The 46,043-nt window shown below is 62.5% G+C and carries 40 protein-coding genes and 2 pseudogenes (1 of these 42 running past the window's edge); 13 read left to right on the top strand and 29 right to left on the bottom strand.

Annotated features, from left to right (window positions below):
- Positions 1–19: 19 nt before the first annotated feature.
- Positions 20–529, top strand: a pseudogene (locus tag V5B44_RS26640) (DUF5677 domain-containing protein); the annotation flags it as partial.
- A 150-nt stretch (positions 530–679) separates the two neighbouring features.
- Here V5B44_RS26640 and V5B44_RS11100 read toward each other — a convergent pair.
- The 16 genes from V5B44_RS11100 to V5B44_RS11025 form a co-directional block, all read right to left on the bottom strand.
- On the bottom strand, positions 680–1,009 hold the full coding sequence (locus tag V5B44_RS11100; RefSeq protein WP_332359090.1) for a hypothetical protein: 330 nt from the start codon (positions 1,007–1,009) through the stop codon (positions 680–682).
- A complete protein-coding gene (locus tag V5B44_RS11095; protein WP_332359089.1) occupies positions 1,006–1,257 on the bottom strand; it encodes a hypothetical protein in 252 nt (83 codons plus the stop codon). Before V5B44_RS11095 ends, V5B44_RS11100 begins: the two co-directional genes overlap by 4 nt.
- On the bottom strand, positions 1,254–1,550 hold the full coding sequence (locus V5B44_RS11090) for a hypothetical protein (RefSeq protein ID WP_332359088.1): 297 nt from the start codon (positions 1,548–1,550) through the stop codon (positions 1,254–1,256). The genes V5B44_RS11095 and V5B44_RS11090 overlap by 4 nt, the downstream gene beginning before the upstream one ends.
- Positions 1,547–1,744 (bottom strand): hypothetical protein, encoded by a 198-nt coding sequence (locus tag V5B44_RS11085; RefSeq protein ID WP_332359087.1) that lies wholly within the window; start codon positions 1,742–1,744, stop codon positions 1,547–1,549. Before V5B44_RS11085 ends, V5B44_RS11090 begins: the two co-directional genes overlap by 4 nt.
- 45 nt (positions 1,745–1,789) lie before the next feature.
- Positions 1,790–2,176, bottom strand: coding sequence for a DUF5681 domain-containing protein (locus V5B44_RS11080; RefSeq protein WP_332359086.1), 387 nt, complete (start codon positions 2,174–2,176; stop codon positions 1,790–1,792).
- A gap of 708 nt (positions 2,177–2,884) precedes the next feature.
- Positions 2,885–3,463 (bottom strand): type II toxin-antitoxin system MqsA family antitoxin, encoded by a 579-nt coding sequence (locus tag V5B44_RS11075; protein WP_332359085.1) that lies wholly within the window; start codon positions 3,461–3,463, stop codon positions 2,885–2,887.
- A gap of 14 nt (positions 3,464–3,477) precedes the next feature.
- Entirely contained in the window at positions 3,478–3,873 is a 396-nt protein-coding gene (locus V5B44_RS11070) for a hypothetical protein (RefSeq protein WP_332359084.1), read from the bottom strand.
- Between the two features lie 76 nt (positions 3,874–3,949).
- Complete coding sequence (locus tag V5B44_RS11065; protein WP_332359083.1) at positions 3,950–6,472, bottom strand: DEAD/DEAH box helicase; 2,523 nt, start codon at positions 6,470–6,472, stop codon at positions 3,950–3,952.
- Positions 6,469–8,937 carry a site-specific DNA-methyltransferase gene (locus tag V5B44_RS11060; protein WP_332359082.1) on the bottom strand — a complete coding sequence of 823 codons (2,469 nt, stop codon included), beginning with the start codon at positions 8,935–8,937 and terminating at the stop codon, positions 6,469–6,471. Before V5B44_RS11060 ends, V5B44_RS11065 begins: the two co-directional genes overlap by 4 nt.
- Positions 8,938–9,555: 618 nt before the next feature.
- The gene (locus V5B44_RS11055; protein WP_332359081.1) at positions 9,556–11,205 is read right to left on the bottom strand and encodes a YfjI family protein; all 1,650 of its coding nucleotides are present in this window, start codon (positions 11,203–11,205) and stop codon (positions 9,556–9,558) included.
- On the bottom strand, positions 11,198–11,695 hold the full coding sequence (locus tag V5B44_RS11050; protein ID WP_332359080.1) for a DNA primase: 498 nt from the start codon (positions 11,693–11,695) through the stop codon (positions 11,198–11,200). Before V5B44_RS11050 ends, V5B44_RS11055 begins: the two co-directional genes overlap by 8 nt.
- A complete protein-coding gene (locus V5B44_RS11045) occupies positions 11,692–12,075 on the bottom strand; it encodes a hypothetical protein (RefSeq protein ID WP_332359079.1) in 384 nt (127 codons plus the stop codon). Before V5B44_RS11045 ends, V5B44_RS11050 begins: the two co-directional genes overlap by 4 nt.
- A gap of 155 nt (positions 12,076–12,230) precedes the next feature.
- Positions 12,231–13,871: a hypothetical protein gene (locus tag V5B44_RS11040; RefSeq protein ID WP_332359078.1), complete on the bottom strand. Its 1,641-nt coding sequence runs from the start codon at positions 13,869–13,871 to the stop codon at positions 12,231–12,233.
- Between the two features lie 387 nt (positions 13,872–14,258).
- Positions 14,259–14,855: a DUF4124 domain-containing protein gene (locus tag V5B44_RS11035; RefSeq protein WP_332359077.1), complete on the bottom strand. Its 597-nt coding sequence runs from the start codon at positions 14,853–14,855 to the stop codon at positions 14,259–14,261.
- A gap of 122 nt (positions 14,856–14,977) precedes the next feature.
- Entirely contained in the window at positions 14,978–16,324 is a 1,347-nt protein-coding gene (locus V5B44_RS11030; protein WP_332359076.1) for a tyrosine-type recombinase/integrase, read from the bottom strand.
- Between the two features lie 439 nt (positions 16,325–16,763).
- Positions 16,764–17,270, bottom strand: a complete 507-nt coding sequence (locus V5B44_RS11025; RefSeq protein WP_332359075.1) for a periplasmic heavy metal sensor — start codon at positions 17,268–17,270, stop codon at positions 16,764–16,766.
- 166 nt (positions 17,271–17,436) lie between these two features.
- Between V5B44_RS11025 and V5B44_RS11020 the strand changes: the two genes are divergently transcribed.
- The 6 genes and pseudogenes from V5B44_RS11020 (at position 17,437) to V5B44_RS10995 (ending at position 24,885) form a co-directional block, all read left to right on the top strand.
- Positions 17,437–18,183: a response regulator gene (locus V5B44_RS11020; RefSeq protein WP_332359074.1), complete on the top strand. Its 747-nt coding sequence runs from the start codon at positions 17,437–17,439 to the stop codon at positions 18,181–18,183.
- The gene (locus tag V5B44_RS11015; RefSeq protein WP_332359073.1) at positions 18,180–19,496 is read left to right on the top strand and encodes an ATP-binding protein; all 1,317 of its coding nucleotides are present in this window, start codon (positions 18,180–18,182) and stop codon (positions 19,494–19,496) included. The genes V5B44_RS11020 and V5B44_RS11015 overlap by 4 nt, the downstream gene beginning before the upstream one ends.
- A 200-nt stretch (positions 19,497–19,696) precedes the next feature.
- Positions 19,697–20,683: pseudogene (locus V5B44_RS11010) on the top strand (YcjF family protein); the annotation flags it as partial.
- A gap of 73 nt (positions 20,684–20,756) precedes the next feature.
- A complete protein-coding gene (locus V5B44_RS11005; protein ID WP_332359072.1) occupies positions 20,757–22,310 on the top strand; it encodes a protein adenylyltransferase SelO in 1,554 nt (517 codons plus the stop codon).
- A 72-nt stretch (positions 22,311–22,382) separates the two neighbouring features.
- Positions 22,383–22,616 carry a TIGR02647 family protein gene (locus V5B44_RS11000; RefSeq protein WP_332344890.1) on the top strand — a complete coding sequence of 78 codons (234 nt, stop codon included), beginning with the start codon at positions 22,383–22,385 and terminating at the stop codon, positions 22,614–22,616.
- A gap of 67 nt (positions 22,617–22,683) precedes the next feature.
- On the top strand, positions 22,684–24,885 hold the full coding sequence (locus V5B44_RS10995) for a patatin-like phospholipase family protein (RefSeq protein ID WP_332359071.1): 2,202 nt from the start codon (positions 22,684–22,686) through the stop codon (positions 24,883–24,885).
- Positions 24,886–24,982: 97 nt separating this feature from the next.
- Here V5B44_RS10995 and V5B44_RS10990 read toward each other — a convergent pair whose 3' ends face one another.
- The 4 genes from V5B44_RS10990 to V5B44_RS10975 all read right to left on the bottom strand — a co-directional run bounded on the left by V5B44_RS10990 (position 24,983) and on the right by V5B44_RS10975 (position 31,508).
- Complete coding sequence (locus V5B44_RS10990) at positions 24,983–26,707, bottom strand: potassium channel family protein (RefSeq protein WP_332359070.1); 1,725 nt, start codon at positions 26,705–26,707, stop codon at positions 24,983–24,985.
- A gap of 13 nt (positions 26,708–26,720) precedes the next feature.
- On the bottom strand, positions 26,721–27,104 hold the full coding sequence (locus V5B44_RS10985) for a DUF6394 family protein (protein WP_287632082.1): 384 nt from the start codon (positions 27,102–27,104) through the stop codon (positions 26,721–26,723).
- Positions 27,105–27,246: 142 nt separating this feature from the next.
- Positions 27,247–30,324, bottom strand: a complete 3,078-nt coding sequence (locus V5B44_RS10980; protein ID WP_332359069.1) for an efflux RND transporter permease subunit — start codon at positions 30,322–30,324, stop codon at positions 27,247–27,249.
- The gene (locus V5B44_RS10975) at positions 30,321–31,508 is read right to left on the bottom strand and encodes an efflux RND transporter periplasmic adaptor subunit (protein ID WP_434735434.1); all 1,188 of its coding nucleotides are present in this window, start codon (positions 31,506–31,508) and stop codon (positions 30,321–30,323) included. The genes V5B44_RS10980 and V5B44_RS10975 overlap by 4 nt, the downstream gene beginning before the upstream one ends.
- A gap of 330 nt (positions 31,509–31,838) precedes the next feature.
- On the opposite strand from V5B44_RS10975, the gene V5B44_RS10970 reads away from it, so the two are divergent.
- From V5B44_RS10970 to V5B44_RS10950, 5 genes are all read left to right on the top strand, one after another.
- The gene (locus V5B44_RS10970; RefSeq protein ID WP_332359067.1) at positions 31,839–32,174 is read left to right on the top strand and encodes a hypothetical protein; all 336 of its coding nucleotides are present in this window, start codon (positions 31,839–31,841) and stop codon (positions 32,172–32,174) included.
- A 301-nt stretch (positions 32,175–32,475) separates the two neighbouring features.
- Entirely contained in the window at positions 32,476–33,249 is a 774-nt protein-coding gene (locus V5B44_RS10965) for a DUF3348 domain-containing protein (RefSeq protein WP_332359066.1), read from the top strand.
- Entirely contained in the window at positions 33,246–35,180 is a 1,935-nt protein-coding gene (locus tag V5B44_RS10960) for a DUF802 domain-containing protein (RefSeq protein WP_434735433.1), read from the top strand. Before V5B44_RS10965 ends, V5B44_RS10960 begins: the two co-directional genes overlap by 4 nt.
- The gene (locus V5B44_RS10955) at positions 35,180–35,824 is read left to right on the top strand and encodes an OmpA family protein (protein ID WP_332359065.1); all 645 of its coding nucleotides are present in this window, start codon (positions 35,180–35,182) and stop codon (positions 35,822–35,824) included. The genes V5B44_RS10960 and V5B44_RS10955 overlap by 1 nt, the downstream gene beginning before the upstream one ends.
- Complete coding sequence (locus V5B44_RS10950) at positions 35,817–36,560, top strand: DUF2894 domain-containing protein (protein ID WP_332359064.1); 744 nt, start codon at positions 35,817–35,819, stop codon at positions 36,558–36,560. The genes V5B44_RS10955 and V5B44_RS10950 overlap by 8 nt, the downstream gene beginning before the upstream one ends.
- 36 nt (positions 36,561–36,596) lie before the next feature.
- Here the strand turns inward: V5B44_RS10950 and V5B44_RS10945 are convergent, their stop codons facing one another.
- The 7 genes from V5B44_RS10945 to V5B44_RS10915 form a co-directional block, all read right to left on the bottom strand.
- Positions 36,597–38,171, bottom strand: a complete 1,575-nt coding sequence (locus V5B44_RS10945) for an alpha/beta hydrolase (protein WP_332359063.1) — start codon at positions 38,169–38,171, stop codon at positions 36,597–36,599.
- A 16-nt stretch (positions 38,172–38,187) separates the two neighbouring features.
- Positions 38,188–39,435 (bottom strand): patatin-like phospholipase family protein, encoded by a 1,248-nt coding sequence (locus tag V5B44_RS10940; protein WP_434735436.1) that lies wholly within the window; start codon positions 39,433–39,435, stop codon positions 38,188–38,190.
- Between the two features lie 213 nt (positions 39,436–39,648).
- Entirely contained in the window at positions 39,649–40,884 is a 1,236-nt protein-coding gene (locus tag V5B44_RS10935) for an amidohydrolase family protein (protein ID WP_332359062.1), read from the bottom strand.
- A gap of 30 nt (positions 40,885–40,914) precedes the next feature.
- Complete coding sequence (locus V5B44_RS10930; RefSeq protein WP_332359061.1) at positions 40,915–41,370, bottom strand: glycine zipper 2TM domain-containing protein; 456 nt, start codon at positions 41,368–41,370, stop codon at positions 40,915–40,917.
- A gap of 27 nt (positions 41,371–41,397) precedes the next feature.
- Positions 41,398–42,261: an amino acid ABC transporter substrate-binding protein gene (locus tag V5B44_RS10925; protein ID WP_332359060.1), complete on the bottom strand. Its 864-nt coding sequence runs from the start codon at positions 42,259–42,261 to the stop codon at positions 41,398–41,400.
- A gap of 100 nt (positions 42,262–42,361) precedes the next feature.
- Positions 42,362–42,688, bottom strand: a complete 327-nt coding sequence (locus V5B44_RS10920) for a hypothetical protein (protein ID WP_332359059.1) — start codon at positions 42,686–42,688, stop codon at positions 42,362–42,364.
- A gap of 96 nt (positions 42,689–42,784) precedes the next feature.
- Complete coding sequence (locus tag V5B44_RS10915; protein ID WP_332359058.1) at positions 42,785–43,288, bottom strand: DUF1269 domain-containing protein; 504 nt, start codon at positions 43,286–43,288, stop codon at positions 42,785–42,787.
- Positions 43,289–43,546: 258 nt separating this feature from the next.
- Here V5B44_RS10915 and V5B44_RS10910 point away from each other — a divergent pair, with 258 nt between their 5' ends.
- A complete protein-coding gene (locus V5B44_RS10910) occupies positions 43,547–43,960 on the top strand; it encodes a hypothetical protein (RefSeq protein ID WP_332359057.1) in 414 nt (137 codons plus the stop codon).
- A gap of 94 nt (positions 43,961–44,054) precedes the next feature.
- Here the strand turns inward: V5B44_RS10910 and V5B44_RS10905 are convergent, their stop codons facing one another.
- Positions 44,055–45,332, bottom strand: coding sequence for a phospholipase A (locus V5B44_RS10905; protein WP_332359056.1), 1,278 nt, complete (start codon positions 45,330–45,332; stop codon positions 44,055–44,057).
- An 87-nt stretch (positions 45,333–45,419) separates the two neighbouring features.
- On the bottom strand, positions 45,420–46,043 hold the end of the coding sequence (locus tag V5B44_RS10900; protein WP_332359055.1) for an efflux transporter outer membrane subunit. The gene runs 819 nt beyond the window's last position; the window shows 624 of its 1,443 coding nt (coding positions 820–1,443); its start codon lies off the right edge, out of view; the stop codon is at positions 45,420–45,422.

Here is a 46,043-nt window from a genome sequence, read left to right as displayed (position 1 = left end):
CTTAATTTATGGCGACGAGATGAAAGAGTCAGCTCAAAAACAGTTTGTGGACATGTTTGCTCGGACTAATCACCTTGAGCCAAAGAACATTCCCATCAAAATCAAAGGCGTCATTGCTCATACAGCGGCACCGCTTTACCTGTTTGAGGAATGCCTTGAACCCTCGGGGTTGTCGATCTCACCAAACCCAGTTGACGGCCTTCTGATAACTCTGGCAACCCGCATGTATAACGTCGTGTCAGGAACATTATCGTTGCTCGCCCTTGGTCGGATTCAAGAGGCAGAAATACTCTCGCGCACCGTCATGGAAAGTGCGCTTTCACTCCTGTATCTCGCGGAAGGAGATTCCGGGACAAGGCTCGTGCAGTATTTCGAGCACTACCTCAGACAGGAACGTGAGCAGAACAGAAAGTGGCAAGAAGAGCTTGCAGTCCTACCCGATAAATGGAAATCTGATCATGAAGCCAGAATCAAAGACAAGAACGAAGCCCTAGACAAAGCGGCGTTGTTCATCAAGCACCTTGCCGAGGCTGTAGGCGTCAAATACCCAAGTGAAAAAGGCTATCCGCATTTCAATGGAATATGCACCGCTCTAAACAATTTGGGTCGGTTGCCGTCACCGAACCATGAGGACCCAGTGGCCGCTTACGCCGTGTCGCAGGCCACTGGCCCGATCACGTTACCAGACAAGCTTTTCACCATGTCGCTCAGCAGGCTCTCGTTGCCGCAGCCTGGACGGAAGCATCGACGCCGCAGCAAGCTGCGCCTCGAATTCGCTGCCGCAGTAGGTCACACCCTTCTCGGTTCGCGGCCTGTCGGTCGGCTTCATCGGCACCAGCAGGATGAGGAAATCCCCACGAGCTTTCGCTTCATCAACCTGTCGCCGGTATTCCGCCCATGTCTCGGCCGGAGCATCGCTCGCCGGCTCACTCAACATGCAGACCGATGGTCTGGGCTTCGGGAGCAGCACGTCTTCCAGTCTTGCGAGGCGACGTTGCAGGGCGCTCACTGCAGTACCTGCTCGGGCAGCAGAAGCAGGCGGCACGGACGGCGATCGGTGCGAGCCAGTGCTTCGGCCTTCGATCGTTCGATGAAGGCGTCTTCGGCCTCGTCGGCACGGCGGTCCACAACCTTGTCGCCGAAGATGGCGCGGACAACCTCATTGCCGACGATGCGACGGATGATGATGTCGACCTGGTTCGCGTCGGGGTGTGCGGCCTGTTCCAGTTTGGCCGTGCGTCGCTCAAGCGGATTCATTGCAGTACCTCGTGCCGGTCAAAAATCGCATCCCATTTTGCGGATATTGCGCAATCGCCTTGCCACTGCCGATAGTTCGAGGTTGTTGTGTGCTGCACCTCGGCCTGACGGTCGGTCGCCGCAATTCGCCCGGCCAGCCAGTCACGGAATGCGCTCAGGCTACCGAAATCGGCCAGCATTGCAGCGCGGCTCGTTCCCAGCTTCTCAAGGCTTCTATCCACTTCGGTGCCAATTTCGCTACGTGCGGAAATTTCTTCGACCTTGGACAGACGTTTGTTGAGTGCCGCGCTCATGCTTCACCCCGTGCCATGCGTCTCTCATGGATTGCGTCAGCGATACGACTCCGGCCCGGCACGTACTCCTGCCGTGGTCGCGTGATACCGGCCTGCCTATCGGCGTCTACCTGTCGGATGGCATCGGCGACGCTCGTTCCCGGATTCGCTTCCTGTTCGAGCTTCGTCAATCTTCGTCCAAGTGCTGCCGTCATTTCTTGCTCTCCAGTGCGGTGATGCGTTGCTCAAGCTCCAGTGTCTCAACGGCCTTGCGGCGCGCTTCGACGATGCCGGCCAGAGTCGCGGCCTCGCCGGGCAGAAGGTCGCCGGCCGCCACCGCTTGCAGGATGGCTTGTTCTGAGCCTGGCGATGCCCTCGGCAGTTTCGTGCTCCGGCAGCTCCAGAAAGATCGGGCGCTCCTTGGCTGGCGGAACCAGCCGTTCGAGCACCAGCCGCGCGGCGCTCATGTCGCCTTCTTTGGCCATGTCCACCACCTTGCGCGCGATGGCGTCGGCGCCTTCCTCCATCGCAGCCAGGGCGACCAAGGTGACGCGGTTGCGGCTTCCCCTGGGTCGGCCCTTCGGATTTCCCGATTGCCCTGGCTTCCAGCCGGGGCGCAGGTTTTCGGCTTTCGTCGTTTCGTTCATTCTTTGTTCCTCGACGGTGTTTTTTCACTGCTCGTTGTTCTGTGACACTCACGAAATCATATCGCCGGCCGATTTCTGCCCAGGCGCGCTCCGCACACAGTCCGAGCGGCTTCCGACGCATCAACGCGCCCCAGGATCGCCAGCAGCGCCCGTAGCGGCGCGTTCTGCTCGTCGCCGATGCCGTCTGTGATCGCGCGGCTGTCACGCTGGCGCTGCGGGCGTGCTTCTGTCGTTCGGCACGCGAGCGACATCGGTGACGCGCTGGTCGCCTTTGGGCGGCCTGCCTCGTTTCGTGACGGCAGAGCGGTACGGCGAAGCCCATCGCCATTAGCTCGCGCTGGAAGTGGCTCGATGCGAGCGGGAAGGCTTGTGCCACCAGCATGTACTGGTGCGTCTCGCCTTCAAAGCGGGCCGAAACGTCGGCTTCGTGGGCATCTTTGGGATAGACGAAGAGCGCTTCGTAGCTCGCCGAAAAATCGGCCAGAGGGTCATCGGGTGAGTTGCGCGGCGCGGCGCGTCCCGCCATCTGAATATTGACTATCCCTTGTATCTGACCATCGGGCGTGGCTGGCAGCGCTAAACCAAGGTTTATCGTCGGGGTCATCTCAAAACCGATTTCGGTTTGCATGACGGTGGGCAGCTTGTTTTCTGCTCTAAAAGACAGCACTCGAAAACTCATCAGGCGTGGGCGAAGGTTGGGCGTGTCCATCAATGCTTCACCGTATTAATGGTGCCGAGCGGCACACGGTAGGGAATGGTGTGCGCTGGCAGCATGTCCGGCGCGACTTCATGGCGAATCGTCAGTTCAACCCGAATAACCGGCACGTCCATCGTTTGGTGTTTGGCCACTCTGCGCGCCGGGAGTTCGGCGGTCATATCCTTAAGTGCAAGCAACTCCCAAAAGGCGTCTTCGCTTCGTCGAACCAAACAAAGCAGGGTGTTCATCGCCTCGGAAGGCGCGACATCGTCGGCTTCGTATTTGCTGAACGCTTTCGGGCCGCCGCCGAAAAGACGTGAAGCCTGCTCCTGCGTGATGCCGAGCTTCTCCCGCAAGGCGCGAATCTCGGCCCCCGTCAGCAGGCCATCAACAGTCTTGCGGAAGGCCACCACAGCGCGTTTGTTGGCGCGGCCGTCAGCATCGCCCGTGATTTCCGATCCGCAAGCATCGCACTCAGCGTAACGAAGCGTGACCATGCCTTGCTGGCCGCGATACTCCGTCTGCATGCTTTCCGTGCGCGGCGTAATGTTTCCCTCGCCACATAGCGGGCACAGCGTCTTGTCGTCCATGCTCGTCCCCGTTCTCAATTGGATGTATGGCAGGACACAATCAGTACCAATTTGCCTGTCCTGCTCTCTGCGAACTTCAAGAAATACACCATGCGATACGACTTGCCCGCGTGTTCGACGTACTCGTCGCGGGTGAGCGCGTAAGCATCGCAGGCGGCGCAGGAGCCTTTGCCATTGTCGCACCACTCTGAATCACGATAGTCATGTTCCGTCAGTTGTCGAATCATGTCGCCCACGTCGGCAGGAGCCATCGCCAGATTCGCCACATCGCGCCGTGCTTTAGCGGTCCAGAGATTCACGGCGTCTGGCAACTTCGTCAGCGCTTTGATTCTTGCCAACTCATACAGCGGGCCGCCAGCAATCTTCCGGGCCTCGCCATCGGCCGGCGGTACGCCATCGTAGGCCGACAAGTTCGTGAATATTACCACCGTGGTAAGTTCCGGGTTAGTCTGTTAACGTCTGGGCAAGTTCAGAGTTGAGACGAAATCAAGTATTGACCACCCCAAAAACCAAATCCAGTCCTGCATTGCTGCCCACCGCCAGCACCTTGGCGCGGTTGTCCGGTTCGGCCAAATCCAGTCGCTTGATTTCGTTGCCGTCCAATCGAATCAGGGCGATTCGCCCGAACTGCATCGCGTGCTTGGCGGCGAACTGCGCCAGACCTTTGGCCTTGGCGTAGCTATCGGCCAGAGCAGGCGAGTGGGGTTCGAGAATGTCCACGACCAAACCGCCACCTTCCCTGCGCACGAAAAGAAAATCCGGGTACATCGGCCGCACTTCGCCGCCCAGTTCGTAGGGCAGAGCCAGCGCCCACGGCTTGCGCTCGATATTGCGCAGCCAGCCGATGACATCTTCGCGCGCCACTTCCGCCTGGACGACAGCGTGTTCCCAACTGTTCAACGGCGCGACGAAATGCCCGGTGGCGTCGATATACAGGTGATGCGCATAGGCGCGATAGGCCGGGTCGTTGCGATCCACGGCCAGCATGATTTCGGTCGGCGGCAGGAAGGCCAGAGCCTCGGGGTCTTTCGCCACTTCCTGCACCTTGTTGTATTCCTCCTGCTCCGCCGTCGTCAGCTTCTTGATGCCGGTCTTGTTGGCCTTCAGCAGCGCATGAATGCGGTCGCCGCAAGCCTTCTCTAGAGTCTTCCACGCCTTTTCGTCTTGCAGAACCAGAAACAGCGTCAGCCGCGAACGGCTCGGCATATCGTCCGCCACGTCTGCGTCGTAGTGCGTCTGCCAGAAATCAAGGTGCAGACCCTCGCCGAGTCGCTGACCAGCACGGTTGAACAGGTCCTCGATGTTCTTGTCGTCCAGCGGAACCGTTATGGTCTGGCCGTGGATCTCCTTCCACGTTCCCTGCTCCACTGCCACGGCGTTGAGTGTGATTTCGCCGGACGCCTTCAACTTCGCGTCGAAACCCGCGTCGTCCTGCTTCAGCCGTTCGATTTCCGTATTCAGGGTGTCGATGACGAGTTTTTTTGCGTCATCCCACGCCGACATATCCACTTGGTGCATGGTCGTCAGCAGGCGCGATAGCCGCATCAGCCGGCGCGTGTTCGATACCTTGCGAATGCGCTCGACGCGATAGCACGGCAGATCGGTCAGCGCCTCGAACGCTTCGTCCATGTCCTTGTCGCGCTTGAAGGTCACCAGTTTCGCACCGTCTTCAACATCGGTCGGCGGCAGTTCCATCGGGTCGCCATGCTTCAAGTGATTGACGACACGCGTCAGCCCTTCCTTCTCGTAGTGCGGCAGGTAGAGCGAAACCGAGTTGAGACTTTCGCTGCCCTCGATGCGGCGCGCCAGGGGCGTGCGCACCATGCGGCCGATAAGCTGGGCAATCAGCGTATCGTCCTGCGCCCGGCGGAAGGACATCATTACTTCGGCACGCGGGCAGTCCCAGCCGGTGGTCAGCGCCATCTTGAACAGGACGAAGCGGATGCCGGTTTCTTCCTGAATCCGTGACGGGTCCATCTTGGGAATCAGTACGCCATGCGCGCTAATCGGCGCGTCGTGCTCGAAGCAATGCGCGATTTCTCCGGGATGCAGGGGGCCGGTCTCTTCCTCGACGGTGGCAATCACCTTGTCGAGGTCGGTCTTCGATAAGCCCTCGCTGCTGCCGTCCTCCACCTGGATGATGAGCGCCGGCAAAACGGCGGGCAAGTTTTGCGTCTGCGTGTAGGCCCGCCATTCCTCGCCCATGACACGCCACTGCTGCACGGCGGCCTTGAGCATCGTCCAGTCGGTTGGAAAATCCTTGTTGGGGTAAAAGACCATGATGCGGTCTTTCAGCAGACCGGAGGCACGCACGTCGAGCGGGTTCACCTCGCACCTGCGCGGCGTGCGGTTGGCCTGCCCATCAACCAATTGCTGAAAGCGTTGCGGCGTCGCCGATACGCCCAGAATCAGGTCAATCGGTGGAATCTCGCCCTCGGATCCCTTGACGAATTTCTGCATCACCGTCAGCCGGTTGGTTTCGTCGTTGCGGCTGACCTTGGTACCCCGGTGCGCCTCGTCGATGATGAGATAGAAGCGGTCTCCCTTGGTCTTGGCGGTGTTGGCGATGGTGTCCCAAATCGTGTAGGTGCGCTTGTCGCCCCGGCCCGAAGTCAGCAGCTTGTCCTTGCCCAGCTTCTGCGTGTTGATGAAATACAGCTTGCCGCCGGTAAAGGTCTCGCGGTCGAAATCAGCATCGACAATCACCAGATCGCTATTACCCAATTTGGTCGATGCCGAGGCAATGCGCTTCTTCGATTGCTCGTTCAATACGGGTTGGTCCGACAGCCACAAAAACACCGCGTCCGGCTCGGCCTCGAAGCGGTCGGAGCCATTCAGGATTTCTTCGATGAGTGCCGCCGTGATGACGGTTTTTCCCGATCCGGTCGGCGCGGCAAGAATTACCGCTTGGCGGTCGCCGCCTTCGGCAACTTCGCGCTTGGCTGGGTTCAGTTTCTTGATGAGTTGCTCGACCGCGTCTTCCTGAAAATCCTTGAGGGCCAGCTTCATGACGCAGGGTTCTCCGAAACATTGATCCGAAAGTTTTCCAGATAGTCCTTGTAAAGCTGCACGACGCGCAGTGCGGGCCACTCGTGGCGCAGTTTGTAGACGGTGTCCTGTGAGTTGGTGACGACAAAGACATGCGTGATGTCCGTTCGCCCATCAACGTGGCGGACGAAATCCTTGAAGCGCGTTTCCTGTATCAGCACGGCAAATGGGCAGTTCGCCGGCACCAGCCACGGCGCGTGCGGGTCAGGCGCTGCCGGGCGTCGGCCACGCGCGCCGGCCATCATCCACAGCAGTGGCAGAATGGCAGCAAATTGCCGGCCCATCTGAATTTCTTGTGGGTCGAGAAAATCCAGCCGGAAGTATTCAAGATTCTCGGCAAAGCCGTCGGCCAGCGGGCGCTTTTCGTCTTCACTCACCTCCTGCGGCCCGAGCGTTTCGATAATCTGTGCCTTCAGGGCATTGAACAAGCGGCCCTCCATGGTGACCACGCAAACCTCGGTTAGATGGTCGGCATCGGTCAACTCCTCCAACCAGCTAGACGCCTGCCGCACGTCCCACAGCACTGATACCCTAATGTCATCTTCAAGAAACCACGGCTCGCCATCCACCTTGCTCTGCGGCACCGCCGGCAACAGCGCGGCAACCTGCTTGCGCTGCGGCACGGTCAGATTGCGACCTTCGGCAAAACCAAGCTGGCGAATACTGCGCGGCTTCTCGCGCGTCACCTGCTTGCCCGTCAGGTAATCGCCCGGCAGCGGCGTGCCATCGTCGCGCCGGCCAAGAATGGTGAACTTCGATCGTGGCCAGGTCACGGAACGGCAGATGCCGTGTTGGTCCCATTCGTCCTGTCCGGGCTGCAAGCCTTTTGCCGCCAAGTGGCGCGCTTCTTCCTCGGAGACTTCGTTATTGGTCACGAGGATGCACTGTCGCTGGCCGCCATCGGTGGCGTTGAGCAGATTGACGGCGTTGAGTGTGGTTCCGCTGCCAGCGAAAAAATCCGCCAGCAACGCGTTGGGCTTGTCGCGTACCACGGCAGCAATGGCATCGCGGACGGCGTAGATGGATTTCGGGAAGGAAAACTTCGATTCCCCACCAAGAATTGAGCGAAGAACACTCGAACCGTAGATTCCCGAATCGTGCGTGCCACGATGCCAGACGGTCTTGATGTAGCGCCGCTTTGCTTCATCTCCAGAGTATTCAAGCTGAACGGCACCCGATACTTCGTTACGGCCAACGACGATGATTTCGCTCCGATCAATGCGAGCCCTCGTCCCGCGGTTCAAGTATTGCACTGTCCACGTTCTTCGCTTCTTGTCGAAGCCCCCAAGCCGAACATACCCCAACTCCCATAACTCTCTGAGGCTCGGAGGGCTCACTTGCCAATTGCCTAGCGAGCCGTCTGTTCTAACGGGCCAAGCAACCGTGCCGTCAATTGCCGCATCCAAGTCCGGCATTTGCCCCAATTGCAAGGGGTCGCCAATGCCCGTAATGGCCTGACGAACTGAGTCAACGTAAATTGGAAAGAACAGTTTTGGCCGGTCCTCACGCTTTGAATTTGATCCGCCGCGTAACAACCACTCCCATCGCGGAGTCATGAATCGCTTTTCGTTGGAGCGATCCGGGGAGAGCAAATCATCATGATGTGTCTCCAGGTACGCCCCTGGCATGAAAACGAACAGCGCATATTCGTCAGCCCGCGCCAGCCGCCCCTGCGATACGCCTTTCTGGTTGATGACGATGGTCGCCATCTGCACATAGGCGTCGGGAAATTCCTGCTCCAGAAGGCACCCAAGGTGGTGCACCTCATGCTCATCAATGGTGACAATCAAGACACCAGTATCGGGATTCAATAGCCGCTTCGCCAGCCGCAGCCGCTTGGCCATGAAGGTCAGCCACTTGCTGTGCTGCCAGGCATCATTGCCGTCGACGTAGTTGTTGTTGTACTTCCAGTCCCGCGCGCCGGTGTTGTAAGGAGGGTCGATGTAGATGCAGTCGACCTTGCCCTCGTAGGGGAACAGCAGCAGTTGCAGCGCGTGATAGTTGTCGGCCTCAATCAGGATATGGTGCGGCTTCGCCGGGTCGCCGTTGGTGACCGCATCCATCGGCGTCAGGGCCGGATAGATCGCCTCGCCCATGCGTCGCACGACCACCAGTTCCTCGACGGTGAAGATCTCGCGCTCGCCCAGGCCGTCCGCTTTGCCGGCCTTGCCTTTCTCCTTTTCGCACAGGGCTTGACCGTCCACGACCTTCACGACGCGCCAGATTTCGGTCAGGCTGCCAGTCTTCTTGGCAACCCGCTCGCCGCGCTTGATGCGTGCGCCGTGTACCGGCACCACCTCCGGCTGATGTTCCTCAAACACCAAGCCAAAGCGCGTGTGCTTCTTGAGCTTGGCAACCTCTTCGGCAATGGTTTGCCGCAACTGGGCATCGGGAATTTCGGCGATCTTCTCTTCGATGCGAGCCATGATTTGGTCTTGTCGTTGTTTGGTCGATTTACCGCCCGCACACGGCGAAAAGGCCGCATGGAATGAAGGCAGACGAAAAATGTGGAATCATACCCGTGCAAGACCGAAATCGCATCGCCTATGCGCAGAGCATTAGGCTGCGCCTGCCATTCAGCCGATACCGCACGCACGCGCGTTGCGGCCATCCGGCCGCCTGCGAGTGGCTGAGTGGCGATCATGCCGTTGCCTGGTCAGCATCTCGCCGGTAATCGCTGGCCCGGCCCGGATGCCGCCGCCGGACCGACGACGACGGCCTGCTGCCCGGTGTCAGTCGTCGCCGGTCATCGGTGTGCCTGTCTGCTGCCCACCTCATCGAACGGTTCAGCCGCGATCGATTCGGGGTAGAAGCTCATCACTTCGGCATGAGTCGCAGCTGGCGAGAAAGCCACTGCCACCGGATCGCGGTCGCTGAAGTGAGTCAGCCAGCAGTAGGAAGTGGTTTCGTTTCCTCGGCACAGGGGGGTTGCGACTTCTGCGACTCCTGCGACCATTGGCGCGTCATCGCCTGTTTTTTTGGCGGAAGTCGCAGAAGTCGCAGAAGTCGCAGGGGGAGGTGATCGCTGTGCTATCGCTGTTGGGTCAAACCACATGGTGCAGCACCTCCCATGACAATCTTGTGCGTACATTGTCGACGACGGTCCCGGACTCGTTTTCAATCAAGTAGCCGTTGCTCACAAGTTCCTTAATGGCGGCCATCAATCGCGTCTTGTTGCGCAATTGGGAAGGGCCGCCATTCAAGACCGGCTTCGATCTGAACATGCGATAGCCGCGGTCTTTCAGCCATGCCGACAGGCTTTGTGCGTCGAGTACCGACTGAGGAACTGCCGCAACGCTGCGGATGCGAAGCGCTTCGCGCAAGTACCATTGCATGAGAACCAGGGCCCGCTCAAGGTGCGGTCTGTCTACCTCTTTCGCCGACAATCCATAGTCGATGACGGTCATTACAGCAGCGATTCGACAGGCATTCTCAAGAGCTTTTGACGTGCGGTCGGGAAGGTCAGCCAAATCAGCCCCAGGCGCCATCAGGGTTTCAAACTTATTGAGAGTAGCCACGGCCAGTTTCACCGCCTCGTCACTGAGAGGCAATTCGCAAGGAGTAAGCTCCTGCGCATTTTTGCCGGTGCAAGGCGTTGACTCCATCAACCCCTTCAGCACGGCAAACAGTCGTTTGATTTCCCGTCTGTCTTCAGGCTTCTCGAAACGATCGACCTGCCTCGTTCCGATGGTGCTTTCTGGCCACGCAACCAGACAGCGGGAGAGCAGCCCTTGGCCGTTCGCCATGCGGTCGGCCAGTAGCAGGGTCATCACATCAGGCTGTGCAAGTTGATGCATCGCCATGCGGCGCCCGTAGAGGATCGCGGCACCGTCGCCAGCGCGTACGCGGTCAAAGGGCGATCCATCCCAAATCTTGCACCACCGCGCCATGGTCTTGAGTGCGTTATCAGAATTCAGCGCATGTCCGCCGATCAGCAGCCCGCCCTCGTCGGAGAACAAGGCCACACTCGGTTGAGCGATGACCATCAGCTTGAACTGCCCCTCTACTGTTGGCTCAGTCAAGAACCGCAAAGGCATGATCGGGGGAGTTGGTTTTTCGCCCACAGACTGCACCGCTTGGTATACCTCGTCCTTGGTGGCCGTTGCCGCGCCGGACTTCTTGGTAGTCGCAGCGCGCTTCGCTGCGTCGACAGCTTGCTTCCATGAATCAAGCTCCATCTCGTAGACGCCAAGCTCGTCTTGATAGCCCTCCATGTCGGTTCGCTCTTGTTTCTTTGCTGCGCCGAGAACCACGTCGTCGACCCCGCTCTTGCGCTCGCCAGACTGGCCTACCGTGAGCAGGAAAAGCGATAGCGGCCTGAGCTTTCCCCACGGCAACATCACGTCAAAATGGGGTTGTGCTGCGAGCGATGCCGCGGCCAGTACAGACTGGCAGCACATGCCCAGCGGCGCCTTAATTGTTTCGTGGAGAGCTTGCGCAGCATCGCCAAGCACCGCCCCCAAGGCTGCAACTGGATAAGGCTCGGCAGGCTGAATGGTGGCCCGCAATGGCTCCGGCTCGCGCCGCAAATGAGTTGCAGAATCGCCACCTGCTGCGCCGTCGTCACCCCGCCGACACTCCTCCACCGTTGGCTGGCCCTTTGTGGCGCCTGTGGTGCGCCCGGCGTAGCCGGACAGCATCCTTTTGGCCTCGTTGTCGAGAAACGATTGACCGCGTTCGACGCCGTTATCCATGATGAGTTACTCCTGCCGCCGTCATCGCTCCCTGAATTCGCGATACGGCTAGGATCAGTCGCTCACGATCCATCTCGGTGAACGGCTCGCCAGTCAGCAGCGCCACCGCCGCCGCCGCGACGACCAGCGCCTCAAAGCCAATGGCGCGCAGCACGTCAGCCGCTGGAAACGGTCGGCGCTCCGGCTTGACCCGGAGATCGATGGCACGCGGAGGGAACAGATCAGAAATATCCAGATCCACGGCGGCCAGAACGTCGTGCACATCGCATCCGGCAAAGCAATGAAGCAGAATGCGCCCATCATCAAGTTCCCGGACGGTGAGACTTGGGCCGCGGTCGTCATGAGCAGAACACCGTGCTGACCACGTACCGGATCCGGTACGCTTCACTTTGTCGAGCCGGGAGAGAAGAACGTCAACTGCCGAGTGCGTGATAAAATGTGCCTTGTCGCGGGCGCTCTCGATTGTGGTTTGGTCGGGGGCGCTTTTCATTTGGCCACCTCGCCGGAAGTCAGGCGCTTAGCCTTCGCTTCGGCCTTGGCGCGGATATGCGCAGGCACCTTCGACGCGTCGGCGGCCTTGCGTGCCAGGTGCTTGTCGATATCAGTTGCGTCAGGAGTCTTGGCGGGCCGGCCAACGACGAGCGCGTCGACTTCGGCAGCGGGCCAAAGCAGGCGCCTGTTAGGAGTTTTGACCGGAATCAGGTTTTGGTAATGGCCATCACGGCAATACCCAGCGCGGATCGTCTGTTCTTTTACCAGCAACAGATTGGCAACCTTTTCAGTCGAGTAGTTGCGAGCTACGAACTCCGCTGTTTTCTGCCAGTCCGATCGGCTCGTCTTGGATGCAGCTTGGGGTGTGACTTGCATCATTCGCTGTTCCTTGAAAGGAACCTGCGCTGATTTCCTTGCGGGATTGCAAGGTTAATCAACGCTGGCGAATATCGTTTTACGCCCCTAAACATCTGTATGACATACCACCATATAGCACCAAAACAGCAATATGGTGGTATGTTATGCTATTGAGTTTACGAACTTTTATTTGCTTTGCTTGCCCTTTTCTTGCTCGTGAAGATTGGTGCTATATGGGGCAAGGCGAGGGTATAGAAATCGCCTGCCTGGGCGTATTTCTTAACCGCGCAAATGCCGGCTCGATATTTCTCAAATGTCGACGGCGCCTTCATGAAGTCGCGGTAGAGTTTTGCGCAAAGCCAGTGAAATGAGCCCTGTTCGTTCCAGCCATCGCCAAGCGGGCCGGGCATGGCTTGACGATCAAAGGGCAGTTTGGCCGTCTCGGCGTACGTATCCAGCGCGTCAATGATTTCCGATAGCTTGGCTTGCTTCGCCCGCAACGAGGCGCTCTTCGGCGCTCCAGAAGAGGCAGCCTGCCCCTGCGCTTCGTCCGGCACCTGCTGCGCGGTGTCGGTCGCCTGCTCAATGGCGATCATGGCCTGCCGAAAGTCATCGGGCACGCTGAAGCCGTACAGGTCGTGACGCGCGGTATCGACGAAGTGCAGAAGTTCGATTGGCGTGCAAGGAAACTTGAGCGGGGGCTGCTCGTTGTCGCGATCCATGTCGCGTTGCCAGTCAAGAGGCCAATTGCTTATGTAGTCATCGTCCCACTTTCCAAAACGAACCTTCTTCTTCGTTATAAGAAATGCTCCGCACCAGCCGTGGCCTACCCCGGTTAGCTCAATCCAGTCAGCGATGCTCAATTCCCGTGAATGCGCAAGCTCAATGCACCGTTCGTGGGATAGATTGACGGCGCCCAGCTTCGCCTCGAAGTCTCGCTCACCGTTCTTTATTCTCTGAACCCGGTTGAATCCGTCTTGAAACGCTCGCTCTTTGAATCGGTCAGGCGTCGCAGCATTGGCCTGCTCCGCTTCCCTTCTGTACTTCTCGAATTTGGCAGCGAGCGCATCCTGGCGTTGACGGTCGACTTCATCGGCTTGTACTCGACGGTCGGCGCCAGAAAGTTCAGGCCAGTTTGGGATGTACGCCTCAGCGAGTTCTTGCAGTTTTGGCGGCAGATTGTCTATCGGACTATCAAACCATCCAGCGAGCATTTGCGCTATCTGACCGTCGGTCGAGGTGCTTAATGCAGCCATGCCCTCGGCCGCCGCGTAGCTTTGGCAGTCGACACCATGCTCTGCCCTTAGCCAAGCCGCCAGCTCTGATACTCGGACGTACTCGTCGCGGACAAAAGCATCAATGTTGTCGGCGGCTTTTCCAAGCGCCTCTTCTTGCGCCTCCTGAAGGTGATGCGCTTTCAGCATTTGGAGAGCTTTCATCCGCGACTTGACACCATCGATCTCTACTTGCATCGACGGACCTGCGATGCCGCCTCGAATCTTTTCCTGTTCTAGACATTTCAGTTGAATGCCCCAGGCATCGATTTCGGCATCGACTTTGAGGTTCTTTGCGTACGCCCTTGACTCGGCGTACCTCATTGCCCTGTCGTGCATTGATTGCTTGACGGCGGATAAAGCTCGCGCCGGATGCTTGAGCCCTGCCGCATTGCGCAGAGGAAGCTTTTCCCAGTCACTTCGCAATTCAGCCAATACTGCTCCGACGATCTCAAGGCGAAACGCGCAGTCCGCCTCCACAATTAAATCGCCAATCTCGCCTACCTTGACAAGCTCCTGGCCGGACCTGAACATGACTTGCATGCTGACGCCCCTTCTCGCGCTCCTTCAAAAAAGGGGTGCCACGCCAGCCGGGTGAAGGTGCCCGGTGTTCTCCGTCGGTGATCAGCCTCGGGATAGGCGCGGCATTGGTGGGGCTCTGACCGCGATCAGCCGGGCCGGGTCGGAGTGCTGCGGCGATATACCTCGGGTGGCCAGACGGCCAGGCCAGGAGTCCATACAGGCGTGAAAGCACAGCCGGGACTCGCTCTTCTCGATCTTGCGGACGGCGGATTCAAGGCTGTTCGCTTCGATGTAGAGGACGCGGGCCGCCCGCCTGCAGGATGGCTTCGGCGCGCTCGACGGCATTCCATGTCTGTTCCCCGCGCTGCATCGGCGGCAGGCCGTCGATCTGCCATCCATCCGACCCGCTCACCGCGGCCGATAGACAGGCGGCGCGTTTTGAATGTAGATCCGGTTGTTGACCTGCTGCGGCTCGTCCATCCCGCACGCGGAATACATCCGCCGCCGCGACGCGCCGATCACCGCCGCGTCCTTCCGGCTCGAGCTCGAATCGACATCGTAGCTCCACTGCGCCTCCTTGCACTCCCGGCTGTTGCGCGCATCCGCCCGCAGATCCGCGCTGGTTCGCCCCGTCACCGGCGCCGCCCCCCGCTCCGCCGCGGCGATCATCTGCCAGTGCTCCGCCGTCAGCGCCAGCCCCTTCGCGCGCGACAGATCACCTGACCCGATCGCCTCGGCGACCTTCGCGTCGAGCAACCGCGCCTGCCGCTCTTGCGTCGAAGGCTGCCCACTAGGTGGCGCCGATGCCGTCGCCGGCGGCCCGCTCTCCGCCGGCGCCGCGATCACCCGCACCTCGGTTTCACCCCGGCGGCAAGGCGTGTCGCTGTACGACGTTGCCCCGCCGCCCGGCGCCTGGCACTTGTAGTAGATCGTTTGCGCCTGGCCGTCGGCCGGCAGACCGAAAGCAGCCATAACGGCCGCCGCAAACAGAAACCGGTGCATCATGTCCAACCCTCCAGAAAATCGCGCGTCCACTCAAGTCAGCATCATAACCTCACTCGGGTAGGTCGGGTTGGTCAGGGCGGCGGCGTATTTGCGCACATCGTCGCCCGCTTTGCCTGAACCCGTCAGGCGGCGGTTATAACCCGAAGTCCGGGCCTTGCGTCTTCCGCGGGCTGCTCGATGCCTGCCTCGTTCAGAATCCACCCCTCGATCTTGGTGTGCCACTTCCGCAACAGATCGAGCGGGCGAACGCGGTAATGCTTCTCTGCGGTCGCCGATGGCTTGTGCCCCATGATCTGCGCCGAGACTCCAGCCGGGCATTCTACCCATTCCGCCAGAGTGCCGAACGAGCGGCGCAGGCCGTGAATCGTGACTGCTGGCAGGCCGGCAGCGGCCAGCACCTTGTTGTGCATGATGCGCGGCTCCTGAAGCCTTCCAGATGCCGCGGTGGGGCTGCTGAACACCCATTCATTGCGGCGGGGCAAGGCGGCCAGTAGCGCGGCAACGCAGGGCGTCAGCGGGACAGTGCGCTCGCCGTCGACCTTGTCCTTGATGGTTATGGATTTCCACTGAAAGTCGACGTCCTCCCAGCGGATGCCGGCAACCTCTTCCCGGCGCGCACCAGTGAGCAGGGCGGTCTGGAGATAGGCGGCGATGACGGGATTGCCGATCTGGCGCACGGCGGCGAACCATGCCGGCAGCTGCTCGCGTTGCAGGCAATCGTCCTTGGCGGCTTTCTTCGGCAGTTCGTCGCGGGCCATGCGGGTGATGCAGGCGTCAGCGCGTACATGGGCGCGGTACTCGGGCCGATCGCTGCACCAGTTGAGGAACGCGCGCAGCAGAGAAAATGCAAGGCGGGTATGGGTCGGGCGCTTGACTACCTCATCTTGGAGCCAGACGCGTACCCGGTCGGCGTCGATCTGTTCCAGAGGAAGCACCAGCAGCGGGCGCAGGATGCCCGGCAGCGTCTTGTCACTGTCGCCAGGGTGCCGCCCTTGGGTACGGCGCTCGCCACCTTCCTTGCTCACGGTCACATGGTCGCCGATATGGCTTTGACTCCACCGAGGGGCGCGCGCTTCGATGTACTGCTGCCAGGCTTCGAGTGCCGGCGTAGCGATGCGCTCCGCTTCGATCCGCTTGGCTCCGGCTTCGGCGCGCTTGGCCTCGGCGGCGGCGATGCGGTCGGCTTTCTCTTGGCGCGGATCGATACCTGAGTCAATGAGCACTTGCAGGCGTCGGGCCTCGTCGCGTGCGGCGCCAAGGGTCCATGCCTTGGTGCTGCCGATGGTCAGCCGAACCGATGCGCCAGACTCCAAGCGGCTCTGCAAGACGTAGACCTTGCTGCCGCCGGCTGACGCCTTCAATCCAAGTCCGGTAGATTCGGTGTCCCAGAGAAAGGACGCTGCCTTGCCGGTCTCGCAGCAGAATTTCGACACTCGCCCGCCAGTGAAAGGAACCTTGTTTTCGCTCATCTGATGCTCTCCGGCTTTGCTTACCGGCGAATCCAGTAAGCACACAGTAAGCAAATTATAGCAATTCCATTCAACGTCGTGCAACGTCAATTTAGGCTAGTTGTTTATTTTTCCGATGCTTAGCACTCTGCCGTACATCCCTTTCAACGTCGAAGAATGCCTAGACCGATGGATTGTGATTCCAGTGGTCACGGGTTCGAATCCCGTACATCGCCCCAACAAGCCTGCAGGTCAACAGTATCCAGGGATCGGCCCGAAGCCTTCGCCGCTTGCCGGTTTGTTGGCAATTGCTGCCGCAGCACGAACCAGACAAGGCTGTCGTCCAACCCGCGCCTCGCTGGTTCGTCTTCCTGCTCGCCTTGACGCGACCGACCGAGGCGATGGCTGATGCCGCCGCCCCGGTCACCACAGGCGCCGGCGCCGCCTGCTTCGATACGGATCAGCTGCCAGCCGGTCCGCGAGGTCCGTAGCGGCCGCCCTGCCCCATGCGTTCGAGCTTGCTCTTGAAGAACAGGCGCGCCTTCTCCTTCTGTGCCGCGTCGAGACTGTCGTATACCGCCAGCCAGCGGTCGCGGCCGGCCTCGCGCTGCTGGCGACCGCCATCCCTGAGATCGTCCATCTGCTTGAGGACGGCGCGCAAGTCGGCCCCCGGTTTGCTGACCGCGGCGAGCGCTTCCTCGCGGTGCTTGCGCATCTGCTCGCGCATGTTGCGCATACTGGTCTGGCTGAACTGCTCGGCGTCCTGCCAGAGCGCTTCCTGCCGGGCGTCGAGCTTGAGCTCGCCGTGCAGGCGCGACATGTCCTGCAGGTGATAACCCATCCCGTGCTGCATGCGGCCGCCGCCGGCGCCGCAGCGCTCGGGGCTCATGGCGAAAGCCGCGCCGCCGGCGCCGAGAGCCAGAACCAGTGCAGCAACGAGAAGGCGGGGTGAAAACTTTGTTTTCATGGTGAACTCCTTGGCTGAGGTTGATTGATCGCGACGAGCAGTTCTTCCTGCCTCTCTCGCGATGGAGCCATTGTCCTCTGGCACTCATTGCAAACGATTTCGTCGGCCGTGGTACGTGATTGCAAATTGTTTCTGCTTGTCAGCCAGACGCTGCTGGCGGCATAGAATGACCCCCATCGCCCAACTGGCCAAAACCATGCGAAAGATCCTCCTCGTTGACGACGATGCCGAGCTGCGTCGCCTGCTCGCCACCTATCTGGGCCGCCACGGCTTCGACACGCTGCTGCTGCCCGACACCCGTCAGCTCGACGCCTTCCTCGAGCGCTACCAACCGCAGTTGCTGGTACTCGACCTGATGCTGCCTGGCGAGGACGGCCTGGCAGCCTGCCGGCGCCTGCGCGCGCGCGGCGAGACCCGGCCGGTGATCATGCTGACCGCGCGCGACGAACCCGTCGACCGGGTGATCGGGCTCGAGATGGGCGCCGACGATTACCTCGGCAAGCCCTTCGATCCTCGCGAACTGGTTGCCCGCATCGAAGCCGTGCTGCGTCGCGGCACGCGCCCACCAGCCGCGCCGGATCCCGAGGGAGGGGTGACCCGCTTCGGCGGCTGGCTATTTGACCGTGGCACCCGCCAGCTATCGAAGGATGGACAGGTGGTGCCGCTGACCAGTGGCGAGTTCGCGTTGCTCAACGCGCTGGTCGCCAACGCCAGCCAGCCGATGAAGCGCGAGCGTCTGCTCGAACTGACGCGCGGCGAAATGACCGAAGCCTTCGACCGCGCGATCGACGTCCAGATTCATCGCCTGCGTCGTCTGATCGAGGTCGATCCCGCACGCCCACGCTACCTGCAGACGGTGTGGGGCATCGGTTACGTCTTCGTCCCCGACGCAGCAAGCGGCGCCGCAGAATGACCCTGAGACTCCTTCCATCCTCGCTGGCGGGTCGCACCGTGCTGCTGGTGATCGCCGTGATCGCCGTGGCGGAATTCGCCACCTTCTCGCTCCTCGGGCATTTCCGCCGGACCTCACACGTCAATCAGACGGTCCAGCTGATCGCCGGGCAGGTGCGCCTGCTGCAAATCGTCCTGCCAGGGCTCGACCAGGCGGCCCGGCAGGCTCTGAGCGAGGCCGATGCCGGCGAGCAGGGACTGCAGTTGCGGCCGGATGGCAGCAACGTCCCCAGATACGAGCCGCAGTTCCCGTTCGCCCGCCGCCTTTCCGGCGATCTTGCCGAGCGTCTCGGCGAGCCGGTTCTGCTCCGGCACGGCGGCAGGGGTCAGCGCACGGGCCTGTGGATCGGCTTCATGGCCGGCGGCGAGCGCTGGTGGCTGCTGCTGCCGCCACCGCGTTTCGAGCCACAGGCGCTGCCCTCGGATCTGTGGTCGTTTCTGGCGGTCACACTGATCGCCGTACTGCTGATCGCCGGCCTCTTCGTGCGCGGCATCGTCAGGCCACTGGCACGTCTCGGTGAAGCCGTGGCGGCGACCGGCGATGGTGCGGCGCGCGCGGCAACGCCGGAAGGTCCGCTGGAAGTCAGACGACTTGCCGAGCGCCACAACACGATGCTTGGGCAGTTGGCGAGCGCAGCAGCCGAGCGGCGCGAGATGCTCGCCGGTCTGACGCACGACCTGCGGGCACCGCTGACCCGCTTGCGTCTGCGTCTGGAACTGCTCGAAAGCGACACCGACCGAGCGGGCCTGGTGCGTGACCTTGACGACATGGAGCGCATTGTTGGCCAGTGCCTGGCTTTCCTGCGCAGCGACGACACCGACCGAGCGCCGGCGCCACTTGCCCTGGCGACCCTGCTGATCGACGAGGTCGCCCGCCAGCGCGAGCTCGGTCGGCCGGTCGAGGTGAAGGTCAGCGAGGCAGCGACGCAATGTCGGGTGGCGATCGACGCGGGCAATCTGCAGCGCCTGCTCGACAATCTGATCGACAATGCACTGCAGCACGGTGCACCGCCGGTCGAGGTCGAACTGAGCATGGCCAGTCGATCGCTCGCCACGCTGCGCGTACGTGACCACGGGCCGGGAATCGCTGGCGCTGATCGCGAGCGGGCGCTCGAGCCCTTTGCCCAGATCGAGCCGGCCAGGGCAACCGACGGCAGTTGTGGGCTGGGTCTGGCGATCGTGCGGCGAATCGCCACCGGCTGCGGCGGTGAGCTCACGCTCGAAGATGCGCCTGGCGGCGGGCTGGAAGTCGTCGTCCGCTTGCCCGCCTGCTGACCCACTTGCCGAGCCGGCCGCCGCCCCTCCGCCGACCCCCCGCCCGCCACTACGCTGGGGTCGCACCAGTCCTCGCCTTGCGCTATGCTGGCGATCGCGCTCACGGCATCGGACAAAGCCTTCCCTCGCGCTCGCCTTGATCAAAGGCGGGAACTTGCGGATACTCGCCGGGCCAAACGACATCCTCACAGGAGACACTTTGCATGAACGAGCAGGAGCAGAAAGCCATTCTTACGCTCAGCCTGATGGCTGCCTTCGCCGACGGCATGAAGGACGAGTCCGAGCGTGCCGAACTCAAGCGCATTGCCGACGCCCTGGCCGGCGATCGATCGATCAATCTCGCTGCCCTCTATCAGGATGTATTGCTCAAACGCGTGGCGATGCCCTCGGCGGTGGCGGCACTGACGACCCCGGAGGCGCGGCAACTCGCCTTCGAAATGGCGGTCTGCGTCTGCGATGCCGACGGCGTCCAATCGGCGGCCGAGCAGGCCTTTCTCGCCGATCTGCGTGGCGCCCTGGGGCTCGACGTTCAGCAGTCGGCAGCCTATGCGCGGCAGGCGGAAGCGATCGCCGCACTGCCGATCGCGGCAAACCCTGACATCGGCGCCGGGACGGCGCCGCAGGCGCAGAATGCGCCGGCCACGCCCGCCGCCGGCTACGCGTCGACGATGAGCGAGGGCGAAATGGACCAGGCCATCCTCAACGCGGCGATCCTCAACGGGGCGCTGGAACTGCTGCCGGAATCGCTATCGACGATGGCCATCATTCCGCTGCAGATGAAGCTGGTCTACCGCATCGGCAAGTCCTACGGTTTCGAACTCGACCGCAGCCATATCAAGGACTTTCTGGCCACGCTCGGCGTCGGGCTGACGTCACAGTATCTCGAACAGGCCGGGCGCAAGCTGCTTGGCGGCCTGCTCGGCAAAGTCGGTGGCGGCCTGTTGGGCGGCCTCGGGAAGCAGGCGGTCAGCTCGGGCATGAGCTTCGCCAGCACCTATGCGCTCGGTCACGTCGCCCGGCGATACTACGCCGGTGGCCGCAGCTTCTCGACGCAGATGTTGCGCGAAGCCTTCGACAACGTGCTCGGCGAGGCCAAGGGCCTGCAGAGCCGCTATCTGCCCGAGATGCAGGCCCGGGCGCGGACGCTGGATACGGCTCAGATCGTCGATCTGGTCCGGCGTGGGTGATCGCCCGCTGCCCGGATGAACATGACCACTTCCAGCCGCTGGTCGGCCAACGCTGCTGGGAACCGGTCGGCTGATGCTTGACTTCGATAACCTTTTCGTCCGTGATCTGCCTGGTGACCCGGAAGCTCTCAACCTGCCGCGGCACGTCTTCGGCGCCTGCTGGTCACCGGTCGATCCGACTCCGGTTGCCGCGCCCCGCCTGCTCGCCTATTCACGCGAAGTCGCGTTAGCGCTTGATCTCGACGAACAGGCGATGGCCGCGCCGGCTTTGCTTGCTGCACTGGCCGGCAACGCCCTGTTGCCAGGGATGGTCAGTTACGCTAGCTGCTATGGTGGCCACCAGTTTGGTCAGTGGGCCGGGCAGCTCGGCGACGGCCGGGCGATTCTGCTTGGCGAGGCGATCAACCGCGCCGGCCAGCGCTTTGAACTGCAACTCAAGGGCGCCGGCCCGACACCGTACTCGCGGCGGGCAGACGGACGCGCGGTGCTGCGCTCGTCGATTCGCGAGTTCCTGTGCAGCGAGGCGATGCATCATCTGGGGGTACCGACGACGCGCGCGCTGAGCCTGGTGACCACCGGCGAATCGGTGGTACGCGACATGTTCTACGACGGGCATCCGGTTGCCGAACCGGGCGCGATCGTTTGCCGCGTCGCACCCTCGTTTACCCGCTTCGGCCACTTCGAGCTACCGGCCGCCCGCGGCGAGCGCGCTCTGCTGCAACGCCTGGTCGAGTTCACCATCGCCCGCGATTTCCCCGAGCTGGCCCTCGACCCAGCGCACGGCCTGGCCGCCTGGTTCAGCGAAATCTGCGAGCGAACGGCACGCCTGATGGTGCACTGGATGCGCGTCGGCTTCGTGCACGGGGTAATGAATACCGACAACATGTCGATCCTCGGTCTGACCATCGACTACGGCCCCTACGGCTGGGTCGACAACTTCGATCCCGGCTGGACGCCCAACACCACCGATGCATCGAGCAGACGCTACTGTTTTGCCCGGCAACCGGCAATCGCGCGCTGGAATCTCGAACGACTGGCCGACGCGCTGGCCATGCTGACGCCACAGCCGGACGCGCTGGGCGACGCTCTCGAACGTTATGACCAGGTCTATGCCACCGAGTTCTGCACCGCATTTGCCGCCAAGCTGGGCTTTCGGCATTGGCTTCACGACGATGTTGATCTGCTCGAGGATCTCTTTGAGCTCATGCACCGGGCAGAAATCGACATGACCGAGTTCTTCCGCAGCCTCGCCCGACTGGACATCGAGCAGCCAAGCATCGATGTCGTGCGTGAATCCTTCTACCGCGAAGATCTGCGCCAGCGCTTCGCCGGCGGCCTGACGCGCTGGCTGGCGCGCTACGCTGCCCGCCTGCGGCAGGACAGAGAGCCGGCAGAGCGGCGCCTGGCGCGCATGAACGCCGCCAACCCGCGCTATGTGCTGCGCAACTACCTGGCGCAGCAGGCAATCGACCGCGCCGAACAGGGCGACACGCAGATGATTCACGACTTGCTCGACGTCCTGCGCCGGCCCTGTGATGAACAACCGGGGCGGGAAGCGTTCAGCGCCAAACGGCCCGATTGGGCTAGGCACCGGGCAGGTTGTTCGATGCTCTCGTGCAGTTCCTGAGCGCCGGCCGCGCAAGGCGCGCTAAAATGCAGCCCCATCGTCACCACTGGTTTCGACCAACGAGGAACTGCCATGCCCTTCACGCCCGATCTGGTCGATGAACTCAATACACTGATCCATTTCGATCTCGGAACTACCCAGCAGGGAATCAAGATTCACAAGACCGCCGATCCGGCAATCATCGCAGCAACACGGCGGCTGCATGCCAAGGGGCTGCTGACGCTGGTCGACGGCGGCTACCTGACAAGCCTGGGCCGCGATGCGGCGGAGCACGCGCAGGCCGCGCTGACCATCCTCCAGTCGTGAACATTGTTTCCTGGTGGCGCCAGCTGCTCGCACTGCTTGCCACGGCAAGGCTGACCATTCTCGAATCATGAACAGTGTTTCATGGCGGGGCCTGCTTCTGCTCGCACTGCTTGCCACGGCGGCGCTGGCCAACGCTGCCGCCGAGGTAGCCAGGCCGCGTGTCGCCTTGATCCTCGGCGGCGGTGGCGCACGCGGTGCGGCGCACATTGGCGTCCTCGAGGTGCTAGAGAAGCTGCGCGTGCCGGTTGACTGCGTCGCCGGCACCAGCATGGGCGCGCTGGTCGCCGGCGTATACGCCGGCGGCATGTCGCCAGCGAAGATGCGCGAAGAGCTCGCCAAAGCGGATTGGGACGACCTGTTCCAGGATACCCCGCCCTACTCGCAGCGCAGTTTTCGCAACAAGGTGCAGGACAGGCGTTACCTGCCCGCCTCGGAAACCGGCGTCGGCCCCAATGGCCTGAGGTATCAGACGGGGATCGTCACCGGACAGAAGATCAAACTCTTCTTCAACCAACTGGTGGGCGACAATGTCGGCGAGCGCAGGATCGAGGATCTGCCGCTGCCGCTCTCGATCATCGCAACCGATATCGTTCATGGCCAGCAGGTGGTCTTCCGCAGCGGTAGCCTGTCATCGGCGATGCGCGCCAGCATGTCGGTTCCCGGCCTGATGTCGCCGGTCGAGATCGACGGACAGAAGCTGGTGGACGGTGGCCTGGTCAATAACGTACCGATCGACGAAGCGCGTTCGCGCTGTCAGGCAGACATCGCGATTGCCGTCAACGTCGGTTCGCCGCTGTTGAAGGCAGATGAAATCGGCAGCCTGCTGAGTGTTGCGGCCCAGATGATCAATATCCTGACGGAGCAGAACGTCGTCCGCTCGCTGGCCACCCTCAAACCAACCGACATCTACATCAAGCCGGACCTTGAAGGAATCACCGCCGGAGACTTCAAGCGCACTTCGGAAACGGCTGACCGGGGCGTCGCGGCAACCGAAGCGCTTGCTGATCGCCTGCGTCCACTGGCAGTCAGCGAAGCCGACTATGCAGCCTGGTCGGAGAACATCCAGCTTGCCCGACGCGAGGCGCCGACCGTGCACGAGATCCAGATCGCCGGACTCAAGCGGGTCAACCCGGCCATGGTCGAGCAGCATATCGGAATCAAGCCAGGTGACCCTGTTTCGCCACCCGGCATCAACGACAGTCTGATGAAGACCTATGGCGATGGCTATTACGAAAACGTCGATTACACGCTGCTGACGACGCGTGAGCGCAACATTCTGCGCGTGACGCCACTTGAGAAAAGTTGGGGCCCCGATTACCTCCGCTACGGCGTCAGTCTCGACAGCAACTTCACGAGCGACTCCAGCTACACCTTGCGTCTCGCCTATCAGAAAACCTGGCTGAACTATCTTGGGGGGGAATTCGTGGCCTTCGGCGAGATCGGCTCGGTCAACCGCGTAGGGATGGACTATTACCAACCGGTCGACGAGCGCCAGCGCTACTTCCTGGAGACCAATCTGGCTTATGGCAGCCAGGTTAGCCCGATTTTTCAGAACGACAACAAGCTCGCCGAATACCGCGTCACCCAGGGCGTAGCCAGACTCAGCGGGGGGATCAACCTCGGCACGCTGGGTCAGGTCCGTGCCGGTTGGGAGGAAAACTGGTGGAACGCCAAGCTCGATGTTGGCTCTCCCTTCCTGCCGGATCTGTCGAAGCGCTATGGCGGCTGGATTGCGCAGGCCAACCTCGATAGTTCCGACCGCCTTTATTTCCCGACCACGGGCTGGTTCTCAAAGGTCACTTATTTCGACTCGGCGGCCGAAGGCTTCAGCAAACTCAACGCCACTGCGGGTGTCTACACGAGCATGGGCGACTGGGTGCTGAATAGCCGCGTGTCGTATCAGGGTTCCCCTGTCGGGCAACTGCCGATCTACGATTCCGGGAGCCTCGGGGGCGTGTTCAACATGACCGCCTTTGCTCCTGGCCAACTGAAGGGGGACGACATGACCTATGGCAGTCTGCGCGCGGAAAGGATCATCGGCCGGCTGCCACTTGGCCTGCGGGGAGACATGCGGCTCGGGCTGATAGTCGAAGCGGCCAAAGTTGGTACCCCCTATACCGAAACCGAACTGAAAGGCTGGATCAACTCGACCGCGATCTATCTCGGTGGTGAGACCCCGCTGGGCCCGGTCTACTTCGGTTACGGCTATTCGACCTCGGGCTCGACCGGCGGCTATTCCAATCTCTACCTGCTCCTCGGAGTACCCTGATCGAGCGGAGGCGACTGCTTCGATCAGCCGCGCCGGCCGCGTGCCGAGACCAGGATTCGGGAGCTGACCCGAGGCGGGGTTCCGACCGACGGGGCCGCTAAGGCCGCGTCGTATCGCGCGCCGCAGCCTTCCCGGATTGGCTCAGCAAGCGCCACAACCAGCCCTGCGCATCGCGACCCGTGAGCACGTAGTCGAGCGCGTTTCGATTGTCGAGCGACAGGTTCTGGGCCGCCTTGGCGACGCGCGTCCCGGCGAAAAGGAGCTGATCACCGGGTTGCAGCATCATCTCGTCGACCGGCAGTTCGTGGTCGCGACCGTCACGTACCAGCAACAGCGGCAGCAGCGGCAGCGACTCCTGATGCGCCGCCGGGTCCCGACGCAGGACACCGAGGGCGATCGTCGCCTGCTCCATCATCAGCAGGCGGTGCACCGCCGGTGCTTCCGCCGCGTTGATCCGCACCCCCCAGACCAGCGGTACGCGCTGACCACAGAGTTCTTCGAGTTGTTTGGCAATGGCAGCAGCACGCGCCTCTGGCCAGCTACGAACCAGCCCGAGAAAGCGCGCCAGCAAGGGTGAGGTGATCAGCGCCAGGCATTCACGTGCCACAATCCGCGAAGGCACCATGGTGAAGTCCGCGTCGTAGGCGTCGAACAGGACCTGGTTTGCCACCCGGTTCTGGCGAACCACGACAAACAGATCCGGGTTGACCTCCTTGGCGGTCATGGCAATCGACAGGTTGTTGGTATCGCTGTCACCGCCGGCGACGATGCCCACCGCCGTCTCTATCCCGGCCTGCCGCAGTGGCTCCGCTTCCGTGCCATGGCCAACGATGTGATGAACGTTGATCGGTAGAGAGGAATCCGGCTCGATGACCGTCAGCCTGACCCCCTGTCGCGTCAGATTTCGTACGACTGCCTGCCCGAAGCGCCCGTAGCCACAGACGATCCAGTCACCGGCCGGTGGGTCGTGTCGCTCGGGCACTTCCTGACCCGGCAGACCGGTGAGCAGGTCAACCAGGCGGAACCAGTTCGGGGAATGAATCGCCTGCGCCAGATAGTCAGCGAATTTCTCGAAGTGATTGACTACGTAGTGGGTACCAAACGACATCATGTTGCGCTCGATCGCTGGACTCGCGACCCGGGCGACGACCATCAGGCGGGGATTGATCAGGCGGCTGGCAATCGCCACAGCCAGGTTGGCCGAATCGTCATCGGTGATTGCCAGCACGCCGCGGCAACTCCGGTGCTCGAGGCCCGCCATCAAAAGCTGTTGCGGCTGCGCCGCATCGGCACAGAGTGCGAGAATGTCAGCGGCGAAGTCCTCGAGTTCGAGTTCCTGGATTCTTGCTTCGCTACGCTCGATAGCGACGACACGTATGCCCTCACGGTCGAGGGCGCGCGCGATCAGCAGGCCGGTCTCGCCGCAACCACAGAGGATGTAGAAAGGCTCGCCGAGCTGTTTGACGCGACGTACGAAACCCGCCGTCAGCAGAACCTGCTGAAAGCCCTTGTCCTGGACCAGCGACAACAGGCTGATGATCGAGTATGACCAGCCGATCACCGAGAGGAAGATCACCACCGAGACCCACATCCGCTGCGCCTCGGAAAACGCCACTGGCAGTTCGCCGAAACCGATCGTGCTGGCGGTATAGCTGACAAAGTAAAAGGCGTGGAAAAAACTCATCGGTGGTGCCGGCTGGCCTTGCGCGTCAATCCCGGGAATCAGCGTCAGGCCCAGCGTTGACAGCGCATAGATGACGATCAGCACGATCAGCGGTGCACGCATCCGCCGCAGCGCGAGAAAGAAGACGCTGGCGTTCATTGCAACGCCATCGCTAGCGCCGCAACATCACGGTTTCCGCGATCAGCAGAATGACTGAAACGACGTTGGCAAACAGTGCCCCGCCGCTCAGCGAAACCACGCTGGTGGTGACATCCGCCGACATCCCCTCGCCCGTGACATGTACCGCGATAGCCCAGACACAGGCGGCCGCGACCAGTTGCAGGTCGGCTACCAGGCTGGTGGACAGATGCACCGCGCCGATCTGCGTGCGGTCACCGAACTTGAGCACCGTGGCTATCAGATTGACGACTATGGCGGCGAACAACTCGTAGATGTGATGGTGCCTTGGCTCGTCGATTTCGCCGATGAAGAAGCCGAAGTTCAGCGTTGCGGCAAGCACAATAAAGAAACCAAAAACCACTTTCTCGAGGTTCATGAGCACCATCTCCAGGCCGGGCGAAACCGTTGCGCCATCCGCAACAGCATGACTCGAAAGCATACTCGCCCGTGGGGTGAAAGGAAACCGGTTGCCTCGGTCCTCTGCCTCTAGCCTGCTAGCCTGCTAGCCTGCCTGGAGCTCAGGCCGCCGGGGTCGTCGCCTCGACCACCTCGGCGCCAGCGGCCTTGCGTCTGGCGAGCAGGGTATAAACGGTCGGCACGACGAAGAGCGTGAACAAGGTACCGAGCAACAGGCCACCGACAATGACCCAACCGATCTGCTGCCGGCTCTCGGCACCTGCACCTCTCGCCAGAGCGAGCGGGATGGTCCCCAGCACCATCGCCCCGGTGGTCATCAGGATCGGCCGCAGGCGCAGCTCGGATGCCTCGATAACCGCCTGCCGGAGGTCGCGACCCTGCTGCTGCAACTGGTTGGCGAACTCGACGATCAGGATGCCGTGCTTGGTGATCAGACCGACCAGCGTCACCAGCCCGATCTGGCTGTACACATTGAGTGTCCCGCCGCTGAGCAGCAGGGCCAGCAGGGCGCCGGTCATCGACAGCGGCACCGTCAGCATGATGATGAACGGGTCGCGGAAACTCTCGAACTGGGCGGCCAGCACCAGATAGATGAAGGCCAGCGCGAGGATGAAGGTCAGCGCCAGCGACGACGACGAGAGCTTGAACTCGCGTGACTGGCCGGCATAGTCGACAGCGTAGCCCGCCGGCAGCACGCGTCCGGCCGTCGCTTCGAGGAACTTCAGCGCTTCGCCCATGGCGTAGCCCGGTGTCAGGTTGGCGGTGATGGTGACCGCCCGTCGTTGCCCGAAATGGTTCAGTTCGCGTGGGCTGACCGTCTCGTCAACGGTCAGCAGATTGGCCAGCGGAATCATGCTGCCATCCTTCGCGCGAACGAAGATGTCGCGGATGTCGGAAGGCGTTGCGCGATCAGCATCTGCCACCTGGACGATCACGTCATACTGCTCACCTTCACGCTTGAAGCGGGTAACCTGGCGACCACCGAGCATGGTTTCCAGCGTCCGGCCGACGGTTTCGATCTGCACGCCGGTATCCATCGACTTGTCGCGATTGACGATCACCGACAGTTCGGGCTTGTTCAGCTTGAGATCGGTATCGACGTTGGTGAATCCCGGGTTTTTTGCCACTTCTTCGAGAATCCTGCCGGTCATCTGCTCCAGCTCCGCGTAGGATGCCGAGGTCACGATGACGAAATTGATTGGTCGCTCGCGCGGGCTCTGGCCCAGTGAAGGTGGCAGGACGGGAAACGCCAGCACGCCAGGGATGCCCATGAACTTCGGGAACAGTTCCTTGACCACCGCGGCGGAGTTGCGCTGACGTTCATTCCAGTCTGCGAGGCCGACAAAGGAAATCCCCTGACTGACAGTGGGGTTGCCGGAGACCACGAAGTAGCGCTCGATATCGGGGGTATTGGCGTAGATGCCTTCGATCTCCCGCGCGTAGCGGTCGGTGTAGTCGAGCGTTGCGCCTTCGGGCCCGAGAAAGACGCCGATGATGACCCCGCGGTCTTCGATCGGCGCCAGCTCGGACTTCAGCGCACCGAGCAGCAGCACGTTCGAGCCGGCAACCAGGGCGAACACCAGCATCACCAGCCAGCGCCGCCCCAGCGCGGCCGTGAGCAGCCGCCGGTAGCCACGGGTCATGCCGTCAAGAAAGCGCTCGACCCACAGATAGGCCTTGCCGTGCCGCGTCTCGTGCTTGAGCAGCAGCGAGCACATCATCGGCGACAGCGTCAACGCCACGAAGCCGGATACCAGCACCGCCCCCGCCAGGGTCAGCGCGAACTCAACGAACAGCTTGCCGGTACGCCCAGTCATGAACGCCACCGGCGCGTACACCGCGGCCAGGGTGATGGTCATCGCGACGACTGCGAAGCCGATCTCCTGCGCACCCTGAAAAGCCGCTTGCCTTCTCGGCATGCCTGCCTCGATATGGCGGTAGATGTTCTCCAGCACGACGATTGCGTCGTCGACCACCAGGCCGATCGCCAGCACCAGCGCCAGCAAGGTCAGCGTGTTGATGGTGAAACCGAGCACCAGCATCAACGCAAAGGCACCGATCAGCGACACCGGAATCGTCACCAGCGGGATCAGCGTGGCGCGGAAATTGCGCAGAAAGAAGAAGATGATCAGCAGTACCAAAAGCATCGCCTCACCGATGGTCTTGAATACCGCATCGATCGAGCGGTCGATGAACACCGATGAGTCGTAGGCGATGTTCGCGGTCATTCCCGGCGGCAGTTCGCTGATTACCTTCGGCAACTCGGCGCGCAGCGCGCGCGAAAGCTCCAGCGGGTTCGCTGTCGCCTGTTTGATGACCCCCAGGGCGACGGCCGGCCGGCCCTTGAAGCGCACGCTGCTGCGCTCCGAAGCGGCGCCGATTTCGACCCGGCCGAGGTCGGCGATGCGCACCGGGTAGCTGCCCCTGGCGTCGGCCGCCTGTTTGACGATGATCTCGGCAAACTGTGCCGGCTCGGTCAGATCGGTGCGCGCAACCACCGAGAATTCACGGCTCTCGCTTTCGATGCGGCCAGCCGGCACCTCGACGTTCTGCCGCCGCAAGGCATCCTCGACGTCCTGCGGCGTCAGATTGAAAGCGGCCAGGCGATCACGATCGAGCCAGATGCGCATGGCGAATTTGCGCTCGCCGAAGACGCGCACGTCGGCCGCACCGGGCAGCGTCTGCAGGCGCGGCTTGACGATCCGGTTGGCGAAGTCGGTGACTTCGAGCGCCGAATGCTGGTCGGATGAAAAGGCAATCCAGATGATCGGATTGGCATCGGCTTCGACCTTGGCAATCACCGGCTCGTCGATATCGGCGGGCAGCTTGTTGCGAACGCGCGAAACGCGGTCGCGCACATCCGATGCCGCCGAGTCGGGATTACGTTCGAGTTTGAAGCGCACCGAGATCTGGCTGTTCTCCTGGCGCGAGATCGAGGTGATGACATCGACGCCCTCGATGCCGGCCAGTGAATCCTCGAGCGGCTTGCTGATCTGCGATTCGACAATCTCGGCCGAAGCGCCGCGATAGGTGGTATCGACGGTCACCACCGGCTCATCTATCTTCGGATACTCGCGCACCGGCAGGCGGGTGTAGGAGACCAATCCGATCAGCATGATCCCCAGCGAGAGCACGGTCGCAAAAACCGGACGACGGATGCACAGCTCGGAGATCTTCATTTGCCCTGCCCCCCCGCTCCGGCAGCAGGCACGCTGGAAGCGCTGGCCGGCGCGGCTGCCGGCTGAGCAACGGCAGCGCCTTCACCAGCGGCGCGCACCGCCGCGCCATCGCGCAGCTTCATCTGCCCCGCGGTCACGACCTCGTCGTCGGCACTCAGTCCCTCAACGACCTCGATCTGGGCATCGCGGCGCAAACCGGTTTTTACCGGCGTGCGTTTCGCCTTGCCCTCAACGACACGGTAGACGTAAGGCACCTTGCTGTCGGGAATCAACGCCTGCTCAGGGATCAGCAACACGTTGCTGCGCTGCTGAAAGATCAGACGCACGCGCACGAACATGCCGGGGCGCAGGCGTCCTTCGCCGTTCGGCAGACTGGCACGCAAGGCGATCGCACGGCCACCGGCCTCGACCAGCGGGTTGATGGCATCGAGCACCGCCGTGAAAAGCTGTCCGGGTAGCGCGTCGCTGGACACCTGCAGCTGCTGCCCCGGCTTCAATTGAGCCAGATAGGATTCCGGCAGCCGAAAGTCGATCTTCAGCGTGCCGATATCCTCGATATTGACCAGTTCCTGCCCCTCCTTGACGTAGTCGCCAACACTCACGTTGCGAATGCCGACGATGCCCGAGAACGGCGCCCGGATGCGCGTCTTGTCGAGCCTGGCCTGCGCCAGCGCCAGCGCCGCTTCCTGTACCTTGAGTGCCGCCTGTGCGTTGTCAAGTGCCTGCCGGCTGATGAAGTTCCTGGCAAACAAATCCTCGGTCCGCTGGTGATTGGCCTGCGCGAGTCCCAGACTGGCCCGCGCCTGGTCCAGTTCTGCCACTTGCGTGGCGGCGTCCAGCGCGAGCAGCAGTGAGCCCTTGCTGACGGCAACACCGTCCCTGAAGTTGATCGTTGCGATGCGCCCCGCGATCTCCGGCCGGAGGACAACCGACTCGTTGGAGCGCAGCGAGCCGACAGCGGTGGCATCGAGGGCCAGGTCGGCCGCCAGCACGCGTGCAGTCTCCACCCGTGTTGGTTGACCTCCCGGCGGACCCCCTGGGGCCGCTCCGCCCGGCTTCGCTGCAGCCCCTCCGGGCGCCGCCGGCAGCGTCGGGCCAACCGGCTGGCGGAAACTCGTGTAAGCATAGTAGGCGAGCCAGACCAGGCCAACCACCGCGAGGAACAACACCAGCAACCGCTTCATCCTGCCAGACATCTCGATCCGAATCCCCCGCCGTAGCGAGCAAGTAAAGGTGGTACAAGGCAGCCGAGCCGAACAGGCTGGCAGGCGGTGAAGTGTAGCGAAGCCGGAGCAGTTGCGAAACCCCAAGACAAGGGGATCGATCGCGGCGAGGCTCCTGGCCAGTGAGGCGACGCGTGCGACCCTGCCAGAAAGTTGGCAATCAGCCTCACTTGCCGGTTTCAACTCGGGCAACTGCAGTGATAGAGTCCAGCCATCAGCAATCGTCCATTCGACTGTCTGACCGCCGGCCCGAATTCCTTGTCTTGCGGTCACTTGCATGGAACCTGGATAATGAAGATTCCAACTGACGTGATGCCTCCACTCGGAAACGTGAGCAAGGAGCTCGAAGGAGACCGAAAAGCCGAGCCGGTGGGCAATGCGGCCAGACTCGCCAACGAGCTTTCCACGTCATTGCGTGGCCAGGCCCCCCCGTTTGGTGAACAGCAAGCACGCGCGCAGTCGCCAACCGCTCCCGTCAGCCGCGAGCATGAGGGCCCGCCGCCTGCTGTCGAACGAAGACAACAACCCGAGCGCCGCTCGGAAAACCGGCCGGTCCTCCTCGATACACGCGCCAGGAAAGGCCGTCGGCAAAACCCGGGGGAAGTCCGGATCAACATCAAGGTCTGAAGCGCCCGCCGCTCGTCTTCACGATAAGCATCATCTGCCGGGCTCGCGTCAGCCGTATCAACGTTGCCACTGGCACGCGCCTAGCTGCCGCACCCAGTCGTTCACGACAGGGCAACTCGTCGGTCGTTCACCCGCGTGGACCCGCGCGCTGCTTCGCGCCGCGCGACCGGGGAGCGATGTCGCCAGGAAGAGCCTGAGTGAAGGTGTCACTGCGCGGCAGGCGAGCGTCCGGGTTGGTCACGGCCTGAAGATGTAGTACCCTACAGCCCCTTGCCGGTCCATCTGGAGCACGCACATCAGTATGACGCAAGCCTTGCCGGGGACTGATTTTAGCAGTTCGGGACTCATCCGTCTTCTCGCTGAGCTGTCCATCGTTGAGGCCGCCGGGTCGAAGGAGTTTCCTGCAGAGAGACTGGGTCAATGGCTGGACGTTGCCGCCGCCATCACGCTCCACGCTGCGCACAACGCCGGCTCAGCGAGTTCTCGGGCAGTGCAGCCCGCGGTGAAGCTTGGCTCGGGAGTCGCCGTCAAGGAGGAATTCGCCCGCCTGCGAACAGCCCGGGTCGAGTCGATCACGGCAAGTTGTTCGCCAGCTGGCGGCAGTACACGAATCCGGCTGCCGTTGCCGAAACTTGGCGTCGACCCTGAAGCCGCTGCCGCCTACGGGCCGTATCGCCGCTTCTATCTCGCCCATCAGGCCGAGATGGAACCGGGAATACGCGCGTTGCGCAGCCGTCTTCGAGAGGCGCTGGCCGGAGGAGCGTCGACCAGGCTCAGGCTTCTTGCCGCCCTGGATGAAGCCCTGGACAGGATACTCATCGCTCGTGAGCGCCAGTTGCTGGCAACGCTGCCGTCGCTGCTCGAAAGGCGTTTCCAGCAGTTGCTCGCGGCGCATCAGCGGGCGCTGCTGGACAGCGGGCAAGCCGATGAACCTCTCCTATGGATGCAGCCAGGCGGCTGGCTGGCGATCTTCTGCGAGGAACTGCAGGCGATGCTGATCGCCGAGCTGGATCTGCGCCTGCAGCCGACGCTGGGGCTGATTGAAGCATTGCACAACGAGGCGGACAGGCATTGATCAACAGAAGTGTTTTCGCGCTGGCCTTCCTGGCGGGGGCCATGGCAGTCGCCTGGGTAGGCATCGGCTTTGCCGGTTCGAATTCGCTGGCGCTGGTGATGACGCTGATCATCGCCGCCGTCTACCTGCTTGGCGCGCTTGAAATCCTCGAGTTTCGCCGCGCAACCTCGTCGCTGGCGGAGGCTCTGGCGGCGATTCCCGAACAGTTGCCAAATCTGGTGGATTGGCTCGGCCGACTGCATCCGTCACTCCACAACCCGGTCCGCTTGCGAGTGGAAGGAGAGCGCATTGGCCTGCCCGGCCCGGCGCTTACCCCTTATCTGGTCGGGCTGCTGGTGATGCTCGGGATGCTCGGCACCTTTCTCGGCATGGTTGTCACTCTCGATGGCGCGGTATCGGCGCTGCGGGGGACGACCGACCTGCAGGCAATCCGCGCCGAACTCGCGGCGCCGATCAGGGGACTCGGGCTGGCCTTCGGTACCTCGGTGGCAGGCGTTGCCGCTTCGGCAATGCTCGGCCTGATGTCGGCACTGAGCCGCCGGGAAAGAGCGCTGGCGGCGCAACGGCTCGATACGGAAATCGCCACCAGCAGCCTGCGCGCTTTCTCGCTCACCCACCAGCGCCAGGAGACTTTACGAGCGCTGCAGCGTCAGGCGCAGGCCCTGCCGGCCCTGGTCGACAAGCTGCAGGCGATGATGGAGCAGATGGAGCGCCGAGAAAGGCAGTCGAGCGAGCGCCTGATCGCCGGCCAGGAAAGCTTCCACAGCGAGGTCAGGGCTGCCTACGGCAGTCTCGCACGATCGGTCGCCGACTCACTCAACGACAGCCTCAGCGAAAGCGCCCGGGTCGCCGGCGAGAGTATCAAACCCGCGCTTGAAGCGGCGATGGCGGGCATTGCCGCTGAAACGAAGCTGCTGCACGAACGAATCGTCGGGTCGACGCAAGCGCAACTGGACACGCTTGCCACGCGCCTTGCCGATACCGCCCAGCGCATCGCCGAGACGTGGATCGAGATGCTGGCTACGCACCGCAACACCAGCGAGGGACTGCTCGGTGGCATCGAGCGCTCACTGGCTGCCTTCGATTCGACCTTCGAGCAGCGCTCGCAGTCTCTTCTGGCCGCTGTTGGCGGGACCTTGTCCACCGCGCTGACGAATCAGGCTGACGCCGACCGACAGCGAGCAGAGGTGTGGACCGGATCACTGGCGGCGATGGCAGCGGCGCTCCGGAGTGAATGGCAGCAGGCGGGATTGCAAACGCTCTCCCAGCAGGAGCGGATCTGTTCGACCCTGGAAAGGACCGCATACGAGTTCAGCGCGCAGGCGCAAGCCGATGCCGCCAGGACTCGTGACGACACGGCACTGCTGATCAGAACCGCCTCGGAAGCGCCGCAGGCCGCTGCCGAACTGATTACACAGTTGCGTCAGGAGATGACCAGCAGTCTGGAGCGGGACAATCGGCTCCTCGACGAGCGTGCCCGCATCATGGCGACGCTCGATTCACTGCTCGCTGCGATCGACCAGGCGTCGAGCGAACAGCGGGCGACGATCGATTCGCTGGTCGCGTCGTCGTCGGCGCTCCTCGGCACTGCCGGCAGTCAGTTCGCCGAGCAGCTCGACGCTGGATCGGCCAGGCTCGCCGACGTTGCCGCGCAGGTCACCGGTAGCGCCGTCGAAGTCGCGAGCCTGAGCGAAGCCTTCGGCTTTGCCGTGCAGCTCTTCGGTGATGCCAATGAGAAGCTGATTGCCAGTCTGCAACGGATCGAGGCTGCCATGGATCAATCGACCGCCAGGAGTGACGAGCAACTCGCCTATTACGTCGCGCAGGCGCGCGAACTCATGGATCTCTCCATCATGTCGCAGGAGAAGATCGTGGCCGAACTGAGTCAGTTCGCCGGCAAGCCGGCATTCACCGCTGACCAGCCGGACTGATGGACGAGACTGACGCCGGCGTCGAGCAGATCGCTCCCGTATGGACCGTCTTCGGTGACCTGATGTCGGGCCTGCTGGGCGCTTTCGTGCTGATCCTGGTTGGCGTTCTCGGGGTGCAGCTCGAACTGGCGACCCATCTCGAAGCCGAGGTGCAAAAACGGCAGCTTGAGGAAAAGCGCCGCATGGCGCTGGAAAAGGCCCTGGCCATCCCGATCACCGCCGGGCGGGTGAGCTTGAACGATGGCCGCATCGGCATCAGCGGCAGCGTCCTGTTCCTGTTCAACTCGGCGCAGTTGCAGCCCGAGGGTCGGCTCCTCCTGAAGACCCTGGTCGAGCCGCTGCGCGTCTACCTCGGAGAGCGTAACGAGTTGCTGATGGTCAGCGGCTTCACCGACGATGTACCGATTCACCAGGGCAGCACCCGCTTCGCCGACAACTGGGAGTTATCGGCGCAGAGGGCACTGACCGTCACCCGCGCGCTGATCGACGAAGGGATGCCGTCATCCCTGCTCTTCGCGGCGGCTTTCGGGGAGGAGCAGCCGGTCGCCTCCAACGCGGACGACCTCGGGCGATCGCGCAACCGGCGAGTTGAAATGGCACCGGTGCCGAGGGCGTCGAGCCCGGGAATGCCGGTCGATGGCTGAATCCGCGCGCAGCGGGCTGACGCAGTCAGCGCCCGGGCAAGTGGCCGATCGCGAGCGCGAGATCGCCGCCTTGCGAATGGACGGCGCCGAGCGACTGGATCCCCTCCGTTTCCACTTCATCGAGGCGCTGGCGAGGCGGGTGCAGCGGCAGGAGCGAGCTGTTGGACGAATTCTCGACGGTAGGCTGAGCGAAGCGCTGGCGGCCTGCAGGAGACGCCTTGAACGAACGCGCGACGAGGCCAGGCAGACGATCGCACGCGCCACCGGTCGGCATCCCGATGCTGCCGGGGAGCTGCAGCGCCTTTTCGCGGCGGGGGATTTCCGCGGCCTCGGTCGGTTCGTCGCCAGACTGGAAGACGATGGCCGTCGTTCACCGCTGGCCGAGCTGGCACTCTTGGGCACACGACCTTCGCCGGCAAAGGCTGACGGAGGCCAGACACAAGAGAGCGAATCGCGCTGCGAGTTGAAAAGCCTGCGCCATTTCCGCAACACCTGGGCGACACGCAGTGCCGACAGGCAGGTGTCGCAAGCCATCCAACGGGCACCGCGGAATGCGGGTCCGCTCAATTCGCACATGCTGGTGCTGCGCACTCTTTCGTCGCTGCGCGATATCTCGCCCGATTACCTCAACCGCCTTGTGTCGCATGTCGACGCCCTGCTGCGGCTTGACCAGGCAGGTCAGACGAGCCGGCCAACGGCGAGAAAGCCGCCGCCGACGAGAATGGCTGGAAAATGAAACGCCCAGCGGCAGTGCACCCGACTCCTCGACGTCCTAAGGGCCGGCGAAGGACTGTGGTTGCGTATCATCGGTGAGGAAGGTGGACAGCAGGGCTTCGAGGCGCACCGGCATGCCTGGCGTTGTGCTCGCGGCGAGGTTGCGTCCCGTCGGCCCCGACGGCCGCTTGATGCCTTCATCGACCTTTTCGAGCAGATACGGGAAGAAGGGGTTGGACGACAGGCGCGTCAGGAAATCCTGATCGACCACCAGCGCGCCTCGCTCGCCGCGCGCGCCCATGGCGCCAAGGCTGAAGCCGAACTCGGGGCGCAACTTCGAATCGGGCTGCAGACCGTAGAGTGGATCATCCATCGGAATCGGGATCGCCAGGTGTGACAGCGAAAAAATCCCAGGTGGATAGGGCAGGTTCAGAGCGCGGTCCACCGCCTGCAACTGGCCCGGCGCGATGCTGCGTTCGATCGTCGCGTCGCTGTCGTCGTTCGCATTCATGATGGATGTGAAGCGATACGGCTGTGGCGTCGTCGGCGTCAAGCTATCGAGCGCGACATAGGCAGATGGGCGTAGCAAGGGACCGAATTTCACGGTCCGGTTCACGTCAAAAAGCACGATCTCACTGCCATTATCAGGCAGCAGAGAGTAGAGCGCTGTCAGGATCGCCGGCGTGCTGACGGTGAAATCGACGACCGACTGAAAGGTCAGAACCGGCGGCAGGCCGCCGAGCTGGCCAGCACGCGAAAGACGCTGGATCTGGCTTTGCAGTGTATCGGTCAGGCGATAGGACTGGCGCGCGCCGTTGACCGGGAACGAGTTGTACTTGAAGGGATTGAACTCAGGAACGACGCTGAGCCAGGCCGCGTTGGCAAAAGGCGGCAGCACGGCGGGCAGTCCTGCCAGACCGGCAAAGCGCGCAAAACGCGTGATCCCGATCATCGGCGTGACCAATACAAGGCGGTCGGCACGGAGCAGCTTCGGATCCTCGAGCGCATCCAGCGCGTACTTCATGGCGAGCGCGCCACCGTTCGAAAAACCGACCAGGTGCAGCGGCCCAGGGGCGGGCACACGTCGGCGTGCCTCGCGAACCCCAAGCCGCGTGGCGGCCATCCAGTCTTCCCAGCGCACCTTGCTCAGGCCGGCCGGCACGGTACCGTGCCCCGGCAGACGGACGCCAATCGCGACGAAGCCGCGGTCACGATAAAGCTTCGCGATGTGCCGCAGGCTGTAGGGGGAGTCGGTCAATCCGTGCAGCAGCACCACCACCCCGACCGGCTGGCCTTCGGGTTCCATGACGTACGACCGGTTCCAGTCCTGGGCGAAGTGTGCCGGATAGATCGGACTGTCCTCGAAGTAGCGGTTGATCGGAACGCGCTCGTCCGGATCGAGTTTCTGGCTGACCTCGGCGCGAACACTTTCGAAGATCTTCCCTTCCTGTGCGAGATAGCGAGGCCAGTCGGCTGCGTCGAGTTCGCCCGGCTGCAACTCGGTCGGCACGAAGGTGTGCCAGGGATGCAGCGGCGGGCCGCTGAGAGCCCGATACGAGCGCAGCGCGAACATGGCTGCGCCGATGACGACAACCCCGATCAACAGCCACTTGAGAACCCTTTTCAAACCCATCTGTATCGTCTCCAAATTATTCCGCACCGACTACGATCGTGTCCGCCACGCCGCGCACTCCAGGCGGCAGGGTGTTCCAGGGCGGTCCGGCGCGTGCGATCTCGTAACCGACATTGTAAAGTTGTTGCATCACCACCGGATCGAAGGTTTCCTCGCCAGAGAGGTTTACGCCATCGGGAATGGTGATCCAGTGAAACCCGGAGTGTTCGCGCAACGCCTGCGCATAGATGCGAAAGAGATCGCCGATGACGGCCGATATGCCGGCGGCCTTGAACGTGCGCCGTGCAATATCCGGAACCGAACGGCGCGTGGTCCCGGCATCTGCGGCCAGTTGGCCGTTGTGGATCACATAGATGTCCTCGCGCGCGCTGCCGCGGCCGGCCTTCTGCCGCAGTTCACGTGCGCTGAAAAGCCCGCCGCTGGCGAACACCTGGGCGCCCACTCCGCCATCGACATGCATTTCGTCATAGCGCCCGCCAGCGGCTTCAACTTCGAAGAACACCGGCGAAAAGGCGATGGGAATGGCGGCCGACGCCAGCATGACCCGGCGGAAGAGTGGCAGCGCGTCGGGGCGGCCGCTGGTGGCGATCAGCCCCATGTTCCAGACGATGAAGCGCTGCGAATCGAGATCCACGGTCCCGATGTACAGGCGCCGGCCGCCTTGATGCGCCAGGGCAATCTCGCCCAGGAAGTCCGCGTCGATGTGCCGCTCGATCAGCGTGACGAGCGGGCTTGTGTCGGCGATGCTCTCGCCGAACAATAATTCCCTGACGGTCGACAGGAACGCCCCGAGCGCGAAAATGTCTCGCGATCGCGTGGTGGTGTAGAACTCGTGCAGCGCCTCATCCCTGGCTGGCCCAAGAAACGCGAACGGCGCCATCAGCGCGCCGGTCGATACGCCAGTGACCACCTTGAAGGTCGGGCGCTTGCCGGTGCTCGACCAGCCGTTCAGAAGGCCGGCACCGAACGCCCCATTGGCACCTCCACCCGACAGTGCAAGCTGCGGATAGCGCACGACGCCGTCTGCCATTGCCGGGAAGTCGCTGGACGATTCCTGGGCAAAGGATTTCGCCATGTCGCGCTCCATGACCGGGCTCCGGAGACCGGCCGGCGCACGCACCTCCGGCATACCGGGGATGGTGGCGTCGGACATCAATTCGATGGGTACGCCATTGCGCGGTAGCGAGCCGCAGCCGGCGAGCGCCAGCGCCAGGAGCAGCAACACGCCGTGCGCCAGCCAGGCAAGTGGTTTTAGCGGTGTCATCGAAGCCCCTCGCCCCGCTGCCGGCGACGAGTCAAGCTTGAGAGCGCTGCTCAGCGTGGTGCGAATATCGTAAGCCCTCACCCCCTGCCCTTCTCCCGCAGGGAAAACGCTGGACCCCCCTGCCCTGAGGACTGATCCATGCCCATTTGATCAGCTTGCATGTGACGCCTGTGTAGAGCGTATCGGCTCCGGGTTGCACAGGCGGTTCCCCAATCAGGCTGTCCGAAGGAAGAACGGCGCGGTCTCGAATACCGGCTTCGCGAAACCCCGACCGTCCCTGTTCAGGGCGCGTTTCAGCACGAAATCGTACAGCAGAATGTTGATATCGCGTAGCCGGCGCAAGGGCTCGACGGCGCTCGCATCGAGCAAGTGCCAATCGACCAGCGCCCCCAGGGAAATCAAGGGTACGACGCCGGGCAAGGGATAGTCGGAGCCATTCAACAGGCGGTCGTGCCAATCGCGACGCTCCAGCAGTGTGGCGACCACGCCCATCCGGTTGCCTTGCGTAATGGCCGAGATATCGCCGAACAGGTTGGTGCGATAGCGCGCATTGTCCATCAGTTGCGCGAACAGCTCGAAGTTGCTTAGTTTCGCCGAGCGTAGATCGTCGATGTGCCCGCTACCCAGCGAGGCACAGTGTGCGACCACCACCTGCACCCCGGCGTCGAGCGGTCGCCGCAGGCGCAGCGGGTTGCCCAGGTGCTCGCCGAAGCCATGCACCGCACGCTCGTCGCCGGCATGCGTGATGAGCGGCATGCGCAAGTTGACGAGTTTGTCGTAGAAGCGGTCGCAGCGCGCGTCAGCGGGGTCGATGTTCTGCGCCGAGGGCAGCCACTTGATGGCCCGCGCGCCCTGCGCCGCCGCCGCGTCGAGCCGATCGAGCGCGCGCGGGTCGTAAGGATGGATCGACGCCACCCAAGCGAAATGCGCAGGATGGCTGAAGGCCAGACCGGCCACGTAGTCGTCCGGCACATAGAGGGTTGAGCGATCCGCCAGCGGTACGCCGCCCTCATCGCGCGCCCAGTCGAAACCGAAGAGTAAGACGTGGAAGCCGGGGGCCATGCCCCGGCATTGCGCCAGCAGGCGCTCGACGAAACTCGTGTCGACCTTGCCGGGCGTTTCGTCGACGCAGGAGGCATTGACGTAGAACTCTCGCTGCACGTAGCCACGCGGATACCAGATCTGCTCCATGCGCGGATTGAACCAGAGGCCGCTGCCCGAATCGCCATTGCCGAACACATGGCAATGGGTGTCCCAGACTTTGGCCGCGTCGAGCCCGTTCCACGCGGCCGTGAGGAGGGGATGCTCACGCAGGTCGGCCGGCAGTTCGGCAAGACACGCATTGAACACCCCGTCGCGCAGCGAGAAATCACAACCCGTGAGCAGCCCGCAGGCGCCGACGCCGGCGCCGATCAGCAGGCGCCGTCGCTTGATCCGGAACGGAGTCACGCCAGGCCTGTCGCAGCGGCGAAAGAACCCTCAGTTAGGACCCTGTCTGAGCAACTCGATGCCGTTCCCCGTGACCCGAACACGGTCGCCGATTCGCAGGGCCGGTGCGGTCGTTTGCTGGATCGTCGCCAGCGAGCCATCGTCGTAACGCACTCCGATGCGCCAGACGAGGGTCTGGCGCTGCGCGGCCTGGTTGCCGACGAAGGCACCGCCGCCGGCACCGACGATGGTGGCCGCGGTCTGGCCCCGGCCGCCACCGATCTGATTGCCGAGCAAGCCGCCGACCACCGCGCCGCCGATGGTAGCGGCGGCGGCGTTGCCGCTCTGCACCGTATCCTGGACGATCGACTCGACCGTGCCGTCACGCGACGAGGGCTGGGAAACCTGGAACGCCGGCGTTGTTTCGCAACCGGCCAGCAGCAGCGCAAAGCCCGTACTCAATACAGCGGCAAGACGCTGCCATCCCGAAAGCTTGGTCATTTTCATTCTCTCCAGTACAGATTGACGGTTTTTTCAGTTGGGAATCGAATTGAGCAGGAACATGGCCGCCAGCAAGCCGGTCGGCCGCCCCAACTTGCCCAGCCATTCGGCGAAGATCTGTTCGATGTCGCCGCCCATGTAGACCTGCGTCAGCGCCTTGTTCACCTCGAGACGGAAAGCCGAGTCATTGCGTGGCAGGGCCATCGCGTAGGGTTCGATCGATATATCTTCCGCCACCAGCGCCAGCTTGGCGGGTTCCTTCGCCTGAACGGCCAGGCCGACGAGTTTGACCTTGTCGCCGGCATAGGCGTCAACGCTGCCCGCCTCAAGCATCGCCAGGCCGCCATTGGCATCCGCGACGGTCACCACCGTGGCGCTGATCTGGAGCAGGCGCAGCAAGTCATTGAGTCGGGTCTCGGTGGTCGTTCCCTTGAGCACTGCAACCCGCTTTCCAGCCAGGTCGCTGAGCTGATTGACCGGCGATCCGGCCTTGACGAGCAGCCCGCCACCATCGATGAAGATGAGATTGGAGAAATCGACATTGGCCAGACGCGACTGCGTCTGCGTTGTATTGGCGCATTCGAGATCAGCGCGCCCCTTGGCGACCATCTGCAGGCGTTCACTGACGGAGCCGGCAATCCAGTTGACCTTCAGGTTTGTGGCGCCAACCGCACGCGCAATCTGCGCAATGACGCGCTTGCACAGATCGATCGAATACCCGGCCGGCTCCTTGTTGGCTCCGACAAAAGAGAACGGCAGGGAATCGGGGGAATAGGCGACGTTGATGACCTTCGCCGACTTGATCCTGCCCAGTGTTCCGGAGCCGGTCTGCGCGGTGGCGGTGCCGCCCAGCAGGGTTGTGGTGACGATGAGTACCGCAAGAAGAGTCTTGATCATTGAGTCCTCGATTTCATATCGGAGTAAGAAGGGGAAACAGCGTGATCTGTTCCCTTGACTGGATAATTCGCGGTGCAGTCTACTACAGCCTTTCGCCACTTCACAAACTGAAGTCCCGACACACACATGTCCCGCCCGCCGGGCTGACCTGGTCTCCGTGCACGCCGCTGATCAGCAGGAGGCGCTTGCCGGTTAGGGCGCCCCAGGCCACCACTACAGGCAGATACCGGTGCTGGCCAGCGCCAATCTGCACGCCCTGGAAGCAGAAGCTATGCTTCTCGCGCGAATGGAGGTCGTTGCCGTCGAGTTGCCTGATGACCCTTTTTCCATCGGTCACGTCGTGGGTGTGGACGTTGGCGTCCTTCGCCGCGACACCAGACCACAGCGTGGCGGTGAGCGTCGCGACGGCGCCGGTTCTGATCTGCACGCGTTCACTACTGCCGCTTTGTTCAAGAACACGTCTTTCTGCGAGTTCTTGCCTCCGCTTGCCGAGGGTGCGCTCGCACGCACCCCGACCTTTCCCTTAGTCGGCGGCCGGCGCCTTGCTGGCATCAAGCGCCGCCTGCAGCTTCTGTTCCTGTTCGTGCGTCAGCGAGGTCTTGATGACCTTGCCGCCGCTGCCCTGAATCTCGGCCAGCACCTTGTCAGGCGTCGATTTGCGCACCAGCACAAAGAGCAGTGAGCTGCCGTTCTTGAAGGTCGCCGCGAGATCCTTCATGAAATCGTCATTGATGCCGACATCGGTCAGCGCCCCGCTGAGCGCGCCGACGCCGGCGCCTGCTGCCAGCCCGATCAGCGGGTTCAGGAAGATCAGGCCGATCAGGGTACCCCAGAAACCACCGCTCACTGCGCCCGCAGCGGTGACATTGAAGATCTGATGCAGCTTGACCTTGCCGGAATCATCCTTGACGGCGACCACGGCGTCTTCCAGATCGATCAGGTATTCCTTCTGCAGTTTGAGCAATTGGGTGCGCACTTCTTCGGCCTTGAATTGATCCTCGTAGCCTATGACTATCAGGTCGCTCATGAAAACGTTCTCCTTCATTCTGGTTCAACACGGTCAGCGGAACCCCATGTTCCGGCCTTGAATTGTAGCGCAATCGAACTTCATTTCATTTCAGCGGGTTGACCGTTGGCGATGGCTGCAATTCGGCTTTTTGCTTGACGATGGCAAACTGTTCAACCTAGACTCGGGCACGACGCTGCCTGATGCGGGCCCATAGACTCCAAATGGTGCCGTCGGATTTCCTGTCCCGCCACCCTTACATCCCGTGAAAGACCTCCCATGAAAAATTTGATCGTCGCCTCCGCCTTGTCGTTTGCCCTGATGGGTGGGCTTGTGCATGCCCAGACTTCACCCGCCACCCCTGCCCCAGCCAAGGCTACCGCAGCGGCCAGTAGTGACCCCGTCGTGGTGATGCGCAACGAGCAGCGTGCTGCACGGAATGCGTTCAACGAAGCCGCCAAACCCATCCGTGCTGAACGCGCTGCTACTGTCAAGGCAGCTGTGGACAAGGCCGTGGCCGAAGCCAAGGCGAGCGGCAAGGACCCGGTGGTCGCCGGGCGCGTTGCCAGGAGGCAGGCCATGGAGGCCACCAAGCCCGACTTCGACGCCAAGATGAAGGCCATTACCGAAACCCGCCGTGACGCCATGGCCGCCGCAAAGGCCAAGCGCGATGCGGCCATGGCCAAACGCTGATCCGAGTGCTTCTTCCGGTGTGCTGCTGATCGACGCAAACCGCCGTGATGCCCTGCATTACGGCGGTTTTGCTTTCCCTCAGTAGCGCGCGCCGTCAGCGCGAGATCGCGTAGCCAATACGCACGCTCCACGGCTCGCGCTGATTGTAGTCGAGCAGGGTCTCGCCGTAGCCCGTGAAATACTGCGCCATCAGGTAACCCGACAGGCCGGGCAGCAGCCTGTTGAGCGGGTAGGTGAACTGCAGGTCGGAGCTGAACGCACTCGACTTGGTTCCCTTGCGCAGGATCCATGCTGCTTGCCAGTCGTCGTTCTTGCCATAGGTAAAGCGAAAGTCGCCGTAGCCACGGTACTTCTGGATATCGGGGTTCTCGCTCTTTTCGATGTAGGCATAGATCTTGGGCGAGAACGTCCAGTGGAAATCGCGCGTGTCGCCGAAGGCGAAGTACGGTCGCACGAACAGGGTGTCGATGCTGCGTGAGTCGATGTCGTCCTTGCCGTTGGATTCGTGCTCGTAACCAGCCGCGATGCCGACCGCATTGCCACCGACGCGCCAGTCGGTGTTGGGGACGTAGTAGAAGAAGCTGGGGATGTAGTTGGTGTCGAGGAAGGGCTTCGAATCCGCAGTGAGATCCCAGAACGCCGCCTGCGTGTAGGCGAAGTACAGGTTGTCGAAGAACCGGCGCGAGTTCTTGTCGGCCGGTTCGTAGAGGCGCAGCTTGAAGCTCAACTGAGCCTGTGCGTTGGCATCGCTGCCGGCGCCGGCAATGAAGAACATGGGTTCGTGAAAGGACAGGCGGCCTTCGTCCTGTCGGTTGGGATCGTTGTCGGAGCGCACGCTCAGGATCGTGACCGGCGCACGGTCGGTCGTCGCTGCCTCGTCGGCCTGCGCAATGCGTTCACCGCCGCTGGCTGGCGGCAGGAGCGGTTCTGCCGCTGCTGGTTCCCTTGGCGTGGACAGCTGCACCAGCATGGCCGGAGCGTCCATGTCGATGGCGTCAACGCGAACCCGGCCGCGCAGGTTCGGTGGCACCTCGCCGACATAGTCGATGCGCCTGAATTCGCCCTGGCGCAGACTGATCTGGTCGGGCACCGGCGTCTCGCGCCGCAATTCGACACGAGCCACAGCACCCAGGTCAGGCGTCAGGTTGACGCGAAGTACCTCGGGCAGGGAATAGGAACGCGATTCGGCCTCACCGGTCACCATCAGCGAGAGCCTGAACGGCGCGGCGGGATCGATGGTGCGGCTCGGAGCCACAAGGTTGATGTCGGCCCGCGCCATCGTCGGTGCGAAAGCCGGAACCAGGCTGAACATCGCGGCAGCCGTCGCGATGGGGAGGGCGCGCCTCGGCGCGCTACGCAGATTGTGGGTCAATATCATTCCTTTGAACAAGTGTTGGTTTGAGGCTTGTCCCGACCGACGCGCTGTCGGCGGGACTGTCATGCAGACGGCGCCTTGACGCTACTGCGCTTGTGCGGTCAGCGTGCTCGGCGGCGGCGGCGCCATTGCAGCCGCAATATCGACCCAGCCACCGCCCATTGCCTGGTACACATTGACCAGTTGCGTGTAGCGGTCGGCAAGCAGGCGCACGCCTGCCAGCTCGGCTGCAAACAACTCGTTCTCGGCCACCAGCACATCGAGATAAGCCGCGACTCCCTTGTCGAAGCGCAGCTTCGACAGCCGTGCGAACTCGCGCAGGGCGTCCACTCGCTTGCTCTGCACTGCGACTTCCTCGATCTTCTTCTGCGACCCGGTCAGCGCATCGTTGGTCTCGCGAAACGCACTCAGGATGGTCTGTTGATAAAAGAGCAGCGCCTGCTCGTATTGCGCCTCCGCCGAGCTGACCTGGCCCGCGATCCCCCCGAACGTGAAGATCGGGCCGCTGACGCCGGCAGCGACCAGGCCGGCGCTTGCCGGGCCGGTAAAGACGCTGCTGAATGCCGTGCTGACGCTGCCGAGCAGCCCGGTGATCGAGACGGTCGGATAGTAGAGAGCACGCGTGGCGCCGACGTTGGCGTTGGTGGCGACCAGATTCTGCTCCGCCTGCAGGACGTCGGGCCGGCGTTGCAGCAGCGTCGAGGGCAG

It is taken from the genome of Candidatus Accumulibacter necessarius (assembly GCF_036625085.1).
This window is presented reverse-complemented; position numbering and strand designations above follow the sequence as displayed.

Excerpts from the sequence above, each read along its gene's own strand:
- V5B44_RS11095 (WP_332359089.1), bottom strand. The coding sequence starts at position 1,257 with ATGAATCCGCTTGAGCGACGCACGGCCAAACTGGAACAGGCCGCACAC.
- V5B44_RS11090 (WP_332359088.1), bottom strand. The coding sequence starts at position 1,550 with ATGAGCGCGGCACTCAACAAACGTCTGTCCAAGGTCGAAGAAATTTCC.
- V5B44_RS11085 (WP_332359087.1), bottom strand. The coding sequence starts at position 1,744 with ATGACGGCAGCACTTGGACGAAGATTGACGAAGCTCGAACAGGAAGCG.
- V5B44_RS11080 (WP_332359086.1), bottom strand. The coding sequence starts at position 2,176 with ATGAACGAAACGACGAAAGCCGAAAACCTGCGCCCCGGCTGGAAGCCA.
- V5B44_RS11075 (WP_332359085.1), bottom strand. The coding sequence starts at position 3,463 with ATGGACGACAAGACGCTGTGCCCGCTATGTGGCGAGGGAAACATTACG.
- V5B44_RS11065 (WP_332359083.1), bottom strand. The coding sequence starts at position 6,472 with ATGAAGCTGGCCCTCAAGGATTTTCAGGAAGACGCGGTCGAGCAACTC.
- V5B44_RS11060 (WP_332359082.1), bottom strand. The coding sequence starts at position 8,937 with ATGGCTCGCATCGAAGAGAAGATCGCCGAAATTCCCGATGCCCAGTTG.
- V5B44_RS11055 (WP_332359081.1), bottom strand. The coding sequence starts at position 11,205 with ATGGATAACGGCGTCGAACGCGGTCAATCGTTTCTCGACAACGAGGCC.
- V5B44_RS11050 (WP_332359080.1), bottom strand. The coding sequence starts at position 11,695 with ATGAAAAGCGCCCCCGACCAAACCACAATCGAGAGCGCCCGCGACAAG.
- V5B44_RS11045 (WP_332359079.1), bottom strand. The coding sequence starts at position 12,075 with ATGATGCAAGTCACACCCCAAGCTGCATCCAAGACGAGCCGATCGGAC.
- V5B44_RS11040 (WP_332359078.1), bottom strand. The coding sequence starts at position 13,871 with ATGCAAGTCATGTTCAGGTCCGGCCAGGAGCTTGTCAAGGTAGGCGAG.
- V5B44_RS11035 (WP_332359077.1), bottom strand. The coding sequence starts at position 14,855 with ATGATGCACCGGTTTCTGTTTGCGGCGGCCGTTATGGCTGCTTTCGGT.
- V5B44_RS11030 (WP_332359076.1), bottom strand. The coding sequence starts at position 16,324 with ATGAGCGAAAACAAGGTTCCTTTCACTGGCGGGCGAGTGTCGAAATTC.
- V5B44_RS11025 (WP_332359075.1), bottom strand. The coding sequence starts at position 17,270 with ATGAAAACAAAGTTTTCACCCCGCCTTCTCGTTGCTGCACTGGTTCTG.
- V5B44_RS11020 (WP_332359074.1), top strand. The coding sequence starts at position 17,437 with ATGACCCCCATCGCCCAACTGGCCAAAACCATGCGAAAGATCCTCCTC.
- V5B44_RS11015 (WP_332359073.1), top strand. The coding sequence starts at position 18,180 with ATGACCCTGAGACTCCTTCCATCCTCGCTGGCGGGTCGCACCGTGCTG.
- V5B44_RS11005 (WP_332359072.1), top strand. The coding sequence starts at position 20,757 with ATGCTTGACTTCGATAACCTTTTCGTCCGTGATCTGCCTGGTGACCCG.
- V5B44_RS11000 (WP_332344890.1), top strand. The coding sequence starts at position 22,383 with ATGCCCTTCACGCCCGATCTGGTCGATGAACTCAATACACTGATCCAT.
- V5B44_RS10995 (WP_332359071.1), top strand. The coding sequence starts at position 22,684 with ATGAACAGTGTTTCATGGCGGGGCCTGCTTCTGCTCGCACTGCTTGCC.
- V5B44_RS10990 (WP_332359070.1), bottom strand. The coding sequence starts at position 26,707 with ATGAACGCCAGCGTCTTCTTTCTCGCGCTGCGGCGGATGCGTGCACCG.
- V5B44_RS10985 (WP_287632082.1), bottom strand. The coding sequence starts at position 27,104 with ATGAACCTCGAGAAAGTGGTTTTTGGTTTCTTTATTGTGCTTGCCGCA.
- V5B44_RS10980 (WP_332359069.1), bottom strand. The coding sequence starts at position 30,324 with ATGAAGATCTCCGAGCTGTGCATCCGTCGTCCGGTTTTTGCGACCGTG.
- V5B44_RS10975 (WP_434735434.1), bottom strand. The coding sequence starts at position 31,508 with ATGAAGCGGTTGCTGGTGTTGTTCCTCGCGGTGGTTGGCCTGGTCTGG.
- V5B44_RS10970 (WP_332359067.1), top strand. The coding sequence starts at position 31,839 with ATGAAGATTCCAACTGACGTGATGCCTCCACTCGGAAACGTGAGCAAG.
- V5B44_RS10965 (WP_332359066.1), top strand. The coding sequence starts at position 32,476 with ATGACGCAAGCCTTGCCGGGGACTGATTTTAGCAGTTCGGGACTCATC.
- V5B44_RS10955 (WP_332359065.1), top strand. The coding sequence starts at position 35,180 with ATGGACGAGACTGACGCCGGCGTCGAGCAGATCGCTCCCGTATGGACC.
- V5B44_RS10950 (WP_332359064.1), top strand. The coding sequence starts at position 35,817 with ATGGCTGAATCCGCGCGCAGCGGGCTGACGCAGTCAGCGCCCGGGCAA.
- V5B44_RS10945 (WP_332359063.1), bottom strand. The coding sequence starts at position 38,171 with ATGGGTTTGAAAAGGGTTCTCAAGTGGCTGTTGATCGGGGTTGTCGTC.
- V5B44_RS10940 (WP_434735436.1), bottom strand. The coding sequence starts at position 39,435 with ATGACACCGCTAAAACCACTTGCCTGGCTGGCGCACGGCGTGTTGCTG.
- V5B44_RS10930 (WP_332359061.1), bottom strand. The coding sequence starts at position 41,370 with ATGAAAATGACCAAGCTTTCGGGATGGCAGCGTCTTGCCGCTGTATTG.
- V5B44_RS10925 (WP_332359060.1), bottom strand. The coding sequence starts at position 42,261 with ATGATCAAGACTCTTCTTGCGGTACTCATCGTCACCACAACCCTGCTG.
- V5B44_RS10915 (WP_332359058.1), bottom strand. The coding sequence starts at position 43,288 with ATGAGCGACCTGATAGTCATAGGCTACGAGGATCAATTCAAGGCCGAA.
- V5B44_RS10910 (WP_332359057.1), top strand. The coding sequence starts at position 43,547 with ATGAAAAATTTGATCGTCGCCTCCGCCTTGTCGTTTGCCCTGATGGGT.